51 protein-coding genes and 1 tRNA gene (2 of these 52 only partly in view) are annotated in these 56,832 nt (G+C 73.0%); 31 read left to right on the top strand and 21 right to left on the bottom strand.

All coding sequences use genetic code 11. The features are described 5' to 3' along the window. The 3 genes from ACYVK7_RS14830 to ACYVK7_RS14820 form a co-directional block, all read left to right on the top strand. Positions 1-537, top strand: the 3' portion of a protein-coding gene (locus tag ACYVK7_RS14830) for a ferric reductase-like transmembrane domain-containing protein (protein ID WP_460888487.1). Its footprint begins 495 nt before the window's first position; only the last 537 of its 1,032 coding nucleotides appear in the window; its start codon lies beyond the left edge, outside the window; its stop codon occupies positions 535-537. A 143-nt stretch (positions 538-680) separates the two neighbouring features. Further along, a complete protein-coding gene (locus ACYVK7_RS14825) occupies positions 681-1,982 on the top strand; it encodes a cytochrome P450 family protein (protein WP_460888486.1) in 1,302 nt (433 codons plus the stop codon). A gap of 50 nt (positions 1,983-2,032) precedes the next feature. After that, positions 2,033-3,262, top strand: a complete 1,230-nt coding sequence (locus ACYVK7_RS14820) for a sulfotransferase family protein (RefSeq protein WP_460888485.1) — start codon at positions 2,033-2,035, stop codon at positions 3,260-3,262. 52 nt (positions 3,263-3,314) lie between these two features. Here the strand turns inward: ACYVK7_RS14820 and ACYVK7_RS14815 are convergent, their stop codons facing one another. The 5 genes from ACYVK7_RS14815 to ACYVK7_RS14795 all read right to left on the bottom strand — a co-directional run bounded on the left by ACYVK7_RS14815 (position 3,315) and on the right by ACYVK7_RS14795 (position 10,076). Further along, positions 3,315-5,051, bottom strand: a complete 1,737-nt coding sequence (locus ACYVK7_RS14815) for a dipeptide ABC transporter ATP-binding protein (protein WP_460888484.1) — start codon at positions 5,049-5,051, stop codon at positions 3,315-3,317. Then, positions 5,048-5,890, bottom strand: coding sequence for an ABC transporter permease (locus tag ACYVK7_RS14810; RefSeq protein ID WP_460888483.1), 843 nt, complete (start codon positions 5,888-5,890; stop codon positions 5,048-5,050). Before ACYVK7_RS14810 ends, ACYVK7_RS14815 begins: the two co-directional genes overlap by 4 nt. Beyond that, on the bottom strand, positions 5,887-6,870 hold the full coding sequence (locus ACYVK7_RS14805) for an ABC transporter permease (RefSeq protein ID WP_460888482.1): 984 nt from the start codon (positions 6,868-6,870) through the stop codon (positions 5,887-5,889). The genes ACYVK7_RS14810 and ACYVK7_RS14805 overlap by 4 nt, the downstream gene beginning before the upstream one ends. After that, positions 6,867-8,528, bottom strand: coding sequence for an ABC transporter substrate-binding protein (locus ACYVK7_RS14800; RefSeq protein WP_460888481.1), 1,662 nt, complete (start codon positions 8,526-8,528; stop codon positions 6,867-6,869). Before ACYVK7_RS14800 ends, ACYVK7_RS14805 begins: the two co-directional genes overlap by 4 nt. Positions 8,529-8,669: 141 nt before the next feature. Next, the gene (locus ACYVK7_RS14795) at positions 8,670-10,076 is read right to left on the bottom strand and encodes a M15 family metallopeptidase (protein ID WP_460888480.1); all 1,407 of its coding nucleotides are present in this window, start codon (positions 10,074-10,076) and stop codon (positions 8,670-8,672) included. A 546-nt stretch (positions 10,077-10,622) separates the two neighbouring features. Here ACYVK7_RS14795 and ACYVK7_RS14790 point away from each other — a divergent pair. The 15 genes from ACYVK7_RS14790 to ACYVK7_RS14720 all read left to right on the top strand — a co-directional run bounded on the left by ACYVK7_RS14790 (position 10,623) and on the right by ACYVK7_RS14720 (position 26,100). Beyond that, positions 10,623-11,243 (top strand): biotin transporter BioY, encoded by a 621-nt coding sequence (locus ACYVK7_RS14790; protein ID WP_460888479.1) that lies wholly within the window; start codon positions 10,623-10,625, stop codon positions 11,241-11,243. A 216-nt stretch (positions 11,244-11,459) separates the two neighbouring features. After that, positions 11,460-12,680 (top strand): toxic anion resistance protein, encoded by a 1,221-nt coding sequence (locus tag ACYVK7_RS14785; protein ID WP_460888478.1) that lies wholly within the window; start codon positions 11,460-11,462, stop codon positions 12,678-12,680. 20 nt (positions 12,681-12,700) lie between these two features. Next, positions 12,701-13,276, top strand: a complete 576-nt coding sequence (locus ACYVK7_RS14780) for a hypothetical protein (RefSeq protein ID WP_460888477.1) — start codon at positions 12,701-12,703, stop codon at positions 13,274-13,276. Then, a complete protein-coding gene (locus ACYVK7_RS14775) occupies positions 13,273-14,763 on the top strand; it encodes an AAA family ATPase (protein WP_460888476.1) in 1,491 nt (496 codons plus the stop codon). Before ACYVK7_RS14780 ends, ACYVK7_RS14775 begins: the two co-directional genes overlap by 4 nt. Next, complete coding sequence (locus ACYVK7_RS14770) at positions 14,760-16,064, top strand: hypothetical protein (RefSeq protein ID WP_460888475.1); 1,305 nt, start codon at positions 14,760-14,762, stop codon at positions 16,062-16,064. Before ACYVK7_RS14775 ends, ACYVK7_RS14770 begins: the two co-directional genes overlap by 4 nt. Further along, positions 16,061-17,086 (top strand): glutamate ABC transporter substrate-binding protein, encoded by a 1,026-nt coding sequence (locus ACYVK7_RS14765; RefSeq protein WP_460888474.1) that lies wholly within the window; start codon positions 16,061-16,063, stop codon positions 17,084-17,086. Before ACYVK7_RS14770 ends, ACYVK7_RS14765 begins: the two co-directional genes overlap by 4 nt. After that, the gene (locus tag ACYVK7_RS14760) at positions 17,083-18,186 is read left to right on the top strand and encodes a hypothetical protein (protein ID WP_460888473.1); all 1,104 of its coding nucleotides are present in this window, start codon (positions 17,083-17,085) and stop codon (positions 18,184-18,186) included. The genes ACYVK7_RS14765 and ACYVK7_RS14760 overlap by 4 nt, the downstream gene beginning before the upstream one ends. Beyond that, complete coding sequence (locus ACYVK7_RS14755; protein WP_460888472.1) at positions 18,183-20,465, top strand: serine/threonine-protein kinase; 2,283 nt, start codon at positions 18,183-18,185, stop codon at positions 20,463-20,465. The genes ACYVK7_RS14760 and ACYVK7_RS14755 overlap by 4 nt, the downstream gene beginning before the upstream one ends. 121 nt (positions 20,466-20,586) lie before the next feature. After that, a complete protein-coding gene (locus tag ACYVK7_RS14750; RefSeq protein ID WP_460888471.1) occupies positions 20,587-21,699 on the top strand; it encodes a protein phosphatase 2C domain-containing protein in 1,113 nt (370 codons plus the stop codon). Positions 21,700-21,725: 26 nt separating this feature from the next. Further along, positions 21,726-23,024, top strand: a complete 1,299-nt coding sequence (locus ACYVK7_RS14745; RefSeq protein ID WP_460888470.1) for a VWA domain-containing protein — start codon at positions 21,726-21,728, stop codon at positions 23,022-23,024. Beyond that, complete coding sequence (locus ACYVK7_RS14740) at positions 23,021-23,908, top strand: FHA domain-containing protein (RefSeq protein ID WP_460888469.1); 888 nt, start codon at positions 23,021-23,023, stop codon at positions 23,906-23,908. Before ACYVK7_RS14745 ends, ACYVK7_RS14740 begins: the two co-directional genes overlap by 4 nt. Positions 23,909-24,369: 461 nt before the next feature. Then, the gene (locus tag ACYVK7_RS14735; protein ID WP_460888468.1) at positions 24,370-24,546 is read left to right on the top strand and encodes a hypothetical protein; all 177 of its coding nucleotides are present in this window, start codon (positions 24,370-24,372) and stop codon (positions 24,544-24,546) included. 352 nt (positions 24,547-24,898) lie between these two features. Beyond that, the gene (locus ACYVK7_RS14730) at positions 24,899-25,048 is read left to right on the top strand and encodes a hypothetical protein (protein ID WP_253870071.1); all 150 of its coding nucleotides are present in this window, start codon (positions 24,899-24,901) and stop codon (positions 25,046-25,048) included. A gap of 272 nt (positions 25,049-25,320) precedes the next feature. Next, the gene (gene orn, locus ACYVK7_RS14725) at positions 25,321-25,956 is read left to right on the top strand and encodes an oligoribonuclease (RefSeq protein WP_460888467.1); all 636 of its coding nucleotides are present in this window, start codon (positions 25,321-25,323) and stop codon (positions 25,954-25,956) included. A gap of 71 nt (positions 25,957-26,027) precedes the next feature. Continuing rightward, positions 26,028-26,100, top strand: a tRNA-His gene (locus ACYVK7_RS14720). 102 nt (positions 26,101-26,202) lie between these two features. Here ACYVK7_RS14720 and ACYVK7_RS14715 read toward each other — a convergent pair. The 5 genes from ACYVK7_RS14715 to ACYVK7_RS14695 all read right to left on the bottom strand — a co-directional run bounded on the left by ACYVK7_RS14715 (position 26,203) and on the right by ACYVK7_RS14695 (position 32,268). Then, positions 26,203-26,832, bottom strand: a complete 630-nt coding sequence (locus ACYVK7_RS14715; RefSeq protein WP_460888466.1) for a response regulator — start codon at positions 26,830-26,832, stop codon at positions 26,203-26,205. Further along, complete coding sequence (locus ACYVK7_RS14710) at positions 26,833-28,092, bottom strand: sensor histidine kinase (protein WP_460888465.1); 1,260 nt, start codon at positions 28,090-28,092, stop codon at positions 26,833-26,835. Continuing rightward, complete coding sequence (locus ACYVK7_RS14705; protein ID WP_460888464.1) at positions 28,055-30,157, bottom strand: MMPL family transporter; 2,103 nt, start codon at positions 30,155-30,157, stop codon at positions 28,055-28,057. Before ACYVK7_RS14705 ends, ACYVK7_RS14710 begins: the two co-directional genes overlap by 38 nt. Positions 30,158-30,260: 103 nt before the next feature. Beyond that, positions 30,261-31,157 (bottom strand): ATP-grasp domain-containing protein, encoded by an 897-nt coding sequence (locus tag ACYVK7_RS14700; RefSeq protein WP_460888463.1) that lies wholly within the window; start codon positions 31,155-31,157, stop codon positions 30,261-30,263. Between the two features lie 67 nt (positions 31,158-31,224). Beyond that, on the bottom strand, positions 31,225-32,268 hold the full coding sequence (locus ACYVK7_RS14695) for an ABC transporter ATP-binding protein (RefSeq protein ID WP_460888462.1): 1,044 nt from the start codon (positions 32,266-32,268) through the stop codon (positions 31,225-31,227). Between the two features lie 42 nt (positions 32,269-32,310). Here ACYVK7_RS14695 and ACYVK7_RS14690 point away from each other — a divergent pair, with 42 nt between their 5' ends. Both ACYVK7_RS14690 and ACYVK7_RS14685 read left to right on the top strand, forming a co-directional pair. Next, on the top strand, positions 32,311-32,970 hold the full coding sequence (locus ACYVK7_RS14690; RefSeq protein WP_460888461.1) for an ABC transporter permease: 660 nt from the start codon (positions 32,311-32,313) through the stop codon (positions 32,968-32,970). Next, entirely contained in the window at positions 32,967-33,644 is a 678-nt protein-coding gene (locus tag ACYVK7_RS14685) for an ABC transporter permease (protein WP_460888460.1), read from the top strand. The genes ACYVK7_RS14690 and ACYVK7_RS14685 overlap by 4 nt, the downstream gene beginning before the upstream one ends. A 246-nt stretch (positions 33,645-33,890) precedes the next feature. On the opposite strand, the gene ACYVK7_RS14680 is transcribed toward ACYVK7_RS14685, so the two are convergent. Continuing rightward, positions 33,891-34,589, bottom strand: coding sequence for a TetR/AcrR family transcriptional regulator (locus ACYVK7_RS14680; protein WP_460888459.1), 699 nt, complete (start codon positions 34,587-34,589; stop codon positions 33,891-33,893). Positions 34,590-34,652: 63 nt separating this feature from the next. Between ACYVK7_RS14680 and ACYVK7_RS14675 the strand changes: the two genes are divergently transcribed. Next, positions 34,653-35,477: an SDR family NAD(P)-dependent oxidoreductase gene (locus ACYVK7_RS14675; protein ID WP_460888458.1), complete on the top strand. Its 825-nt coding sequence runs from the start codon at positions 34,653-34,655 to the stop codon at positions 35,475-35,477. 117 nt (positions 35,478-35,594) lie between these two features. Further along, positions 35,595-36,626 carry an ABC transporter substrate-binding protein gene (locus tag ACYVK7_RS14670; protein WP_460888457.1) on the top strand — a complete coding sequence of 344 codons (1,032 nt, stop codon included), beginning with the start codon at positions 35,595-35,597 and terminating at the stop codon, positions 36,624-36,626. A gap of 119 nt (positions 36,627-36,745) precedes the next feature. Here the strand turns inward: ACYVK7_RS14670 and ACYVK7_RS14665 are convergent, their stop codons facing one another. Both ACYVK7_RS14665 and ACYVK7_RS14660 read right to left on the bottom strand, forming a co-directional pair. Beyond that, complete coding sequence (locus ACYVK7_RS14665; RefSeq protein WP_460888456.1) at positions 36,746-38,302, bottom strand: dihydrolipoyl dehydrogenase family protein; 1,557 nt, start codon at positions 38,300-38,302, stop codon at positions 36,746-36,748. Between the two features lie 49 nt (positions 38,303-38,351). After that, on the bottom strand, positions 38,352-40,736 hold the full coding sequence (locus ACYVK7_RS14660) for a Tex family protein (protein WP_460888455.1): 2,385 nt from the start codon (positions 40,734-40,736) through the stop codon (positions 38,352-38,354). Between the two features lie 447 nt (positions 40,737-41,183). Here ACYVK7_RS14660 and ACYVK7_RS14655 point away from each other — a divergent pair, with 447 nt between their 5' ends. The 4 genes from ACYVK7_RS14655 (at position 41,184) to ACYVK7_RS14640 (ending at position 44,707) form a co-directional block, all read left to right on the top strand. Next, on the top strand, positions 41,184-41,612 hold the full coding sequence (locus ACYVK7_RS14655) for a hypothetical protein (RefSeq protein WP_460888454.1): 429 nt from the start codon (positions 41,184-41,186) through the stop codon (positions 41,610-41,612). 166 nt (positions 41,613-41,778) lie between these two features. Continuing rightward, on the top strand, positions 41,779-43,077 hold the full coding sequence (locus ACYVK7_RS14650; RefSeq protein WP_460888453.1) for a serpin family protein: 1,299 nt from the start codon (positions 41,779-41,781) through the stop codon (positions 43,075-43,077). 101 nt (positions 43,078-43,178) lie between these two features. After that, positions 43,179-44,570: an OFA family MFS transporter gene (locus ACYVK7_RS14645; protein ID WP_460888495.1), complete on the top strand. Its 1,392-nt coding sequence runs from the start codon at positions 43,179-43,181 to the stop codon at positions 44,568-44,570. A 2-nt stretch (positions 44,571-44,572) separates the two neighbouring features. Next, positions 44,573-44,707, top strand: coding sequence for an MFS transporter small subunit (locus ACYVK7_RS14640; protein ID WP_460888452.1), 135 nt, complete (start codon positions 44,573-44,575; stop codon positions 44,705-44,707). Here ACYVK7_RS14640 and ACYVK7_RS14635 read toward each other — a convergent pair. Further along, positions 44,697-45,194: a MarR family winged helix-turn-helix transcriptional regulator gene (locus ACYVK7_RS14635; protein WP_460888451.1), complete on the bottom strand. Its 498-nt coding sequence runs from the start codon at positions 45,192-45,194 to the stop codon at positions 44,697-44,699. The two genes, ACYVK7_RS14640 and ACYVK7_RS14635, sit on opposite strands and share 11 nt — an antisense overlap. Before the next feature lie 30 nt (positions 45,195-45,224). On the opposite strand from ACYVK7_RS14635, the gene ACYVK7_RS14630 reads away from it, so the two are divergent. Continuing rightward, positions 45,225-46,106, top strand: coding sequence for an alpha/beta hydrolase (locus ACYVK7_RS14630; RefSeq protein WP_460888450.1), 882 nt, complete (start codon positions 45,225-45,227; stop codon positions 46,104-46,106). Here ACYVK7_RS14630 and fdhD read toward each other — a convergent pair. Then, positions 46,079-46,927, bottom strand: a complete 849-nt coding sequence (gene fdhD / locus ACYVK7_RS14625) for a formate dehydrogenase accessory sulfurtransferase FdhD (protein WP_460888449.1) — start codon at positions 46,925-46,927, stop codon at positions 46,079-46,081. The two genes, ACYVK7_RS14630 and fdhD, sit on opposite strands and share 28 nt — an antisense overlap. Before the next feature lie 77 nt (positions 46,928-47,004). On the opposite strand from fdhD, the gene ACYVK7_RS14620 reads away from it, so the two are divergent. Continuing rightward, on the top strand, positions 47,005-49,329 hold the full coding sequence (locus ACYVK7_RS14620) for an FdhF/YdeP family oxidoreductase (RefSeq protein ID WP_460888448.1): 2,325 nt from the start codon (positions 47,005-47,007) through the stop codon (positions 49,327-49,329). 58 nt (positions 49,330-49,387) lie between these two features. Here the strand turns inward: ACYVK7_RS14620 and ACYVK7_RS14615 are convergent, their stop codons facing one another. Then, a complete protein-coding gene (locus ACYVK7_RS14615) occupies positions 49,388-50,197 on the bottom strand; it encodes a MerR family transcriptional regulator (protein ID WP_460888447.1) in 810 nt (269 codons plus the stop codon). Between the two features lie 90 nt (positions 50,198-50,287). Here ACYVK7_RS14615 and ACYVK7_RS14610 point away from each other — a divergent pair, with 90 nt between their 5' ends. Continuing rightward, positions 50,288-51,103 carry an SDR family oxidoreductase gene (locus ACYVK7_RS14610; RefSeq protein WP_460888446.1) on the top strand — a complete coding sequence of 272 codons (816 nt, stop codon included), beginning with the start codon at positions 50,288-50,290 and terminating at the stop codon, positions 51,101-51,103. A gap of 267 nt (positions 51,104-51,370) precedes the next feature. On the opposite strand, the gene ACYVK7_RS14605 is transcribed toward ACYVK7_RS14610, so the two are convergent. From ACYVK7_RS14605 to trmB, 3 genes are all read right to left on the bottom strand, one after another. Further along, positions 51,371-53,005, bottom strand: coding sequence for a solute symporter family protein (locus tag ACYVK7_RS14605; RefSeq protein ID WP_460888494.1), 1,635 nt, complete (start codon positions 53,003-53,005; stop codon positions 51,371-51,373). A gap of 11 nt (positions 53,006-53,016) precedes the next feature. After that, the gene (locus ACYVK7_RS14600; RefSeq protein WP_460888445.1) at positions 53,017-53,355 is read right to left on the bottom strand and encodes a DUF485 domain-containing protein; all 339 of its coding nucleotides are present in this window, start codon (positions 53,353-53,355) and stop codon (positions 53,017-53,019) included. A 173-nt stretch (positions 53,356-53,528) separates the two neighbouring features. Further along, positions 53,529-54,308, bottom strand: a complete 780-nt coding sequence (gene trmB / locus ACYVK7_RS14595; protein ID WP_460888444.1) for a tRNA (guanosine(46)-N7)-methyltransferase TrmB — start codon at positions 54,306-54,308, stop codon at positions 53,529-53,531. A 164-nt stretch (positions 54,309-54,472) separates the two neighbouring features. Between trmB and ACYVK7_RS14590 the strand changes: the two genes are divergently transcribed. Next, positions 54,473-54,760 (top strand): hypothetical protein, encoded by a 288-nt coding sequence (locus ACYVK7_RS14590; protein ID WP_460888443.1) that lies wholly within the window; start codon positions 54,473-54,475, stop codon positions 54,758-54,760. An 18-nt stretch (positions 54,761-54,778) separates the two neighbouring features. On the opposite strand, the gene ACYVK7_RS14585 is transcribed toward ACYVK7_RS14590, so the two are convergent. Continuing rightward, positions 54,779-55,366 (bottom strand): TetR/AcrR family transcriptional regulator, encoded by a 588-nt coding sequence (locus ACYVK7_RS14585; protein ID WP_460888442.1) that lies wholly within the window; start codon positions 55,364-55,366, stop codon positions 54,779-54,781. A gap of 85 nt (positions 55,367-55,451) precedes the next feature. On the opposite strand from ACYVK7_RS14585, the gene ACYVK7_RS14580 reads away from it, so the two are divergent. Then, complete coding sequence (locus tag ACYVK7_RS14580; RefSeq protein ID WP_460888441.1) at positions 55,452-56,453, top strand: alpha/beta fold hydrolase; 1,002 nt, start codon at positions 55,452-55,454, stop codon at positions 56,451-56,453. 180 nt (positions 56,454-56,633) lie between these two features. Here the strand turns inward: ACYVK7_RS14580 and ACYVK7_RS14575 are convergent, their stop codons facing one another. Further along, on the bottom strand, positions 56,634-56,832 hold the final stretch of the coding sequence (locus ACYVK7_RS14575; RefSeq protein ID WP_460888440.1) for a HupE/UreJ family protein. Its footprint extends 980 nt past the window's final position; only the last 199 of its 1,179 coding nucleotides appear in the window; its start codon lies off the right edge, out of view; its stop codon occupies positions 56,634-56,636.

Here is a 56,832-nt window from a genome sequence, read left to right as displayed (position 1 = left end):
GGGGTCATCGCGATCCTCATCGGGCTGCTGGCTTTCTACCTGGCCATCCCGCTGGGGCTGGCCTACTACGCGCGACGGCGGATCGGCGCCAAGACGTGGCGGGTCCTGCACGCCTCGATCATCGTCGTCTACGTCCTCAGCGTCTGGCACACGCTGCTGTACGGCACCAACGTCTGGTTCGACGGCTGGTTCCGCACCACCGTGTGGTTGCTGCAGCTGCCCGTCGCGGCGCTGCTGCTGGTCCGGATCCTCGCGCCGGCACACCGGCAGGGCCGTCGCCCCCTGGACATCGTGGGCCGCTGGGTGGCCCGTGTCGCGGTGTCGCTCACGGTCGTCGTGGTGCTGGCCGTGGCGGGCTCGGGGCGCGACGGCGGGCGGACCCCTGGCGTCGAGGGTGCCGGGCTCAACGTCACCCCCGTCATGGTGTGGGCGGGCCTGGCCGTGTTCGTCGTCGTGGTGTGCGCCGCCGTGATCCGGGCCCACCTCGTCGCCGCACGGCAGCGCACCACGGTGCGTGCCTCGGCCGACGCCGGCTGAGACCGGTGCCGCTGCTCGGTGCCCTGGTGACTTCTCACCAACACCAGGTCATTTCATCCTGGACATACCTCGACAGATAGTCACATATCCGGCATGGTTTGGGCGGAAACAACAACCCTGTACCCGACCCAGACGGGCACACGATGACCACGACCACGATCGACGGCGTCGCCGGCACCGGCGACGCCGTCGGCGATTCCGCCGGCCGCCCCCTGAGGCTCGGCGACCCTGTCACCGTCACGCCCGTCACCGAGCTGACCGCCTCGCGCGACACGGGCCCCCTCCACGCGCGGCTCCGCGAGGAGTGGGGCGACGTCGCGCCCGTCGAGCTGGAGCCCGGAACCCGCGCCTGGCTGGTGACGGAGTACCGGACCATCGTCGCGATGGCCCGGGACCAGTTCCCCCTCACGAACGCGACCGGAACCTGGAGCGGCCACGAGGCGCGGCCCACCGGGTCGCCCTTGCTGCGGCCCTTCGCCACCGGCGACCGGCTGACCGTGGAGCAGGCGGACGGGAGCGTGCACGGCCGGCTGCGCACCCCGCTCGACGAGGTGCTGGGCGTGGTCGACGACGCCGAGGTCGCCAAGGCCACCCGTGCCCGCTGCGACGAGCTCATCGACGGTTTCGCCGCGACCGGCGTGGCCGACCTGGTGCGCGAGTACGTGGCGCCGCTGCCACACCTCACGCTCGGCACGCTCCTCGGGTTCGACGCCGCGACCGCACGGCAGGTGTTCGAGGCCGCCGCACGCGGGACCACGGGTCGGGAGGCCGCCTCGGCCGTGCACGAGGTGAGCTTTCTGCTCACCGGGCAGACGGCCGCCCGGATGCCGGACGGCGCGCCGACCCCCGCCGGCCGGCTCGCCCGGCATACCGCCTACGAGAGCACCGCCGAGGCCGCGCTCAGCCTCCTGTCGCTCGCGGCGACCGCGACCCTCGGCCTGCGCGCCTGGCTCGGGCAGACGCTCTACCTCTCGCTGACCGACGAGCGGTTCGCCGGACGGCTCGCGGGCGGACGGCTCGGCACCGACGAAGCGCTCGACGAGGTGCTCTGGACCGCGTCGCCGGTCGGCACGCTGGCGCCGCGGATCGCCGCCGAGGACTTCCTGCTCGACGGCAAGCTCGTGCAGCGCGGGGACGCGCTGCTGCTCGGGGTCGGCGCGGTGGGCACGGACCCGAGCATCCGCGGGGAGGGCACGTGGGACGGTTCCGGCAGCAGCGCCCACCTCGCGTTCGGGGTGGGCACCCATGCGTGTCCCGCCCCGCACCTGGCGCGGCTGATCGTCCGCACGTCGGCCGAGACCCTGCACCGCCGGCTCGCGCCCACGCTCGCCGCCCGGGCCGAGGACCTGCGGTGGGCGCCTGACTTCCGCTTCCGCCTGCTGGACGCCCTCCCGGTGGTCTTCCGCCCCGAGCGACAGCCCTCGCCGACGCCGCACGTTCCATAGCCGCCGTACGCCGCACGACCCGCCAGGCCGATTGCACGAGAAGGGACATCGTGAGCCGTACCACCCGAGCCTCCAGGGTTCTCAACACCGTCTTCGCCCCCGTCGTCCGGGGGCGCGACGATCCAGCGAGCGCCTGGGCCAAGGCAGTCGCCCAGGTCGAGAACGAGGCGGGCACGCAGGACCGGAAGTTCGCCGAGGGCCTCGGCGTCGTGTTCCAGAGCATCGCCGCGGAACCCCGGCTGACGCCCCTGGGCTGGGTCCTCGTGCTCAACTCGGTCAAGGACCGGTACGCCAACCGGCTGCGCATCAACCGCCTGCTGGCCGAGCGCCCGGAGATCGCCGCCGAGCCCGTCACCGACCCGGTGTTCGTGCTCGGGCTGCCGCGTACGGCGACCACGCTCGCCCATCGGGTGCTGGCCGCGTCGCCGGCCCACCGGGGACCGCTCATGTGGGAGATGTCCTACACCGGTCTCGAGGACCCAGCGGTCGCCGCACGCGAGATCAAGAAGTTCGACCAGGGCAGCCAGCTCGTCACGGGTCTGCTCGCGCCCGAGCTGAAGCACATGCACCCCAGCCGCGCCGAGCAGCCGGAGGAGTCGATGATGCTCCTCCCCCACGGCACCTACTGGGCGCTGCTGCACGGCTCCGTCCCGTCGTACCGCGGCTGGTACGCACGGCGGAGCGCGGCCGACCTGGCCGGCGACTACGCGTACCTCAAGCAGGGGCTGCAGGTGCTGCAGCACGGGCGCGAGCCCCGGCGCTGGATCGTCAAGTATCCAGGGCACCTGAACGACATGGCGGCGATCAAGGAGGTGTTCCCGGACGCCACCTTCGTCTGGACGCACCGCGACCCGGCCACCGTGCTCGGCTCGTCCTGCAGCCTCGTGGAGACGATGTGGGCCATGTACCAGAAGGACCCCGACCCGCTGGAGGTCGGGCAGCTCGTGCTGGACACCATGGTCACCTGGGTGGACAGCGCCCTGGAGTCGCGGCTCGACCTGCCGCCGTCGGCCATCGTGGACGTCCCCTACCACCGGCTCAGCGCGGACCCGCACGTGGAGGTGCCGCGGCTGTACGCGGCCATCGGGGCGACGTGGTCGGCGAGCGACGAGGCGCGGCTCGACCAGGTGCTCGCCCGGCCGGCCGGGACGCGGCCGCACCAGTACGACCTGGGTCGCTACGGGTTGCGGCCGGAGCAGGTCGAGGAGGCCTTCGCGTCGTACCTGCGCCTGCTGGGCACGTTCGACGTGCTGGACGCGGAGCCGCGCGCGGAGCTCTGACGGCCTGCCCGAGGCACCCCCGGGTCCGTGCAGCCGCACGGGCCCGGGTGCCTCAGCTTCCCCCCGCCCGGCGGGCGGCGGCCGTCGAGGCGTCCCGCAGCAGCCGCGCGTACGGGTGCCGCGGATCGTCGAAGACGGTCGCCGCCGGGCCGGAGGCGACGACGCGCCCCTCCTGCAGCACCGCGATGTCGTCGCTCATGTGCAGCGCCACCCCGAGGTCGTGCGTGATGAGGAGGTAGGCGAGGCCGCGCTCGCGCTGGAGCCGGTCCAGCAGGTCGAGCACCTGCGCCTGGACCGACACGTCGAGCGCGGAGACGGGCTCGTCGAGGATCAGCACGCGGGGGTCGGCCGCGAGTGCGCGGGCGACGGAGACGCGCTGACGCTGGCCCCCGGACAGGTGCAGCGGGCGGCGGGCGGCGAGGGCCGGCTCGAGGCCAACGGTGTCCAGCAGCTCCGCGATCTCGGCGCGCACGCGTCCCGGCCGGGTGGTCCGGCCGTGGGTGAGGGCGTCGGCCAGCACGGCGCCGACGGTCCAGCGCGGGTCGAACGAGCTGAGCGCGTCCTGGAACACCGCGCCGACGAGGGAGCGGCGCGGGCGCCGTCGGGCCTCGGGGAGCGGGTTCCACGGCTGGCCGAGCAGGGTGACCTCGCCGGCGTCGGGCCGGTCGAGCCCGAGCAGGAGCCGGGCGGTGGTGGACTTGCCGGACCCGGACTCGCCGATCAGGCCGAGCGTCCGCCCGGCGCGGAGCGTGAAGGAGACGTCGGCGGCGGCCACGATCTCCCGCCCCGCGACGTGAAAGGTACGTGCGACCCCAGCAGCCTGAAGCAGCACCTCCCCCGAACCACCCGCGCCGTCGAACGAAGGCCTGGTCGCTTCATCGGCCTCCGTGCCGCGACCATCCCTACGTTCGGCACCCGCGGCACGGGCGACGGCCGCCGGGGCCTCGGCCGACAGGGTGGTGCCGCGCGGCCGGCCCGCCGGGACGGCGGCCACGAGCTTGCGCGTGTAGGGGTGCCGTGGCCGCTCGAACACCTCGGCGGGAGTCCCCTCCTCGACCACGACGCCGTCGGTCATGACGAGCACCCGGTCGGCGATGCCCCGCACGACCGACAGGTCGTGGCTGATGAGCAGCACACCGGTGCCGTCGTCACGCAGCTCGCCCAGGAGGCGGAGCACGCCGGCCTGGACCGGCTGGTCGAGGGCCGTGGTCGGCTCGTCGGCGATGACGAGCGCCGGCTCGGCGGCTATGCCCGAGGCGATGAGGGCGCGCTGGCGTTGCCCGCCGGAGAGCTGGCCGGGGCGCTGGCGGGCGCGCAGCGCGGCGTCCGGCAGGCCCACGCGTTCGAGGAGCTCGACGGTGCGCGCGCGGCGCGCCGCGGCGTCGAGGTCGGTGTGCAGGGCGAGCGTGTCGCCGATCTCCCGGCCGACGGGCCGCAGCGGGTCGAGGGAGACGAGGGCGTCCTGCGCGATCAGGCCGACGGTGCCGCCCCGCAGGCGGCGCAGCGCGCGGCCGGACAGCGTGCGCACGTCCTGCCCACCGACGGTCAGCGTCGTCGCGGAGACGCGCGCGCCCTGGCCGGCAAGGCCCAGGACGCTGCGCGCGGTGACGCTCTTGCCCGAACCGGACTCGCCGACGATCGCCACGCACTCGCCGGCCGCCACGCGGAAGCTCACGCCGTCGACGACGCGCCGTGCGCCGCCGCGCCCCGCCCCGCGGGCGGGGAACGCGACCACCAGGTCCCGCACGTCGAGCACGGGTGCTGCCCGTCCCGGCTCCGTCCCGGTCATCCGGCGCTCCTGTTCCGCTTCTGGATGCCGCGCCCGACGACGGTGGCCGCGGCGGCGCTCGCGACGATCGCGAGGCCTGGGAAGAACGTCATCCACCAGAAGTTGGCGATGTAGGTGCGTCCCGCCGCGAGCATCGCCCCCCACTCCGCGGCTGGCGGCACAGCGCCCAGCCCGAAGTAGCTCAGGGACGACACCCAGATGATCGCCTGCCCGAGCCCGAGCGTCGCGAGAACGAACAGCGCGGCGGTCACGTTGGGCAGGACGTGGCGCGTGACGATCCACAGCCGGCCGCGGCCCAGGACGCGCGCCGCCTCGACGAACTCCGCGGACGCCGTCCGGCGCACCTGGGACCGGATGATGCGCGCGTACCCGGGGGCCGTCGCCAGGCCGACGGCGATCGTCGAGCTCAGCACGCCCGGACCGGTGACGACGATGAACAGCAGGGCGAGCAGCAGGCCGGGGAACGCGAAGAGCACCTCGACCACCCGGGTGGTGCCGAAGTCGAGCCAGCGCGGACCGAGGCCCGCGACGAAGCCGAGGACTATCGCGAGGCCGATGCCGATGGCCGTCGCCAGGACGCCGATCAGGAGCGACTCGGACGCGCCGTGGACAACACGGGTGTAGATGTCGCGGCCGGACTCGTCGGTCCCGAACAGGTGCGCGGGCGACGGTGCCTGGAAGGCGTCGGCGGGCGAGGTGGCGAGCGGGTCGCCGGGGGCGAGCAGACCCGGCCAGAGCGCCGCGAGCAGGAGGAGCACCAGGACCACGCCGGCGAGCACCTCGCCGGCGGTGGGCCGGAACGACGTGGCGCCGACGACGGCGGTGCGCGGGCCGCTCATTCCGTCACCGCCCGTGCACGCGGGTCGATGGCCCGGTCGGCGACGTCGGTCAGGAGCGTCATGACCGTGTAGGCGATCGCGACCACGAGCACGATGCCGGTCACCAGCGTGACGTCGCGCAGCTGGACGGCGGACAGCAGGCTGCGGCCGAGGCCCTGGCGCGCGAAGACGGACTCGACCACCACGGCCCCGCTGATCAGCGAGCCGAACGCCCAGCCGGACAGCCCGACGGCGGGGATCGCGGCGTGGCGCAGGGTGTGCCGCCAGAAGATCCGCACCTCGCTCTCGCCGCGGGCCCGGGCCGTGGTGACGAAGGGCGACTCCATGGCGGTCAGCAGGGACTCGCGCATGACCTGGCCGAGAAAGCCGGCCAGCGGGATGGCCAGGGTGAGCGCCGGCAGCACCATGCCGAGCGGCCCCGGCACGCTGACCGGCGGCAGGATGCCGAGCATCAGGCTGAAGAACAGGATGAGGACCGTCGCGAGCCAGAAGTGCGGCACGGCGGCCGCCACGAGCTCGAGCCCGGACCCGATCGCCCACGCGACCCGTCCGCCCCGCACGCTCCAGGCCGCCAGCGCGCACGCGAGCGCCCAGGCGAGCGCGAGCGAGCACAGTGCGAGGGCGAGCGTCGGGCCGAGCTGCTCGCCGATCGCCGTCGCCACGGGCTTGTGCAGGGAGTACGACTGCCCGAGGTCGCCGGTCAGCAGCCGCCCGAGGTAGGTGAGGTACTGCACGACGAGCGGCTGGTCGAGGCCGTACTCGCGGCGCACCTGCGCCAGCGCCTCGGGGCCCGCCTGCGACCCGGGGCCGCCGAGGATCGCCTGGGCCGGGTCGCCGGGAACCAGCCGGAGCGCGAAGAACGTGATGGTCGCGGCGGCCCAGAGCACGAACACGACCCCGCCCGCCCGCAGGAGCAGCCAGCGCCGGTTGCCCGGCGCCGGCCTCCTGCGTGCCCCGGTGGTGGGGACGGGAAGGGTCAAGACGCCAGCCAGGCCTCGGCGAACGTCGGCGTCGACACCGTCGGCATCGCCCGCAGACCCTGCACGGTGGACGAGTACAGGAAGTGGTTCTGCTGGTCGTACAGCGGCAGGATGTGGTAACCCTCCAGGATGATCCGCTGGGCCTGCTCGTACAGGCTCTGGCGGTCGTCGGGGTTGCTCGTGGCGGCGGCCCGGGTGAGCAGGTCGTCCACCGCGGGGTCGTCCACCTGCGCGAGGTTCGCGAAGTAGCCGCTCGGCGCCGGCTCGATGCTGGCCGAGTGGTACAGGATCCGCAGCACGTCCGGGCCCACCTTCGTGTACGGGGCGCTCACGAGGTCGTAGTCGTTCTCGGCGAGCGCGCCGTACCAGCTGGACAGGTCGAGCGGGTGCAGCCTGACCTCGAAGCCCGCGGCCTTGGCGTCCGCCTGGATCTGCTCGAACAGGGACTGCTCGGCGGGGATCGACTGGTTGGTGCTCACCGGGAAGTCGAGGGTGAGCCGTTCGCCGTCCTTGACGCGGTACCCGTCGGCATCGCGTTCGGTCCAGCCTGCCTCGTCCAGCAGGTCCGCGGCGGCGTCGGTGTCGACGGAGAAGAGCTCCGGCAGGCTCAGGCCGAGCGGCTCGACGCTCGACAGCGGCGAGTAGGAGCGTTCGGCGGTGCCGAAGAACAGGCCCTCGATGCCGTCGTCCACGTTCACGGAGCGGACGAACGCCTCGCGGACCAGCTCGTCGTCGAACGGCGCCTTGCTGGAGTTGAGCTCGATCCGGTTGGCGGCGCCGGGGCGGGGTGCGTCCAGCTCCTCGATCGCGTCGTCGGAGGCGGCCGACCGGATGGTGTCGGGCTGGGCGTTGTCGATGACCTGCACCTCACCGGACTGGAGCGCGGCGTAGCGGCTCGCGGAGTCCGGGATGAACCGCCACACGATCGACTCGAGGTACGGCAGGCCGGTGCCCTCTGCGTCGGCGGGCGGCGAGGTGTAGTCGTCGTTGCGCACGAGCGTCACGGAGTCCTGGCGTTCCCACTCGTCGACGACGAACGGGCCGGTGCCGACCGGAGCCGCGCAGTTCTCGTCCTGGCTGCGCTCCAGCGCCTTGGGCGACTCCATGGCCACCCACACCTGCGAGAGCGACTCCAGCAGCGCGCTGTCGGGCGCGCTCAGCTCGAGGCGGACCGTGTGGTCGTCGACGGCGACGACCTCCTTGATCTTCGCCAGGGCGAGGTACCCGGTCGACGACGCCGTGGCGGGGTCCTGCACGTGCGCGATGTTGGCGGCCACCGCCTCGGCGTCGAACGGCGTGCCGTCGGTGAAGGTCACGTCCTCACGCAGGGAGAACTCCCAGCTCAGGCCGTCGTCGCCCTCCTGCCACTCGGTGGCGAGCCACGGGATGACCTCGCCGTCCTCGTTCAGCGAGACGAGTGACTCCAGGTACTGGGTGGCGATGAGCGCCTGCGGGTAGTTGCCGCCGACGTGCGGGTCGAGGCACGAGGGCTCGGCGTCACCGGACGCGTAGGTGAGGGTTCCGCCGGCTACCGGTTCGCCCGCCGGCTCACTGGGCTCCCCGCCCCCTCCCCCGGCTGTGCAGGCGGCGAGCAGGAGAGCGACGGCGGCCGTGACGACGACGGCAGCACGCGGACGGGAGAACCGGCGCGAGGGCATGGCTACGTGTACATCCTGTCTGGAAGGTTGTCCGAACGACTGCGTTCATGCTCCCAAACCCGCCGTCCCCGCGGCGATATTCCGCCTGTGGGCGCCACGTGAGGCGCACCACACCCCAGGGGCTCGGTCAGGCGCGGCGGCTCAGTAGCTGTTGGGCGCCTCGACGGACTGCCAGTGCCACGGCTCCGGGTTGCGCCCGGACGGCTCGGCGAACGGCGGGTGCACCCAGCCGTACGCCTCGGCGTTCGCCTTGAGCCACTCGTACTGGGCCGAGCCGAACGTCTGCACGCCACCGCCGATGTCGATCGCCGGGCCCGTGCCGTGGTTGGAGCACCCGGGTGGCGCGGCCGTCTTGGACGACGGGTCGTACAGGGCCTCCTGCTGCGCGTAGGTGCGGTAGGAGGAGTTGATCGTCAGGTTCACGCCGAACTGGGCCGCGTACGCGGCGTTCAGGTCGGCGAGGCCACCGACGACGTCCGCGCGCACGGAGTGGCTCGACGAGAACGGGATCGACGCCAGCTCCGACGACGACAGGTGGCCGTTCTCCGCGGTCCACACCTGGTCGGGTTCCGGGCACGTGCCGGCAGGCGTGGTGTCCGTGCCCGTGGTGCCGGCGTCCGCTCCGGTGTCCGGGTCGGTGGCGTCAGCGACCGCCGGGTCCTCGGCAGCGTCCGCATCGACCTCCACCGCGTCGTCCGAGGTCGCGGCCAGCACCACGGCGGTGGCGTCCTCGACCTGCGCCGTCGTGGCGGACAGTGCCGCTGCCACCTTCTCGATCTCCGTGAGGAGCTCGGACACCGCGCTCCCCTGCCCCTGCACCTGCTCCGACAGCGCGCCCGCCCGACCGTCGAGGTCGGCGGCCTGGTCGAGTGCCGTTCGCAGGGCCTCGCGGTCCGCCACTCCGGCGACCTCCGCCGACTCGGCGAAGGCCTGCTCGCCCACGGCCGCGGTCTCCCGCAGGTCGGCTCGCGCCTGCTCCAGCGCGCTCATGGCACGTTCGAGCCGGGCCTGCCGACCGGACTCGACCACCCGACGGGTGGCCTCCCGCAGGGCGTCGGTCGCCGCCTCGACGTCGGCACGCAACGTGCCCACCTGGTCCAGCAGCGCGACGGCCTGCTCCTGCGTGCCCGACGCCGACCAGGTCGCCGCACCCAGCGCCGTCGCCGTCCGCCGGGCGTCGTCGAGGGCCGCGTCGAGGGCGCGGCGTTCCGGCTTGGGAGCGGCCTGTCCGTCCGGGCCCTCAGCGGCGGTCCGCGCGGCCTTCATCTCGACGGAGAGCTGCTCGCGGAGCGTCACTGCCTCGTCGGCGGCCGCCTGCGCGTCCGGCACGGCCGACGACCCGTGCGCGGCCACCGGGGCCTGGTCGAACAGACCGAGCGCATACGCGCCACCGGTCGCCGAACCCAGACCCAGCACGACGGCGACGACGACCCACCGCACGCGCCTGCCCCGGCGTGCCCTGCGCTCAGCGGCCCGCCGGGCGCGCGGAGAGGACGGCGCCGGGTGCGGCGTCGGCAGCTCCGGCCACAGCGGCGTCTCGGTGAGCACCGAAGAAATCTACGCCGCCGCGTGGCGCGCGGAAGCCCTGGCGCGGGTGAATTCCGGCGGATCGAGGCGGACGCCCACGCTGTCCGGCGTCGAGCCGCAGTTTGTGGGTCGATCAGGCAGTGTGGCTGGTGCCGAACCGCACGATGCTCGTGGTCCCACGTGCCGAGCCGAAAGAAGCACGTCGCTCAGAGCCCGGATCGACGCGTGACCTGCGGTTCGACGCCGAGCCGCACCACGATCTTGCGGTTCGACGCCGAGCCGCACCAGCCACCCAGGAGCTGGACGGGCCGACCGCTCCCGGCAAGGTCCGCTTCCAGAACGCAATCACGCATGCTGACCGGCCGAGAACCAGGCCCAAGTGCATGCTCGGACCGGACCACGCCCGACAGACCCGGCCCCACGTCCTGCGGGGAACGCCAGCGGCTCCGGCAGGGTGTCAACAGTGGGCCCGGTACCTGATCCGTGACCAAAGGTTGTCGAACATCGCAGCGCCAGTTCCCGACACCGCTCGCGACACTGGTAGCCGCCCACCAACCTGGAGTGCACATGTCGATCGCTGCTACCGCCCCTCGTGACTACCTCCTGCGGCCCTGGTCCGGCACCGTGGCGCGTGAGGTCGCGCTGGTCGGCGGGGCCGTGCTGCTCACCGCGCTGCTCGCGCAGGTCGCCATCCCGGTGCCGGGTTCGCCCGTGCCGGTCACCGGCCAGACGCTCGCCGTCATCCTCGTCGGAGCCACCATGGGGATGCGCCGTGGCGTGACCGCCATGGGCGTGTACGTGCTGCTCGGCGGGCTCGGGGTGCCCGTGTACTCCGACGGCGCCGGCGGTATCTCGGTGGTGGCCGGCCCGACCGGCGGGTACCTCATCGGGTTCGTCCTCGCCGCGGCCGTGATGGGCGCGCTCGCCGAGCGCGGGTGGGACCGCACCCCGCTGCGCACCCTTGCTCTCGGCGTCATCGGCCAGGCGCTGATCTTCGCCGTCGGCGTGCCGTGGCTGGCGCTGGCGGCAGGGCTGGGCCCGGCCGAGGCCGTCGCCGCAGGGCTCACGCCGTTCATCGTGGGCGGCCTGGTCAAGGGGGCGGTCGCCGGCCTGCTGCTGCCGTCCGCGTGGCGGCTGGTCCGGCGCGAGCCGCACGGGACGCGAGAGCCGCGCGAGACCCTGGACTGAGCCACACCCCGACGTTGCCGGGTGAAATGAAACAGCGCGAGAGCGGGACAGCACGGCGCAGGTCGAAGTGGCTGCGGCCGTGCCCACCGCCCGTAGGGAACTCTCCTGGTCGCCCCCTCGTTCTCACCCCGCCGGGCAGCGCCTCCGCCCCCCAGCGGCGATGGCCCGCGGCATATACTCGCCGCGTTCGGACGCCCTATCTCGCGAGGAGCACCGATGACCGAGCCGATGCCGCTTCAACCGCCTGCCCCCGCCGCCGAGCCCCTGGTGCTCAGCGCACCCGACCCGGTCCAGCCCGTCGCGGCGACCCAGGCCCCCAAGATGGCGCCCAAGGTGGACCCCACCGCGGCTCCGGCGCTCGACAAGAAGGTCAGCACCTACCTCGACGGGCTGCTCAGCGCCGACACCAAGAGCCCGGAGTTCGCCAAGCGTGCCGACGACGTGCGCACCATGGGCGACCAGGACATCCGGCAGGCCGCTGACTCCAGCAACCGGCTGCTCGCCACGCCCGTCCGGGCGCTGAAGGAGGGCGGCCTGGCCGACGGCTCCAAGGTGGGCCAGACACTGCTGGAGCTGCGCCGCACCGTCGAGGACCTGGACCCGTCCGAGAAGAGCGTGGGGCGCAAGTTCCTCGGCGTCATCCCGTTCGGCGACAAGCTCCAGGACTACTTCCGCCGCTACGAGTCCGCGCAGGGGCAGCTCAACGCGATCATCCAGTCGCTCTACAACGGCCAGGACGAGCTCCGCAAGGACAACGCGGCTCTCAACCTGGAGAAGCAGAACCTCTGGGACACGATGGCGCGCCTCAACCAGTACATCTACGTGGCCGAGCGGCTCGACGCCCAGCTCGCCACGAAGATCGCCGAGCTGCAGATCGCCGAGCCCGAACGGGCCAAGGCATTGAGCGAGGACGTCCTGTTCTACGTGCGCCAGAAGCACCAGGACCTGCTCACGCAGCTCGCCGTGTCCATCCAGGGCTACCTCGCGATCGACATCATCATCAAGAACAACATCGAGCTCACCAAGGGTGTCGACCGGGCCACCACCACGACGGTCTCCGCGCTGCGCACCGCCGTCATCGTGGCGCAGGCGCTCGCGAACCAGAAGCTCGTGCTGGACCAGATCGGGGCGCTGAACACCACGACGTCGAACATGATCGCCTCGACCTCCAAGATGCTCGCCGACCAGTCGGCGACCATCCAGGAGCAGGCGGCGAGCTCGACCATCGGCATCGAGCAGCTGCAGGAGGCGTTCGCGAACATCTACGCCACGATGGACTCCATCAGCGACTTCAAGAGCCGGGCGCTCGACTCGATGTCGCAGACCATCGGCGTGCTGCAGACCGAGACCACCAAGGCCTCCGAGTACGTGGAGCGGGCACGGCGCACCAACACCGACGGCGTGGCGAGCGGTTCTCTCGACCTCAACACCCCGTGACGGCGGGCTCGGAGGCAGGCATGAGCTGGTGGCGGCGACTCTTCGGCGGCGGACGTCCGCAGGAGGTGGAGCAGACCGCCGTGATCCCGGCCCCGCCCACGACCGAGCAGATCGTGACGTCCGTCGACGCGGTGCTGGAGCGCGCGTCCGGCAAGGCACCCGCCGCGGTGACCGCCCGGGTGCAGCGCGTGGCGGAGACCGTGCACGAGATGGCACCGCGCCTGGACCGGCTCGGCGCCGGGTCCCAGCAGGCGCACACCGTGGTGGCCACCGCGACGAGCTACCTGCCCGAGGCCGTCGACGCGTACCTGCGCCTCCCCCGGGACTTCGCCGACCGGCGGGTGGTGGACCGCGGCAAGACGTCGCTCATGATCCTGTGCGACCAGCTCGACCTGCTGGGCGCCACGATCGACAAGATCTCCGACGCAGTGTCGCGCGCCGACGCCGTGGCCCTCGTGGCCCACGGCCGGTTCCTCGAGGAGAAGTTCGGCACCTCCGGCCTCACGCTCCCCACCGCGAGCCCGGGCACGCCGGCGCCCCCGGAGTCGCCGGGCCACGAGACCGGGTCGGGTCACCGCCCCCTGGAGGCCCCGTGAGCACGACGGCGCTCGCCGCAGCCCTCGACGCCCTCGCAGCGACAGCCGCCGTCGCCGGCGTGAGCGGCCCGGCCGCACGCACCGAGGGCGAACGGCTGGCGGCAGCGGTCGCCGAGTCGTCGCCCGGCGCCCCGGCGGACTGGATCACGGCGACCGCCCGTCCGGCGTCGGGCAGCCTGCAGCCGTTCTTCGACGCCGCCGTGAGCGCCCGCCGCTGGCGCAGCGCGCCGACCGACCTGCTCGAAGACCTCATCGCGACCGGCTCACCCCACAGCGCCGAGTACGCCGAGGCGCTGGCCGCCGTCGTCGACGCGGCGGCGAGCCTCGGCGACCCCAGCATCAGCGCCATCGCGGCGGCAGAGGGCACCAAGGCGGTCCACCGCAGCGCCGCAGCAGGCCGCGACCGAGCCTCATCGCCCCCGACAGCACACCCCCTGCCAACCACCCCACCCCACCTGACGCACCCAACCCAGCCACGCACCCCACCGCTGTTCCCCACCGCAGAAGGCGACGGACCAGACAAGGCCGCGGGGTCCGAGACACCGCGCCGGGATGTATCCCTTCCCGAAGTGGAGGGCCCCCTGGGGCCCGTGAACGCATCCCGGCGCGGTGTCTCGGACCCCGCGGCCGCCCCAGCCGAAACCCCCGAAGAGCCGGAAAGAACCTTGGACCAGCTCCTCGAAGAGCTCGACCAGCTCATCGGACTAGGACGAGTCAAGGACGAGATACATCGCCAGACCGAGCTCCTCCGCATCGAGCGCCTACGCGGCGAGGCGGGCCTGAGCGCCCCGACGCTGACCCGGCACCTGGTGTTCGTGGGCAACCCAGGCACGGGCAAGACGACGGTGGGCCGGCTCGTCGCCGGGATCTACCGCGCGCTGGGCCTGCTGGACAAGGGGCACCTCGTGGAGGTGGACCGGTCCGAGCTGGTGGCGGGCTACCTGGGGCAGACCGCCGAGAAGACGACGGCGGTCGTCGAGCGCGCCCTGGGCGGCGTGCTGTTCATCGACGAGGCGTACGCGCTGGCCGAGGACCAGTACGGCCGTGAGGCCGTCGACACCCTCGTCAAGGACATGGAGGACCACCGCGACGACCTGGTGGTCATCGTGGCGGGCTACCCCGGCCCGATGGCCCGGTTCGTGAGCACCAACCCGGGACTGGAGAGCCGGTTCGCCCGCACCATCACGTTCGAGGACTACACCGCCGACGAGCTGCGGCAGATCTTCGCGTCCATGGCCCGGGCCGCCGACTTCGAGCCGGAGCCGGCCGCGCTGGAGCGGTTCGACCGCCTGGCGGCGGACCAGCCCCGTGGGGAGGGCTTCGGCAACGGGCGGTGGGCACGCAACGTGCTGGATTCCGCAATTGCCCGGCACGCCTGGCGCCTGCGGGACGTTGAACGACCGACGCTGGACCAGCTGCGCACGCTGGTCCCGGAAGACCTGGAGGATGTCGTGGACATCGGCACTGACGGCGAGGCCACCACGTGACCGCACCGCTGACGACGAGCCCTGGCGTGCCCGGGACGGACCCGGCGCCGGCCGCCCCGACCTCCCGGCTCGCGGCGCGCCTCGCGACGACCCCTGGGCGGCTGGCACTGGCCACGGCCGTGGCCGTGCTGGCCTGCCTGCTGCTGGGGGTGACCGGCTTCCTCGCGGGCAACGGCCAGGCCGCCGCGCTGCGGGACGCCCAGCGGGACGCCGCCCAGCTGGTGGGCACGCAGGAGCTGCGCAACGACCTGGTGTCGGCGGACGCGACGGCGACCAACGCGTTCCTCGTGGGCGGGCTGGAGCCGACGGAGGCGCGCGCCCGCTACGAGGCGAGCCTCTCCGAGGCCGCCGAGGCGGTCCCGTCGCTGGCGGCGACCGCACGCGGTGACGGCGAGGCCGCCGACCTCGCCGCGGTGTCCGACTCCGTGCAGCGTTACGCGGGTCTCGTCGAGTCGGCCCGGGCGAACAACCGGCAGGGCTTTCCCGTCGGCGCCGCCTACCTGGACCAGGCGTCGTCGGCGCTGCGCGACGAGGTGCTGCCCACCATCGACGAGGTGGCGGTCTCGACGTCGGAGCGGGTCGACTCCGACATGGGCTCCGTCGCCCTCGCCCAGGCGCTGCTGCTCTTCGTGCTGCTGGCCCTGGTCGCGCTGGGCGCCGTCCAGCTCTGGCTGGCACGGCGCACGCACCGCGTACTGAACACGGGGCTGGCGGTGGCGAGCGTCGCCCTCCTGGTGGGCGGCGTGGTCGTGACGGCGGCCGTGCTGGGCGGCAACGGCGTGGCCCGGTCGGTCGCGAGCGGCCCGTACGCGGCGACGGTCGCCACCTCGGAGGCGCTGTCGCTGGCCACCGACGCCAAGTCGATGGAGTCGTTCACGCTGATCAAGCGGGGCTCGGGCAGTGAGTTCGAGGAGTCCTACCAGACGTCGGTCGCCGGGGCGCGTGACCTGCTGGGCGAGGCGGAGGACGCGGAGGGCTCCGGTTCCGCCGACTCCCTGTCGCTCCTGAACGCCTGGGACGAGAAGCACACCGAGATCCGCGCGCTGGACGACGGCAACGACTGGGAGGCGGCCGTCCAGGCCGCGACGTCCCGGGCCGACGACTCGGCGGGTGCGGCCTTCGCCGCGTTCTCCGACCAGGCCCACGCCGAGGTCCAGGCCACGAGCACGGACGCGGTCGACCGGCTCCGCTCGGCGGCGACCACCGCGCAGGTCGCGGCGTGGGTGGCCCTCGTGCTCGGTGCCGCGGGGGCCGTTGCCGCCGCCGCCGGGATGAACGTCCGTCTGAAGGAGTACCGATGAGCACGCGCGCAGCCCGCAGACCGATCGTCACCGCCCTCGTCGCGCTCGCCCTGGTCGGCACGACGGCGGCGTGCGCACCCGAGACGACCACCCACCTGCTCACGGGCGCGGCCGGGATGAGCTCGACCACGCAGGAGTCCACGCAGGAGTCCGCGGCGCAGGGGCCGGCCGACGCGACGGCGCCCGGCACGGCCACCGCCGCCCAGGACTGCGCCGACGGCCGACCGGCCGTCGCGTCGCTGGACCCGGGCGGCAGCCCGGAGGTGTCGTCGGGCTCCACGATGGCGGACATCCGCGAGCGCGGCTTTCTCCGTGTGGGCGTCTCGGCGGACACGCTGCTCATGGGTTCGCGCGACCCGTTCACGAGCGACATCGAGGGCTTCGACATCGACGTGGCCCACGAGGTGGCCGACGCGATCCTCGGCGACCCGGACAAGATCCAGTTCCGCGTGATCACGTCGGGCGACCGCGAGACGGTCCTGGTGGACCACGAGGTCGACATCGTGGCGCGTGCCTTCACCATCAACTGCGAGCGCTGGGAGAACATCGCGTTCTCGGCGGAGTACTACCACGCGGGCCAGAAGCTCCTGGTGCCCTCGACGTCGGACGTCGAGGGCGTCGACGACCTGTCCGGACAGCGCGTCTGCGCCCCCGAGGGCACCACCACCCTGGAGCGGCTCGGCGAGTGGGAGGGCGTGGAGGCGGTGCCTGCCGCGACCCACACCACGTGCCTGGTCCTGTTCCAGCAGGGGGCCGTCGACGCCATCACCGGCGACGACACGGTCCTTGCCGGCTTCGCGGCGCAGGACCCGTACGCGAAGGTGGTGGGCGACCCCGTGAGCGACGAGCCCTACGGCGTGGGCGTCCCCGCCGACCAGCCGGACCTGGTGCGGTTCGTCAACGGCGTGCTGGAGGACATGGTCGCGAGCGGGCAGTGGGAGAAGTCCTACGCGCGCTGGCTGGGTGACGCGCTCGGGCCGGCGCCCGCGGCCCCTGAGCCCGTGTACGGGCGGACGCCGTGAGCAGGTCCCACCGCGCGCCGGCTCCGCCCGGTGCCCTGGGCGTCGCGGCGGAGCCCGCCGCGCTCCTCGCCTACCTGTCCGAGCTCCAGGCCTGGCTCGACGCACGCCGCGCCGACCTGGACCGCCTGGACACCGCGGCCCGCCAGTCGGGTGAGAACGCCGTGACGGGCGACGTCGTGCTGGCGCTCACGCTGTGGCAGGCGGTGCGCACACGCACGGACGAGCTGGTCACGGTCTGGGACTCCGGCCGTGCGGACGACGTCGCACGTGAGCGCATGTCCCAGCTGATCTGGGGCCGCCTCGGCGGCGACCCCGCCACGTCGCTGCTCTCCCTGGTCGACGCGGCGCGGCTGTGCGACGCCCAGGCCGACCAGCTCGCCACCCGTCTCTCGTTCGACCCGCACGCCGCCGACCTGACCGCCCGTCTGCGGACCGTGGCTGCGGGCATCGTCCGGGCCGAGGACGCCGCCCACGCGTCCGCCGACACCGAGGACGACGCCGTCGTCGCCCGGCTGCGCGACCGGCACGCGCGCCTCACGTCCGACGTCGCCAGGGGCGCCGACGTCACCGGCCCGCTCGGCGCGCTCGAGGACGACGTGGCCCGCACGGAGCGGGACCTCATCGTCGCGACGGCCCGACGCCGTTCTCTCGCCAAGGACCGGGAGCGCGCCGTCGCGCTGCGCACCACCCTGGCGGACCGGGCACCCGTGCTCACCCGGGTGGCGGACCGCTGCCGCCGGGAGATCACGGACCCGCCGCACCTCGCGATCCCGGACGTGACCCGCCTCGGCGACGTGCCGGACGACCCGGACCGGCTCACGACGTACGTCCAGCGGCTGGGTGCCGTCGAGCGGGCGATGGAGCGGGTCGAGGACGCCTACACCGCACCCCTGCGCGAGCGCGCCGAGCTGCGCTACCGCGTCCGGAACCTGATGACGAAGGCCCAGGGCAACGGCCGCGCGGCGTCGTCCACCGTGAAGGCGGGCGAGGACGAGGCCCGCGAGGCGCTGGACGCCACGCCCTGCGACCTCGCCCTGGCACGGCACTTCACCGAGCAGCTCGAGACGCTCGTGCGCGATCTTCCGAAGGGACACCGATGACCACACAGGCGTGCGCCGAGCCGGGCTGCCGCGGCACCATCGAGGACGGCTACTGCAACGTGTGCGGGGCGCCGGCGGGCGGCAACCCCGCGGGGGGCGCGCTCGCGGCGGTCGCGGCCTCGTGGGGCGCCGACGACACGACCGTGCGCGCCTCGGGCGGCGTGCCCGGGGCCATGGAGCAGCCCTCCACGGGGCGCACCAGCTCGTCCCGCCTCGCCTCGACGGCCCTGGGGTCCGCCCGGGTCGGGTCGGGCAGCTACCAGACCCGGCGGGTCGGCACCGGCTCGACGCGCCTGCGCGGGCACCGGCTCGGCGCAGGCCTCACCACGGTGCCGCACACGCCGGTGGCCGACCCGCTGCAGGCCGTCATGGCCACGCCGGAGCTCGCGGAGAACAAGCGGTACTGCCCCACGTGCGGGCAGCCGGTAGGACGCGCCCGCGAGGGTGTGCCGGGACGGATCGCCGGGTTCTGCGGGCACTGCGGTGCCCGGTACGACTTCGCCCCCGCGCTCAAGGCCGGCGACCTCGTGGCCCGCCAGTACGAGGTGGTCGGCTGCCTCGCCCACGGTGGCCTGGGCTGGATCTACCTGGCCCGCGACCGTAACGTCAGCGGGCGCTGGGTGGTGCTCAAGGGTCTGCTCAACTCGGGCGACAAGGAGGCGTACGAGGCCGCCGTCGCCGAGCGGCAGTACCTCGCGGAGGTCGAGCACCCGCTGATCGTCGAGATCTTCAACTTCGTGCTCCACGAGGGCCTCGGCTACACGGTCATGGAGTTCGTGGGCGGCAAGTCGCTCAAGGACGTGCTCAAGGAGCGCCGTGGCCAGGGTGGCGGCCAGGCCCGGCCGCTGCCGGTGGACCAGGCCATCGCGTACATCCTCGAGGTGCTGCCCGCGTTCAGCTACCTGCACGACCGCGGTCTGCTCTACTGCGACTTCAAGCCGGACAACATCATCGCCCAGGGCGACGGCGTCAAGCTGATCGACATGGGCGGCGTGCGCCGCGTCGACGACCTCCAGTCCGCGATCTACGGCACCGTCGGCTACCAGGCGCCCGAGGTGGCCGAGATCGGCCCCTCCGTGGCGTCCGACATCTTCACGCTCGGCCGTACGCTCGCCTCCCTGGTGCTGGACTTCCGTGGCAACACCACGGTGTACCAGGCGTCCTTCCCGCCCGTCGCCGAGACCCCGGTCTTCCAGCGGTACGACTCCTTCTACCGGTGGCTGGCCAAGGCGTGCGCGCCCGAGCCCGCCGACCGGTTCGCGTCGGTCGACGAGGCCCGCGTCCAGCTCCTCGGGGTGCTCCGCGAGGTCGTCGCCACCGACAAGGGTCCCGGGTACACCGCGACGACGTCGGCGGAGTCGGTCCTGTTCGGAGTGCCGCCGCTCGACGGTGCGGAGAACGCCCTCGGCTGGCACGAGCTGCCCCTGCTGAAGGTGGACTCCACCGACCCGATGGCGTCCTGGCTGGCCGGCGTGAACCTCGCCGACCCGGTGGCCCGCACGGTGGCGCTCGCCGGCGCCGCCGAGCCCACCGTGGAGGTGCGGCTCGCCCTGGCGCGCGCCGCCATCGAGGCCGGCGACCTCGACCGGCTGCGCGCCACCGTCGCGCAGATCCTCGAGCACGACCCCTGGGAGTGGCGCGCCGCCTGGATGGAGGGCCTCGGGCACCTCTCGACGGGCGACCCCGCCGCGGCCCGCGCGTCGTTCAACGCGGTCTACGGGCAGGTGCCCGGGGAGCCCGCGCCCAAGCTCGCCCTCGCCACCGTCTGCGAGGTCTCCGGCGAACCCGGGGTCGCTGAGCAGCTGTACAGCACCATCGCGCGTGCCGACGCCAACTACACCGGGGCGGCCGCGTTCGGCCTCGCGCGTGTGCGGTCGGGGAGCGGCGACCTCGACGGCGCCCTGGGCGCGCTCGACCTGGTGGGCCCGACCAGGGGCTCGTTCCCCGACGCCCGCCTGCGGCGCGCCCACCTCCTCGTCGGCGCGCGGCGCACCCTCGTCGACCTGTCCGACGCCGTCGCCGGGCTCGACGCCGCGCACGTCGCCGACCGGCCACGGGCCGCCGTCACGGTCGACGCCCTGGCCGGCGCGCTCGGCCTGGTCACCCGCGGTGGCCCCGACCCGAGCGTCCGGGTGGCCGGGGCTGAGGCCACCGAGCCGGAGCTGCGGGACCGTCTCGAGCTGGCCCTGCGCGACCTCGCCCGCCTCACCGACGACCGCTCGGAGCGCGTAGCGCTCGTGGACCGGGCAAACTCCGTACGGCGGTGGACGATGCGCTGAGCGACACGCCCGGCGAGTCCGGCGCAACGAGAACCACCGAACGGTGAACCGATCCTGGTGATCCGCTGAAAGACAGTCGCGGGGCGCGAGCCCTGACGGACGCAAGGAGACCGACCCAGACATGAGTGCCGACGACAGTAACCTCGCCCGCTGCCCCGACTGCGGAGAGAACGCGGCGCCCCGCGCCCGGTTCTGCGAGAACTGCGGCACGCCGCTGGGCGGCACCGACGGGAGTCCGCCCTCCGAGGTGACCCTCGAGCTCGCGCCGACCGTGCTGGACCCCGACCCCGCGACGGGCGACTCCTCCGCACGGCGGTCCTGCGCCGCCTGTGGCGGCACGATCGCGCCGGACGGGTACTGCGCCGACTGCGGCACACCCGGCCAGTCCGAGCGTGACCACTTCGAGGAACGCCCGGCCGGCTGGGTCGCCGGCGTCTGCGACCGCGGAGTGCGGCACGCGCGCAACGAGGACGCCATGGCCCTCGCAGCAGGCGGTACCTTCGCCGCCCTCGTGGTGTGCGACGGCGTGTCCAGCGCACCCGACTCCGACGTCGCCTCGCTCGCCGCGAGCCGCGCGGCCCGCGACGTGCTCGTGGCCTACGGGCCCGAGGGGTCGAGCTCCGTGCAGGGCGCGACCAGCCGCCGCATCGCGGGGTGGACGGACGCGATGGTCGCCGCGTCCCGCGCGGCGGGCCAGGCCGTCCGGGGGGCCGCTGAGCAGCTCGCCGCGACGAAGGGGAAGGACGTGACGGACGACCCGCCGTCGTGCACCTTCGTGGCGGCAGTCGTGGACGACGGTCTGGTCGTCGCCGGCTGGCTGGGCGACTCCCGTGTGTACTGGCTGCCGGACTCCGGCCAGCCGGAGCAGCTCAGCGTCGACGACTCGTGGGCGCAGGAGATGATCGCGGCGGGCGTGCCGCGGGCCCAGGCGGAGACGTCGCCCCAGGCGCACGCCATCACGCGGTGGCTCGGCCCGGACGCCCCGGACACCGACGCCCGCTGCGCCGCCACCGTCCCGTCCGGACCGGGCTGGCTGCTGGTGTGCTCGGACGGCCTGTGGAACTACTGCTCCGACGCGCACGAGATGAGTGACCTCGTGCGCCGGTTCGCCGGCTCCGGCGACCCGCACACCACGGCCGCCGCGCTGGTGCGCTGGGCCAACGCACAGGGCGGGCGCGACAACATCACCGCGGCACTCGCCCGCGTCTCCCCCACTGTCACCGAGCAGCGATAGCCTGCCGTTACCCGAGAGGAGCCACCGTGGCCGAGTTCTCCGCCGAGGTCTTCCAGAACGAGTTCCTGTCCGACGGCGGCACCGACGTGCACGCGGTCGTGTCCGTGACCTGCACGGGTGCCGGGACCACCCAGCGCGCCGCCGCCGGTGCGGACGCCGGCGCGGGCGGCGTCGCCGAGATCGTCGCCGTCGACACCTCCGGTTCCATGCAGGGCCGCAACATGGAGGCTGCCAAGCACGCGGCGGCCGTGGCCGTGGACCAGATCCCGGACGGCACGCTGTTCGCGATCATCGGCGGCTCCCACGTGGCGTCCCGGATCTTCCCGTACCCCAACGCGCGCGTGCCGATGGTCGCCATGGAGCCCGGCGCACGCAGCGAGGCGAAGCGCGCCATCTCGACCATGGCTGCGGGCGGCGGCACCGCCATCTCGTCCTGGCTCCGCCTCGCCGACGACCTCTTCGCGACCGCGCCGGTCGCGCAGAAGCACCTCATCCTGCTGACCGACGGCAAGAACGAGTCCGAGCCGTCCGCCCACCTGAACCAGATGATCGCGGACGTCACCGGCCACTTCCAGTGCGACGCCCGCGGCGTCGGCGACCGCTGGGTGGTCGAGGAGCTGCGCAAGATCTCGACGGCGCTGCTCGGCACCGTCGACCTCATCGCGCGGCCGGAGGACATCGCCGACGACTTCGCGGCCCTGGTGCGCAAGTCCATGGCACGTGGCGTCGCGGCGGTGGACCTCCGGGTGTGGGCACCCCAGGGGTCACAGGTGCTGTTCGTGCGGCAGGTCGCGCCAGAGGTCGACGACCTCACCGGCCGTCGCACCGAGGTGAACGCGCTGACCAGCGCCTACCCGACTGGCGCGTGGGCCGACGAGACCCGTGAGTACCACGTGGCGGTCCGCGTGGCGCCCAAGCCGGTGGGCTCGGAGCAGCTCGCGGCCCGGGTGCAGGTCGCGGTCGACGCAGAGGTGCTGGCATCCGGCCTCGTCAAGGCCAAGTGGTCGGACGACTCCTCGCTCACCGCCCGGATCAGCCCCGAGGTGGCGCACTACACGGGCCAGGCGGAGCTCGCCTCGGCCATCCAGGAGGGCCTGGCCGCCAAGGCCGCAGGCGACGAGGCGACGGCGACCGTGAAGCTCGGCCGTGCCGTCCAGCTCGCCGCCGAGACCGGTAACGACGACGCCACCTCGCGCCTGCGCAAGATCGTGGAGGTGGAGAACGTCGAGGAGGGCACCGTGCGGCTCAAGCGGAACACCGCCAAGCTGGACGAGATGGCACTCGACACCGCATCCACCAAGACGACCCGGGTACGGCGCGCATGACGGTCACCTGCCCGGAAGGCCACACCAGCCACGCCACCGACTACTGCGACGTGTGCGGCACGCCGATCCCGGCCGGGACGGCGGAGCCAGCGGGCAGCCTGCCGGGTGCGGCGGAACCTGGTTCTGCCGCATCTGGTTCGCCGGGGCAGGAGCCGGGCGGGGCAGGAGCGCCCGCGACCGGCGAGAGCGGCCCCGTGACCTGCCCCAACTGTGGCGAGCTGTCCCCCGCCGGTTCCCTGTTCTGCGAGAACTGCGGGTACGACTTCACCACCGGCACACCGGCCGCGCCCACGCCCCCGCCGTCCGTACTGGACCTGGGTGCGCCGCCGCCGGCATCGAGCGGATCGTCGGGTGGGCCGGCACCGGTCGCCACGCCCGCGCCCGCTGAGTCACCAGCACCTGCCGGGCCGTCGGCACCGACGGGGGCGTCTGCGCCGGCGCCGGGCGACGGGGGCCTCAGCGCACCTCCGGTGCCGGGCGACGACACCTGGGTGGCGGAGATCTGGGTCGACCCCGACTGGTACGCGCACGAGCGTCCCGAGGACCCGATGCCGTCGGCCGGCCTGCCCGGCCTGGTGACACTGCGACAGCGCAGCCTCCTGGTGGGGCGGCCGTCGCAGTCGCGCGCCATCCGGCCCGACGTCGACTGCGGCAGCGACCCCGGGGTCTCCCGGCGCCACTGCCAGCTGACCACCGACGGGATGCGCTGGTGGGTGGAGGACCTGGGTTCGTCGAACGGCACCTTCGTCGCCCCCGCCGGTGAACCGCTGCCCGACGACGCGCTGGCCCAGGGCGTCCGCAAGGAGATCGAGGAGGGCGACCGGATCTTCATCGGCGCGTGGACGCGCCTGGTCATCCGCAAGGCCCTCCCGGGCGAGGTATAGCCGTACCGCCAGGACGGTTGTTCCGGTAGCTGCGGCGGGCCCGAACTGAGCCGGCCCGGACCAGACTGGCTCGGACTGAGCCGGTTCGGACTGAACTGACTCGGACTGAACTGACTCGGATTGAACTGACTCGGCGTGGGCACTGGCGCGCGGCAGCGACGCCGAACCGCACGTTACGAGTCACCGACGACGCCGAACCGCAAGGAACACGTGCTCCGGACCCTGTATGGACTCATAACCTTCGGCTGGCGCCCAGGGGAACGCACCGGTTGCGGTTCGGCGCAGCCGAGGCTCGAACGTCGGGCGAGTCGCGAATAAAACCGTGCGCCCTCCGAGTGTTACCTGGGAGGCTCAAGGCACACCGCGGTGACGTCCGTCCGGTCCCATACCGGGCGGTGGACAGGGTCCGGCCAGACCCATGTCGGGAGACCGACACCTCCAGCGTCACGAAAGGCACTCACGTGCACACCCAGTACGACCTGGCGATCTCCCTCCATCGGGACCGCCTCCGCGACGCCGAGGAGTACCGGCGTTCACGCACGCTCCGTCAGGAGCAGAAGCGACGCAGGGCCGAGGCCCGCGCCGCACACCGCACGGACCGCGCACAGGCAGCCGCCCTGCGCGCACGTTCGGCATGACCCCCACGGACGCCGAAGCAGAGCACGTGCCCAGCACCCGCTCTGCTTCGGCGTCGCCCGTTCGGCAGCAGGCGACACCCGGCCGGCAGCAGTCATCACCCACTCGGCCGCACCGGCCCGTTCAGTGGCCCACGTCACGGCGCTGAACGAGAAACACAGGAAACCGTCTCGTGAGAGGCCCCGAGGCCCGGAATGGTGCCGCAGATCACCGCTGTCCACCTTGCGGGGGATTTCCGGAATCTGGGATGATGTAACACGACGGAAACAGTGTGGGACACCAGGCCGCGACCCGGCCGGTGAGCTTCCCCGGCACCGTCGATCTCTCCCCACCCCTCGGAAGGAACCCCCAGACATGCATGCCCAGACCGCGTACTACATCGGCCGCGCCCAGGTTGCCGAGATCGCGCGTCGCGCGGAGATCGTCGGTGCGCAGGAGCGCGCGCTGCGTGAGCGCCCCGAGCGCCACACCAACAAGCGCGTCAAGCGACTGCGCCTGATCTGACCCACTGCTGATCGGCCCGGCACCAGCCCGGCGTCGAGCATCCTGGCCCTTCCTCGGACGACCCCGGTCGCCAGCGGAAGGGCCTTTCTGCTGCCCCGTAACCGACTCTCGTTCAGCAGGCTCCGGGCGACCGCCAAGCCGACCGCTACGGCCGCTCCGAGCCTGCTGAACACGGCTCCGCAACGGATCTCCACCAGCAGGCGGGCGGAGCCGACGGCCGCACCACAGCCCCGCGTCAGCCCCTCGGCGCCGGACGGAATAGGCTGAGCGGCGTGAGCCTTCCCAACCCCAACGAGCGCATCGTCTGGATCGACTGCGAGATGACCGGCCTGGACCTGCGCGCCGACGCGCTGGTCGAGGTCGCAGCGATCGTCACCGACTCCGACCTCAACGTCCTGGGCACCGGTGTCGACGTCCTCGTGAAACCTCCGGCCGAGGCCCTGGCGCAGATGAACGACTTCGTGCGCGCCATGCACACCACGTCCGGCCTGCTCGACGAGCTCGACCAGGGCCTGACCCTCGAGGAGGCGCAGGAACAGATCCTGGCCTACGTCAAGGAGTGGGTGCCCGAGCCGCGCAAGGCTCCGCTGGCAGGCAACTCGGTCGGCACGGACAAGACGTTCCTCGACCTGCACATGCCCGAGCTGGTGGGGCACCTGCACTACCGGATCGTCGACGTGTCGTCGATCAAGGAGCTGGCGCGCCGCTGGTACCCGCGCGTCTACTTCGCGTCGCCGAAGAAGGGCGGCGGGCACCGCGCGCTGGCCGACATCCTCGAGTCGATCGACGAGCTGCGCTACTACCGCGAGGTCCTGTTCCCCGCGCAGCCCGGCCCCGACACGGCGACCTCGCGCGCCGCGGCGGCCCGCGTCGCCGAGACGTCCGTCACGAAGCAGCTCGCCCCGTAGCTTTCAGTTCGGTCCGGGGCGCCGGAGCATGTATGCTTTTCGACGGTCGCCGGTCCAGATCGGCGAGCATGGTGGGCGTAGCTCAGCTGGTAGAGCATCGCGTTGTGGTCGCGAGGGCCGCGGGTTCAAGTCCCGTCGCTCACCCCGACAGAGCGGCAGGTCAGGTAGCAGAAATGCTCCCAGACCTGCCGCTCTTCTTTCTACGGCTGGACCACTGCGGCAGGACCACCGCGGCAGGCCCCGCGGCTAGGTCCCCCGGATCAGCCCCGCCTCCCGCGCCACGTGGATCGCCCGGGCCCTGCTGTCCACGTCGAGCTTGGTGAAGATGTGCACCAGGTGGCTCTTGATGGTGGCCTCGGTGACGAAGAGGGCTCGCGCGATCTCCTTGTTCGACGCCCCCTTGGCGAGGTGCCCGAGCACGTCGAGCTCCCGCGTCGTGAGGCGCGGTCGCGGCGTGCGCATCCCGCTCATCACCCGGGTCGCCAGGTCGGGCGCGAGGAAGACCTGCCCCGCCGCGGCGGTGTGGAGCGCCTCGACGATGGTGTCGGGCGGCACGTCCTTGAGGAGGTAGCCGGCCGCGCCCGCCTCGATGGCGCCGAGGATGTCGGCGTCCCGGTCGAACGTCGTGAGGATGAGCACGGCGGGCGGGGGCCGCAGGGCACGCAGCGCTCGCGTCGCGGCGACGCCGTCCATCCCCGCCCCGAGCCGGAGGTCGCACAGGACGACGTCGGGGTGCAGGTGCCCGGCCAGCACCACCGCCTCCTCCGCCGTCGCGGCCTCACCGACGACCGTCACGTCCTCCCGCGCGTCGAAGACGGCGCGCAAGCCGGTGCGCACCACCGGGTGGTCGTCGACCAGCAGCACGCTGACAGGCATTCAGCTCTCCTTCGTCGCGGGGCCGAGCGGCAGGTAGGCCGACAGGGCGGTGCCGTCACCGGGTGTGCTCTCGACGTCGAGGCCGCCGCCGAGCTCCCGTAGCCGGGAACGCATGAAGTGCAGGCCGTAGCTCGACCCCTCGGTCGCGGCCGTGGCGTTCCAGGCGTCGACGTCGAACCCGCGCCCGTCGTCGAGGATGTCGAGCCGCACCGCGTCGTCGGCGTCGACGAGGCTGACCACCACCCGTTCGGCGCCCGCGTGCAGGCGGACGTTCGCGAGCGCCGACTGCGCGGTGCGCAGCAGCGCCACCTCCGCGGCCGTCGGGAGCGGGGGCACCGTGTCGTCGACCCGCAGGTCGGCGGCGAGGCCGGTCTCGGCACGCAGCCTGGCCAGCATGCGGCCGAGCGCCGCTGCGAGCGCACCCTCCTCCAGCTCGGAGGGCGCGAGCGCCGCGACGATCCGGCGCACGTCCGCGAGGTTGTCCCCGGCGAGCCCTTCGACCTGGTGGAGGGCTCGCCCGGCGTCGACGTCGGTGGTGCGGTCCGCGGCGGCGTGCGCGAGCAGGCGGATCGAGGACAGGCCTTGCGCCACCGTGTCGTGGATGTCGCGGGCGAGCCGGGTGCGCTCCGCGACGGCGCCGGAGTGCCGCTGGGTGAGCGCGAGCTCTTCCTGGACCGCCGCCATCTCGTCCTGGGTCTGCCGCAGCGAGGCGACGAGCCGTTCTCGCTCGCGCGCGTCGCGCAGGAGCTCCAGGTAGCCGCGGGAGATCCCGAGGGCGAACACCCCGCCGATCAGCGGGCCGAAGAATCCCGCGTAGCTGAAGGTGCCGTGGTGCACGAGCGGCGCGAGGGCGACGACGGCGAACACCAGCACGGAGAAGCCGACGGAGGGCCACGGCGGCAGCAGGTGGCCGGCGAGCAGCCAGATGAGGAACGCCACCCACACGAACTCCGCGGAGACCGCGACGGCGGCCACCCACACCACCGCGAGCCCGGCGAGCCACCATCGCGCGGACCGGGCGGTGCGGACCGTCGGCGCGACGGTGATGCCCGCCGCGTACCAGACGACCAGCGCGACCGCCGCGGCGAGGGCGGGAGCGACCGCGGTGCCGGTGGCGACCGCCCGCGCCGCGCCGACGACGGTCAGGACGACCGCGATCACGTGCTGCCCTACCTGCATGGAACGCAGGGCGGGCGCCCTCGACCGCAGGGCCCTGCCGGTGTCACCCCACGAGTGCGGGGTGCTCTGCACGGTGCTCATGCGCTGATTCTCCGTCCTTGCGCCGGAGAGCACGAGGCCACCAGATCCGGTCGCCGAACAGGCTGAACAGTGCGGGCACGATGACGGTGCGGACCACGAGGGTGTCCACGACCACCCCGATGCCGACGATGAGGCCCAGCTGGCCGAGGGTCACGAGCGGGAGCAGGCCGAGCGCCGCGAACACCCCGGCGAGGACGATCCCGGCGCTGGTGATGACGCTGCCCGTCCCCGCGACGGCACGCACCATGGCTTCCCGCGTGCCGTGCGCCACCACCTCGGTCCTGGCGCGGTGGACCAGGAAGATCGTGTAGTCGATGCCGAGCGCCACCAGGAACAGGAAGGACAGGAGCGGTACCTGCAGGTCGAGGGCGTGCTGGTCGAACAGGATCCGGCTGAGCCAGGCGCCCGCCCCGATCGCCGCCGCCGCGCTGGCGAGGTTGACCAGCAGCAGCACGACGGGGGCCAGGACGGACCGCAGGACCACGAGCAGCACCGCGAAGCTCACGGCGAGCACGAGCGGCGCCACGAGCAGGAGGTCCTGCTCGTTGCCCGTCCTGGCGTCGAGGTCGGTCGCGACGGCTCCGCCGACGAGCGCGTCCGCACCGGGGACGGCGTCCACCTGGTCGCGGAGCTGCGCGACCAGGTCGAGGCTCTCCGGGGTACCGGGGGCGTACTGCCCGGTCACCATGATCTTGCTGAGATCACCGTCGTCGGTCCGGCCGACCACCGTGGCCCGCACGACGCCGTCGAGGTCTCCGGCCGCGTCGGCGACGGCCTGGGCGCCCGGGGTGTTCGCGACCACGAGGACCGGCTGGGACTCGCCGGGCGGGAAGTGCTCGGAGAGCACCTCCAGGCCGGCGGCCGACTCGGACGGGACCCGGAACTTCTCCGTCTGGTCCAGGCCGACGGACGTGCCGAGCAGCCCGGTACCCATCACGGCGAGCAGCACGGCGCCGGCGCCGAGCGCGGCGCGCGGTCTGCGCACGACGCGCGAGGCGACCGCACGCCAGGCGGTCCCGTGGCCCGCCGCCGCGCCGGGCCGGGGGACGAACGGCCAGAACACCCTGCGCCCGCACACCGCCAGCACGGGCGGGAGCACGAACAGGACGGCGAACAGCGCGATCACGAGGCCGAGGGCCGAGGTGATGCCCAGGCCCCTGGTCCCGGGGATGGCGGCGAGCACGAGGGTCAGCAGGGACAGCACCACCGTCACGTTGGACGCCACGATGGCCGGCGCGGTCCGGCGCCAGGCGACGGCGAGGGCAGCGCGGTGGTCCTCGTGCGTCAGGAGCTCCTCGCGGTACCGGGAGATCAGCAGCAGCGCGTAGTTGGTCCCGGCGCCGAAGACCAGCACGCTGATGATGCCCGCGTCGAACTGCAGGTCCAGCGCCGAGCCCGCCGAGGCCGTGACGAGGCCGGCGAGCCGGTCGGCGAGCGCGACGACCACGAGCGGGATCAGCCACAGCACGGGCGAGCGGTACGTGAGGACGAGCAGGACGGCCACGATGAGGACCGTGACGGCGAGGAGCGTGAGGTCGGCCCCGTCGAACGCGGAGGTCACGTCCGCGCCGAACGCCGGGCCGCCGGTCACGAGCACGTCGATCCCGCTCACCGGGTGCGCCGCGAGCTCCGACCGCAGGTCCTTGACGACGTCCGCCGTCGCGGCGTTGTCGCTACCCACGGTGACCGGAGCGATCAGCACCGCCGCCGCGCCGTCCTCGCTCGGGAGCGGGCCGGACGCCGACAACCCGGTGTGCCGGTCGAGCACCGGCACCAGCCCGCCGAGGGACCTGAGGTCGCGGTCCGTGAGGTCGCCGCCGTCGGCGCGTGTGGCGACGGCGAGCACCGGCTGCTCGTCCGCGTCCGGGAACCGGTCGAGCAGCTCGCTCACCCGCGCCGACTCGGAGTCCGACGGCGCGGCGTCGTTCCCCGTGGGGGCCGACGACTGACCGAGCGCACCGAACAGCGCGACGAGGACCAGCACCGCCATCCCGATCGAGAGCCACGCACCCCTGCGAGAGGTCAACCGGTCCGAGAAGCGTGCGCACACGCGTGTTTCTGCCATGCCCACAACTTCATCAACCGGGCAGGGCCTCCGGCATCGCCGAAGAGTTCGGTTCTCGTCTCAACCGTTTGATGGAGACGGCCGTGGGTGGAGCGGCCGTGCCTCAGCCCAGCAGGCGCACCACGGCGTCGGCGAGCCTGCCCTCGACGCCCGACCCGTACTTCATCCACAGCGACGGCTCGGTGAGCTCCAGCTCGAGGACCATGGGCACGCCGTCGTCGCCGGAGACCAGGTCCACCCGCGCGTACGTGAGGTCGGCGCCCGTGGCCTCCCGGGCCACGGCGAGCGCGCGCCGCGCCACGTCGACCTGCGCGGGCGTGGCCTCGAAGGCGGACATCTCCTCGGCCGCGTACAGCTCGGCCGAGTCCTCGGCGGGACCCGTGAGCAGCGCGTTCTTGCGCACCGCGTGCGTCAGCTCACCGTCGATGAAGATCAGGCAGGTCTCGCCCGCCGTGTCCACAGAGGTGACGTACGGCTGGATCATGACCCAGCGGCCCTCGTCGAGCAGCCGGACGGCGTGCGCGATGGCCCGCCCGCGCGACTCGGCGGACACCGGCTGGTACCGGCCCGTGTCCCGCGCACCGGCGCTGACGACCGGCTTGACCACGAAGTCGCCGAACGCCGGCATCCGGGTGTGCACGGCGCGCTTGGACAGGTGCCGCGCCGGGTCGAGCCAGATCGTGGGGATCACGGGGACGCCGGCGGCGTCGAGCTCCCGCAGGTACCGCTTGTCGGTGTTCCACTCGATGACGTCGGCGGAGTTGGCCACCTGGGGCAGGGCGCGCGCCCACGCGAGGAACTCGTCGTGGCGGGGCGAGTAGTCCCAGGTGGAGCGGACCAGCACGAGGTCGTAGGCGGACCAGTCCACCGCCGGGTCGTCCCACACGGCCGGTTCGGCGGTCACCCCGCGCTCGGCCAGGGCGGCGAGGAGCGGCACGTCGTCCTTGTGCAGGTCGGGCAGCTGGGAGCAGGTCGCGAGGGCTACACGTGCGTTGGTCACGCACCGAGACTATCGCCGACGGCGTGCGCGAGTTTCCGGCCCGGCCACGCGCGAGAAGCGGCGTCCGTCACACTGCCGGTTCGCTGGGCGCGTCCTCGACGCCGAGCACACCCGGCTCGGCCGCCGCGGCGTCGGCGGCCCGGCGCAGCGCGCCGAGGATGCCGTCGGCGGTGAGCGATCCGACGACGTCGCCCGACTCCCCCACGACCGGCACCCGGCCCATCGCCGAACCCGGCAGCGCCGCCACCGCCTCGAACGCGTCGGTCAGGCGCGCGCCCAGCCGGACGGGCGCCGGCGCAGGCTGGACGATCCGCTCCGCGCCCTCCAGGTCGGCGGTCTGCACGCTCGCGAGCGCGAGCATGCGAGAGGCGGCGCCCTCGCCGGTGAAGTCCCGCACCCGCTCCGACGCCGGGTGGGCCAGGACCGCGAGCGGGCTCGCCACCTGCTCGAGCACCCCGCCGCGGGACAGGACGGCGATCCGGTCGCCGAGGCGCGCCGCCTCGTCGATGTCGTGCGTCACGAGGATCACCGTGGTCCCGGTCTCGCGCTGGATACGCTGGAACTCGGCCTGCAGGTGCCGCCGGAACTCGGGGTCCACGGCACCGAACGGCTCGTCCATCAGCAGCACCGGCGGGTCGGTGGCGAGCGCCCTGGCCACGCCGATGCGCTGGCGCTCGCCGCCCGACAGCTCGTGCGGGTACCGCTTGGCGTAGGTCGCGGCGGGCAGGCCCACCAGGTCCAGCAGCTCGGTCACACGCGCCCGCGTGCGCCTGCGGTCCCAGCCGAGCAGGCCCGGCACGGTCGCGATGTTCGCCTCGACGGTGCGGTGCGGGAACAGTCCGACGTTCTGGATCACGTAGCCGATGCGGCGGCGCAGGGCCACGGGATCGGTGGCCGTGACGTCCTCGCCGTCGAGCAGGATGCGGCCCGACGTCGGCTCCACCAGACGGTTGACCATGCGCAGCGTGGTGGACTTGCCGCAGCCCGACGGGCCGACCAGCGCGAGCACCTCGTGCTCCTGGACCGCGAGACTCAGCCCGTCGACGGCGACGGTGCCGTCCCCGTACGCCTTGCGGACGGAATCCAGCTCGATCACGGTGCGCGCAGCCATGCCTCAGAACCTACCGGGTGACGCCACGGTAGGTTCTGAGGCATGCCCGGCAACCCCTGGTTCTCCTGGTCCTACGTGGTCGACAACGCGCCGCTGCTGTGGCAGCGCACCCTCGAGCACGCGGGGCTGACCATCGAGGCCGTCGCGATCTCCGCGGCCATCGCCATCCCGCTGGGGATGCTGGCCTCCCGGTTCCGGTGGCTGTCCGGGCCGGTGCTCGGCACGGCGGCCGTCGTGTACACCGTGCCGTCCCTCGCGCTGTTCGCGGTCCTGGCGCCGTGGCTCGGCATCGGCCGCACGCCGGTCCTCGTGGGGCTGGTGGTCTACGCCCTGCTCATCATCCTGCGCAACACCGTCGCGGGCCTCGCCACCGTGGACCCCGCCGTCCTCGACGCCGCCCGCGGCCTGGGGTACGGGCCCGCGCGGCTGCTCGTCCAGGTAGCCATGCCGAGCGCGCTGCCGAGCATCATCGCGGGGCTGCGGCTGGCCACGGTGTCCAGCGTCGCCCTGGTCACCGTCGGCGTCGTGGTGGGGTACGGCGGGCTGGGGCAGATCATGTTCCAGGGCTTCCGCAACAACTCCTACCGGGCGGAGATCATGGCGGCGACGCTCGCGACCATCCTGCTCGCGCTCGTGCTGGACCTCGCCCTCTGGGCGATCGGCAGAGGCCTGACCCCCTGGCTGCGCAGGAGGGCCGCATGAGCGTCATCGACGAAGCCCTCGTCTGGCTCAACGACCCGCTGACCTGGACCGAGCCCGGCGGTGTGCTGGAGCTCACGGGCGAGCACCTGCTGATGACCGCGGCGGCCACGGCGGCCGCCGCGGTGGTGGCGATCCCGCTCGGCGCCTGGCTGGGCCACAGCGGCCAGGGTGCCGGCCTCGTCGTCTGGCTCACCAACGCCTCCCGCGCGCTGCCCACGCTCGGCATCATCCTGCTCCTCGCGGCCGGCGGGCTGTTCGGCAACACCGCCACCGTCATCGCGGCCGCGTTCTTCGCCGTACCCGTGCTGCTGGTCAACACCTACGAGGGAGTGCGCGGTGCCGACCCGGACGCCCGCGACGCCGCACGTGGCATGGGCATGAGCGGCGGACGCATCCTGCTCCAGGTCGAGCTGCCGCTCGCCACCACGCTCGTCTCTGCCGGCCTGCGCACCACGATCGTGCAGGTGGTCGCCACCATCCCGCTCGCGGCGCTCGCCGGAGGCGGTGGGCTGGGCCAGATCATCGCGCTCGGCATGGGCACCCAGCGGTACGGCGAGGTGCTGGCGGGCGGCGTGCTGGTCGCGGCGCTCTGCCTCGCGATCGACGCGGTGCTCGCGATCGGGCAGCGCCTGGCCACGCCCGCCCCGCTGCGCGCCGGAGCCCGCCAGGTGTGAGGCTCGGGTGCCGAACCGCAACTTGCACGTCCGCCTGACGCTTCGCCGCCGCCGAACCGCAACCTACACGTCCGGCCCGTCGCCAACCGAAGGTTATGAGCCCATACGAGGCCCGATACACGTGTTCCCTGCGGCTCGGCAGCGTCCATGACCCCTAACGTGCGGCTCGGCACCGTCAGCAACCCCTGACGTGCGGTTCGGCACCGCAAAGGGTGCCACGCAACGCACCCAGGTTGCGGTTCGGCGTCAGGCGCGGACGGCGGCGACCGCCGCGTCGAACAGCTCCACGGGATCAGCCGTGCCACCCGACTCGCGCCAGGCCTCGACCGCGATGTCGAGGCAGGCGAGCGCCGCTGCGATCACGGCGCGGGCGCGCGGGTCGACGGTGCGGCGACCGTCGGCGGGGACGGCCGCGTCCATGTCTTCGGCGCCGCCCGCATCGGCGCCGCCCCCATCGGCGGTGCCCCCACCGGCGCCGCCGCCCACGCCGGCGCCCGGCGCGATGCCGAGCCGCCGCTCAACGTCGGGGCCCAACAGCTCCTGCCAGCGCAGGTGCTTCTCGAGGTGCTTCGCGCGGAGCGACGGCGCGTCGGCGTACATGTGAGCGATCTGCAGCTCGGTGGCGGCGTCGGTGTCGGGTCCCCGCAGCGTCAGGAGCGCCGCACGCAGCGCCTCCCAGGCCGGTTCGGTCGCCGGGCGGGCCTCGAGCGCGTCGCGCACGCGCCGTCCGAGCGCCTCCAGGTCGCCCAGGACCACGTCTTCCTTGCTCCCGAAGTAGTGGAAGAACGACCGCCGCGAGATCCCCGCGGCCTTGGCGATCTGGTCGACGGTGGTCGCGTCGAAGCCCTGCTCGGCGAACAGGCGCAGCGCGGTGTCCGTGATCTCGGCGTGGACCGCCCTGCGCGTCCGCTGACGCAGGGTCGGGGTGTCAGGCGTCGCGTCCATGAGGCGACCATACCCGCGGTGCTACTGCTTGCACTCGGTGCAAGACACTGCCTACAGTGCAGCATGGCTCACATCGACTTCACCGCACAGACCACCGTCGTCACCGGCGCCAGCTCAGGAATCGGGGCGGCCTTCGCCCGGGCCCTCGCCGCCCGCGGCTCCGACGTCGTCCTCGTCGCCCGCCGCCTCGACCGCCTGCAAGACCTGGCGAGCGAGCTTGAACGCGACCACGGCGTGCGCGCCACCCCCATCGCGCTGGACCTCAGCGAGCCCGGTGTGGGCCAAGCGCTCGCCCGCGAGGTCGCGGCGCACGGCCTCACCGTGACCGGCCTCGTCAACAACGCGGGCTTCGGCACCGACGGCCCGTTCCACGAGGAGGACCCGGACCGTCTGCGGGACGAGATCGCCGTCGACGTGGCGAGCCTCGTCGACATCTCCCGCGCGTTCATCGAGCCGCTGCGGCAGTCCGGGCGGGGCATCCTGGTCAACGTCGCGAGCATGGCCGCCTACCTCCCCGGCCCCGACATGGCCGTCTACTCGGCGGCCAAGGCCTTCGTCCTGAGCTTCACCGAGGCACTGTGGTACGAGTCACGGTCGAGCGGCCTCCGGGTGCTGTCCCTCGCGCCCGGGCTGACCCGCACCGAGTTCTTCGACGACCTGGCGGGCGGCGCCTACCAGGGCAGCTACCAGACCCCCGAGCAGGTCGTCGAGACGGGCCTGCGCTCGCTGGACCGCGGCAACCGCCGGCCCAGCGTCGTCTCGGGCCGGGGCAACGCGTTCGCCGCGGGGCTCGGGCGCTTCTTCACGCGGCGCGCGGCGGTCGTGCTCTCCGGCCGGTTCGGCGCCCGCTCACGCAACACCGCGGAGGTCCCGGTAGCGCACCGGTGAATGTCACGAGATCCTCACGGGCGGGTTTATCCCTTGCCATCGCCCTCTCGCCAGGGTCGAATGGGATCGATCAAAACCGTAGAACAGTTGTACGTCACCCACGTTCGGAGACATTCGATGAAGTTCCCCCGTACGCATGTGTCCCTCCCCCGGGCGGTCGGCGCGGCGGCAGCCGTCGTCAGCCTCGCTCTCCTGACCGCCTGCGGCGAACCGGGCTCGGCCGGAGGGGGCGGCGGCAGCACCGAGACAGGCGGCGGCAGCGTGGCAGCCTGCGAGGCGGTCCCCGGCGACGAGCTCGTGGTGCTCGAGGACGACAAGCAGCTGCAGACCGTCGACAACATCATCCCGGCCGTCAACGCGGCGGCCGTCGAGGGTGACGACACCCTGATCCCGCTCCTCGACACGGTCTCGGCCGCACTCGACACCGACACCCTCATCGGCCTGAACAAGGCGGTGGACGTCGAGCGCCGCACCTCCAAGGAGGTCGCGGAGGAGTTCGTGACCGAGGCGGGCCTGGACGCTCCCGAGCAGAACGGCAGCGGCACGATCGTCGTCGGCGCCGCGGACTTCGCGGAGAGCGCCACGCTCGGCACCATCTACGCGACGGTGCTCAACGCCGCCGGGTACAACGCCGAGGTCACCACCATCGGCAACCGCGAGGCATACCTCCCCGCCCTGGAGAGCGGCGAGCAGGTCCAGGTGATCCCCGAGTACGTGGGCACGCTGACGGAGTTCATCAACAAGGACGTCAACGGGGCCGACGCGGAGCCGGTCGCCAGCAGCGACCTCGACGCCACCACCGAGGCGCTCACCGGCCTGGGCGAGGAGGTCGGCCTCGTGTTCGGCGAGCCCTCCCCCGCGCAGGACCAGAACGCGTTCGCCGTGACCAAGGCCTTCGCGGACGAGCACGGCGTCGCCATGCTGAGCGAGCTCGCCGAGGCCTGCGGTGGCCTCGTGCTCGGCGGCCCGCCGGAGTGCACGGAGCGCCCGTTCTGCCAGCCGGGCCTCGAGGAGACCTACGGCCTGGAGTTCGCGGAGTTCCGCTCGCTCGACGCCGGCGGCCCGCTGACCAAGTCGGCGCTCCAGCAGGGTGAGGTCACGCTCGGCCTCGTCTTCAGCTCGGACGGCTCCCTCACCCCGTCGGAGTAACCCCGAGGTAGTCCCCTGGCGAAGTAGTCACTTGGCGAAGTAGTCACTCAGCGCGAAACCGGGTGACTACCTCGCTACGTGACTACCTCGCCAGGTGACTACCTCGGCGGAGGGCGGGGTCAGAGGCCGTAGGACTCCAGGAAGCGGAGCCAGACCTCACTGACCGTCGGGTACGCAGGGACCGCGTGCCACAGCCGGTCCAGCGGTACCTCGCCGACGACGGCGATCGTCGCGGCGTGCAGCATCTCCCCGGCGTCCGGCCCCACGAACGTCGCGCCGACGAGGACCCGCCGCTGCGTGTCCACCAGGACCTGCGCCCGGCCCGTGTAACCGGGCGTCTCCACGCTCGCACCGGACACCCAGGACAGGTCGTAGGACACGGCCTCCACGGGAATCCCCGCCGCGCGGGCCTCGCGCTCCGTCGGTCCCACCCAGCCGACCTGCGGTCGCGTGAACACGACCTGGACGCGCGCCGCCTGGTCGGCGGTCGCGGCGTACCGCGACCACGGCTTGCCCTCCTGCCCGACGGCGGGCTCCGGGTCGCCGCTCGTCGGCGACCGGTCCCCCACCTCCGTGCCGTACCGAGCAGCCACCACGTCTCCGACGACGCGCGCCTGGTACTTGCCCTGGTGGGTGGTCGGCGCGCGGCCCGTGACGTCGCCGCACGCGTACAACCAGCCACCCGAGACGCCGGTGACCTGCATCGACTCGTCGACGACCAGGGCGCCGCGGCGGCCGAGCGCCGACTGGTCCAGGCCGACGCTCTCCACGCCCAGGTCGGCGGTGCGCGGCACGCGGCCGGTCGCCACGAGGATCTCCGCGGCGGTCACCTTCCCGCCGTCGGACAGGGTGACGGTCACCGGGCCGGGTGCGGAGTCCTCGACACCGGCGCCGGGCCGCTCGACCGACGCGACCTCCACTCCCGTGCGGACGTCCACGCCCAGCCCGCTCAGCGAGTCGGCGACCATCTCGCCGGCGAACGGCTCGGCTCCGGACAGCAGCCCGCCACGGGCCAGCAGAGTCACCTGGGCGCCGAGGTCCGCGTACGCGTTGGCCATCTCGACGCCGACCACCCCGCCGCCGACGACGACGAGCGACTCGGGCACCACCTCCGCCGCCGTCGCCTCACGGCTCGACCACGGCGACGCCTCCGCGAGGCCCGGGGTGTCCGGCAGGACCGGGACGCTGCCGGTCGCGACGATCACCGCATGCCGGGCCCGCAGCCGCCGGGTCACCGGGGTCTGCCCCGTCTCGGCCTCCCCGAACCCGCTCTCCGAGCTGACCGCGCTCTCGGGCACCGACACCTCGACCAGGCGCTCGCCGACCAGCCGGCCGTGGCCGCGCACCATGGTCAGCCCGGCGCCCTCGACCCAGGACACCTGCCCGGAGTCGTCCCAGTTGCTCGTGATCTCGTCGCGCCGGGCGAACACCGCGGCGACGTCGGGCGCACCGGGGTCCCGCAGGCCGGGCGTCTCGCGTGCGAGGGCCCGGACGGCCCCGGCCCGCAGCAGCACCTTGGACGGCATGCAGGCCCAGTACGAGCACTCACCGCCCACCAGCTCCGACTCGACCAGGGCGACGGACAGGCCGGTGCGGGAGGCCCGGTCCGCGGCGTTCTCACCCACCGCCCCTCCGCCGATCACTACGACGTCGAACGTCTCTTCAGAAAGGCTCATGCCGTCATCGTGACCCCCTGACGGTCCGACCGCCAGGGGGCCCGCCCGGTCAGGCCAGGCCGGCCTTGCGCAGGGCGTCCGCCATCGCGGTGTCCGCCGGCGCGGGACGACCGCGCCCGCCCTGGCCCTGGCCGCGCCCGTTGCGGCCACGGCCCTCACCACCGCCCTGTCGGCCGCCGCGCTGTCCACCCTGCCCGTCGGACCGGGTGCCCTGGCCGCCGGAGCGGGAGCCGCCCGCGCCGCGCCCGCCGGAGCCCCCGCCGATCTCGTCGTCGAGGCGCAGGGTGAGCGCGATCCGCTTGCGCTGCAGGTCCACGTCCATGACCTTGACCTTGACGATGTCCCCCGACTTCACCACTTCCCGCGGGTCGCTGACGAAGTTCTTGGACATGGCCGAGACGTGCACGAGCCCGTCCTGGTGCACCCCGACGTCCACGAACGCGCCGAAGGCCGCGACGTTCGTGACCTGCCCTTCGAGCACCATCCCTGGCACCAGGTCCCCGAGCGTCTCGACTCCCTCCGCGAAGGAGGCGGTGGTGAACGCCGGACGCGGGTCGCGGCCGGGCTTCTCGAGCTCGGTGAAGATGTCGGTGACCGTGGGCAGCCCGAACGTCTCGTCGACGAAGTCGGTGGGCCGCAGCGCCCGCAGGGCACCGCCGTTGCCGATCAGCGCCCGCACGTCGGCCCCCGCAGCGGTCACGATGCGCCGCGCCAGCGGATACGCCTCGGGGTGCACCGACGACGAGTCGAGCGGCTCGGCGCCGCCGGAGACCTTCAGGAAGCCCGCGCACTGCTCGAACGCCTTGGGCCCGAGCCGCGGCACCTTCTTGAGCCCCGCGCGCGACGCGTACGGACCGTTGGCGTCACGGAAGGACACGATGTTCTCCGCGAGCGTCGAGGTGATGCCCGAGACCCGGGACAGCAGCGGCACGGAGGCGGTGTTGAGGTCGACCCCGACGCCGTTCACGCAGTCCTCCACCACGGCGTCCAGCGAGCGCGACAGCTTGGTCTCGGTGATGTCGTGCTGATACTGGCCCACGCCGATCGACTTCGGGTCGATCTTCACGAGCTCGGCGAGCGGGTCCTGCAGCCTGCGCGCGATGGAGACGGCGCCACGGATGGACACGTCGAGGTCGGGCAGCTCCGCGCTCGCGTAGGCGGACGCCGAGTACACCGACGCCCCGGCCTCGGACACGACGGCCTTGGTCAGGCTGAGCTCCGGTGCCTTCTTCATGAGGTCGGCGGCCAGCCGCTCGGTCTCGCGGGACGCCGTCCCGTTGCCGATCGCGACGAGGTCCACGTCGTGCTTCTTCGCCAGCTTCGCCAGCGTGGCGAGCGACTCGTCCCAGCGGTTCGCGGGCGCGTGCGGGTAGATCGTCGCGTGCTCGACGACCTTGCCGGTCGCGTCGACGACGGCGACCTTGACGCCGGTGCGCAGCCCCGGGTCGAGGCCCATCGTGGCCCGCGTGCCGGCGGGCGCCGCGAGCAGCAGGTCGCGCAGGTTGGCCGCGAAGACGCGCACGGCCTCGTCCTCCGCCTCCGAGCGCAGCCGCAGCCGCACGTCGATGCCGAGGTGCACCAGGATCTTGGTGCGCCACGCCCAGCGCACCGTGTCGGTGAGCCAGCGGTCGGCGGGGCGCCCCTGGTCGGCGATGCCGAACTGGTGGGCGATCGTCGCCTCGTACGAGGTAGGTACGCCGGCCTCGATGCCCTCCTCCGGCTCGATCGTCAGGTCCAGCACGTCCTCCTTCTCGCCCCGGAAGAGGGCGAGCACCCGGTGCGAGGGCAGGCTGGACAGCGCCTCGGCGAACTCGAAGTAGTCGGAGAACTTGGCGCCCTTGTCCTGTGCGCCGTCGCGGACGGCGGAGAGCATGCGCCCGCGCTTCCAGAGCCGCTCGCGCAGCGTGCCGATCAGGTCGGCGTCCTCGCCCATGCGTTCCACGAGGATCGCGCGGGCGCCGTCGAGCGCCGCCGCCGTGTCGGCCACGCCCTTGTCGGCGTCGACGTACGGCCCGGCGGCCTCGGCCGGGTCGAGCGACGGGTCGCCGAGCAGCGCGACGGCCAACGGCTCCAGGCCCGCTTCGCGGGCGACCTGCGCCTTGGTACGCCGCTTCGGCTTGTACGGGAGGTAGATGTCCTCGAGGCGCGACTTGGTCTCCGCCGACAGGATCTGGGCACGCAGCTCGTCCGTGAGCTTGCCCTGCTCCTCGACCGACGACAGGATCGCCGCGCGCCGTTCCTCCAGCTCGCGCAGGTACCGCAGCCGCTCCTCGAGGGTGCGCAGCTGCGCGTCGTCGAGCGTGCCCGTGACCTCCTTGCGGTAGCGGGCGATGAACGGCACCGTCGCGCCGCCGTCGAGCAGGTCGACCGCCGCCGTCACCTGCCCCTCCCGAACACCCAGCTCCTCGGCGATCCGCCGGTTGATACTTGCCACTTGTCCCTTACCTCACTTCTAGAAGGTCGGGACAGATTGTGCCCGGAGCCACTGACACTTGTCGCATCGGGAGGTGGACCGGACACCATTCGACGAGCTGGCACAGGGCGGCTCTGATCTGCGGGTTTCGTCGGACGGACCGGCCGAGCCCGAAGTCACCCGCTGGTCACCCGCTCCCCCGGTGGACTTTCGCACGCGACGCGCTCACGATCCAAGGAGGCGCTGACATCAGCGCTCCACTGCTCGCCGCAGGCGTGGTCCGCGGCGGTCCGGACTGCTCGGACGACGTCGTCCCAGCCGCCTGACGCATCAGCCTCGTGCTACGGCCGGGGCCACCCGGCCGTAGCACCCCGCCGGGCTCACCTCTCCGGCCGACGCTGTTAGCCACCCCAGAATTGGCCACCCCAGATTGGCCACCCCAGATTGGCCACCCCAGAAAGGACGAAGATGTCCAGAGTCGCACGCACCACCGGGCGCCTTCTCGCCACGCTCGCCGGCACGGCAGCACTGTCCATCGCCCTGGCCGGCACGGCCTCGGCACACCACTGCTACAAGGAGGACTGGAACGACGCCGCCTACGCCCAGCACAGCCAGGGCGGCACCCCGTGGCAGCCGCTCAGCAACATCGGCGAGATGCTGGTCGCCGAGGAGATCGGCCTGCCCCAGTGCACCTACGTGGTCGACGGCGTCATCGCCGATTTCATGACCGCCAAGGGGCTCACCGAGGAGCCGTTGATCCATACCCGGGCGACCGCCGGGGGCGGCGCCGCGCACCAGGGTAAGGACGTCCCGCCGTTCAACTACCTGACGGACGCCGACTTCGTTCTGCTGGACTCGCTGCTCGGGCCGGCCATCGAGGACTGCCTCTCCGCCTGACGCCTCGTCCCGCCACCACGACCTGGGTGCTGCTCTCGGCCTGAGACCAGCACCCAGGTCGTGCGTGCGCCGGGTGCCGCACACCGGACGGAGCCGCTTGCTGCAAGCCCGCCGCAGGTCACGACATATCCAGTGGAGAGCTGGCCCCCGTGTCCAGGAGGAAATCGTGCAGCGTCGCAGCCCCACCCCTCGCACCACCCGTCGTACGACGGCGTTCACCGTGGCGGCCGCCACCGCCCTGGCCCTTGCCGCCTGCGGACCAGGTCCCGACGACGGGCTGGAGCGCTCGGACGCCGAGCACGTCGTCGTCGCCGTCGCCGACGCCCCCGCGAGCGCCGATGCCGTGGCCGCGACCGAGAATCTGGGCCTGCTCGCCCTGCGGGAGGCCGCCGGGCCGGAGGAGAACGCCCTGGTCTCCCCCGCCTCCCTCGCCTTCGCGCTGGCGCTGCTCGCGGAGGGGGCGCGGGGCGAGACGGCCGCGTCGCTGGACGCGGCGCTCGGCGCCTCCGGCCCGGACCGTACGAGCGCCTACAACGCGCTCCAGGGCGCCCTCGCCGCGCACGACGGCGACCCGGGTGTGGTGCGGGACGACGAGCTCCCCGACGAGCCTCTGCTGCACCTGGCGAACCAGGTGGTGGTCGACGACGAGCTCACCGTCGAGCGGGACTACCTCGACGCGCTGGCGGCCTCGTTCGACGCCGGCGTCCAGCGCACCGACCTGGGCAGCGACGGGGGCAAGGAGGTGCTGGACGCCTGGGTGGACCACCACACGGGCGGGCTGATCGAGGAGTCAGCGATACAGCCCGACCCCGCGTTGCGCCTGGTGCTGCAGAACGCGATCCTGCTCGCGGCGCGGTGGCAGACCCCGTTCGAGGAGCACGCCACCTCCGACCAGGACTTCACCGGGCCGTCGGGCACGGCGCCGACGGAGATGCTGCACGCCACGGAGAGCTGGGCGTACGCCGAGCGGGGCGGGTGGGCCGCAGTCCGGCTGCCCTACGTCGACGCGTTCCACGCCGACGTGCTCCTGCCCCCTTCGGGGACGGACCCCGCGTCGGTCACGCCGGAGGTGCTGACCGCGCTCACGGCCGCGCTCGACGCCGAGTCGCCGCGCCTCGTGGACCTCGCCCTGCCCACGCTGGAGCTCGAGCCGCCGCTGCTGGACCTGGCGCCGGTCCTGGAGCAGGCGGGCCTCGGGGGCCTGTACGAGGGTCCGGACCTGTCCGGCATCAGCACCACGACGGACCTCGCGGTGAGCCAGGCGTTCCAGCAGGCGTACCTGAGCCTGGACGAGGCGGGGACGGTCGCGGCCGCGGTCACGGAGGTCGGGCTGGCGGAGGCCTCTGCCGGGCTGGACGGCACCGCGGTGCGGATGACCGTCGACCGCCCGTACCTGGTGCGGATCGCCCGGACCGAGACGGGCCTGCCGCTGTTCCTGGCGGCGGTGCGGAGCCCGCAGCACTGATCATTGACCCGAGCACCCACCGCAAGTAGCGTGCCCCCTCAAAAGGGTGAAACCGCATAAGGCGGCCGGATCCCCCGAGCACGAGGAGGTGCTCCGTGGCCCTGTCGTTCCTCGACCGCGAACACACGGTGGCAAAGCCCGGCTACAGCAGGTGGCTCATCCCGCCGGCGGCGCTCGCCATCCACCTGTGCATCGGCCAGGCGTACGCCACCAGCGTCTACAAGAACGCGCTGGTCGCCCATTTCGACTCGAGCCTGACCGCCATCGGCGTCATCTTCTCGATCGCGATCGTCATGCTCGGCCTGTCGGCCGCGGTGCTGGGTACCTGGGTGGAACGGGCGGGGCCGCGGGCGGCGATGTTCGCGTCCGCCTGCTTCTGGGCGTCCGGGTTTCTCGTCGGGGCACTCGGCATCGCGACGTCGCAGCTGTGGCTGGTCTACCTCGGGTACGGGTTCATCGGCGGTATCGGGCTCGGCATCGGCTACATCTCGCCGGTCTCCACGCTCATCAAGTGGTTCCCGGACCGGCCGGGCCTGGCCACGGGCATGGCGATCATGGGCTTCGGCGGTGGCGCGCTCGTCGCCTCGCCGCTGTCCCGGCAGCTCCTCGCGGCCTACGACAGCGGCTACGATCCGGCGGACTCGGCGTCCGTCGCCTCGGGCGGGGCCGTCACGTCGCTCTTCGTCACGCTGGGCATCGCGTACTTCCTGGTGATGATGCTGGGCGTGTTCACCGTCAAGGTGCCGCCGCCGGGCTGGGCTCCTGCCGGTTTCGACGCCGCCGCGGTGGCGAGGAAGCCCATGGTGTCGGGCGCGAACGTGTCCGCGGCGAACGCGATCAGGACCCCGCAGTTCTGGTTCCTGTGGACCGCGCTGTTCTGCAACGTGACGGCGGGCATCGGCATCCTGGAGCAGGCCGCCCCGATGATCCAGGACTTCTTCCGCGAGGGCGCCACGTCGTCGGTCGCGCCGGCGACGGCGGCCGGGTTCGTCGCCTTCCTGTCGCTGTTCAACATGGCCGGACGGTTCGTCTGGTCGTCGACGTCGGACTACATCGGGCGCAAGCCGACGTACGTCCTGTACCTGGGCGTCGGGATGGTCCTCTACGTGCTGCTGGCCACGGTGGGCAACCTCTCCACGCTGGTCTTCGTGCTGGTCGCGGCAGTCATCATCTCGTTCTACGGCGGTGGCTTCGCCACCGCGCCCGCCTACCTCCGCGACCTGTTCGGCACGTTCCAGGTGGGTGCCATCCACGGCCGCCTGCTCACGGCCTGGTCGGCGGCTGGCATCGCCGGGCCGCTCATCATCAACGGGTTCCTGGACGCACAGGGGACGCCGGGCGAGCTGGTCGCCGCCGACTACCGGCCCGCGCTGTTCACGATGGTGGGCGTGCTCGCGCTCGGCCTGGTGGCCAACGCGCTGATCCGGCCCGTCGCCGCGCGGTTCCACGAGCCGGCCGACCCGGCCGGAGCGCTCACCGAAAGAAGGGTGTGACCATGCCGGAAGAACCCGTCCAGCCGACGTCGAACCAGGTCCCGCGCCTGGTCGTCACCTGGCTGGTGGTGACCGTGCCGCTGGCCTACGGCCTGTTCCAGACGGTCAAGGGGGTCATCCCGCTGTTCACGGGGTGATGTCCCGGCCGCCGCCCTCCAGCGCGCCCCGCACCTGTGTGAGGACCCGGGCGAGGTGCGCCAGGTCGCCGTCGGGCACGCCGGAGCCACGCAGCAGCGCGGACGCCTCGCGGTCGAGGGTGGGCAGCACCTTGTCCAGGACCTGGCGCCCTGCCGGGGTGAGGGCGAGGAACGAGGAGCGGCCGTCCTCCGGGTTGGCGGCACGGCGCACCAGCCCGTCGCGCACCTGGCGCTCGACGGCCTTGCTCGCGGCGCCCACGGTGATGCCGAGGCGCCGGACCACGTCGGAGACCCGGCAGTCCGACTCCTCGGCGACGGTGCGGAGCACGTCGAGCCGCCCGAGCCCGTGTCCGTGCGCGGCGCGCAGCCGCGCGTCCAGCAGGGTGTAGAGCCGCACCTCGACGCGGACGAGGTCGTCGACCAGCCTGGCGTGCTCGAACCCGTCGCCCACCGGAATAGATTCCACGGAATCTTGTTTGACTTCCATGGAATCCATCTTCGAGCATGGAGGAGAACCATGGACCAGAACTCGCTCGCCGAGCTCCGCACCTTCTACGCGTCGTTCGGCCGGATGCCGGTACCGGACGGCACCCGCGTGACCGAGACCACGCTCGGCGGCGTCCCCGCGCTCGACGTCGCCGTGCCGCAGGCCGACGACGGCTCCGGGGTACTGCTCTACCTGCACGGCGGTGGCTACGTGATCGGCGCCGCCCGCACCGGCGTCCCGCTCGCCGCCGCGCTTGCCGCCCGAGCGCGGCTGCGCGCGCTGTCGCTCGACTACCGGCTCGCCCCCGAACACCCGTTCCCCGCCGCGGTGGACGATGCCCTGGCCGCCTACCGCGCACTGCTCGACGACACCGACCCGGCACGCGTCGTCCTCGCGGGCGACTCCGCCGGCGGCGGCCTCGCCCTCGCGACGGTGCTGGCCGCCCGCGACGCCGGACTCCCCCTGCCCGCCGCCGTGGCCACGTTCTCCGGCTGGTTCGACCTGACGCTGTCCGGCCCCAGCCTCACCGGCAAGGAGAGCGTGGACCCGATCTTCGACGCCTCCGACATCCGGGAGTACGCCGAGACGTACCTGCCCGCCGGCACCGACGCCCGTGCCCCCCTCGCGAGCCCCGTGCTCGCCGACCTGCGCGGACTGCCGCCGCTCCTGCTCCAGGTCGGCACGCACGAGGTGCTGCTCGACGACTCCACGACCCTCGCCGCCCGCGCCGCGGCCGCGGACGTCGAGGTCACCCTGGAGACCTACCCCGGGAGCCCGCACGTGTTCCAGCACCAGCACGGCACCGATCCGGCGGCGGCCCGCGCCGTCGACTCCGCGGCGGCGTTCCTCGCGCGCGGCGCCCGGCACACCGACGGCTCGACCGCTCAGACCACCCGGTCCGCCCACGTGTAGACGTTCATCGACTCACCGCGCACGAAGCCGAGCAGCGTCAGACCGCACTCGTCCGCCAGATCCACCGCGAGCGTCGACGGCGCGGAGATCGCCGACAGCACCGGGATCCCCGCCCGCACCGCCTTCTGCACCAGCTCGAACGACGCCCGCCCGCTGACCTGGAGCACCGTCCCGGCGGCGGGCAGGGCGCCGTCGCGCAGCGCCGCCCCGACCACCTTGTCCACGGCGTTGTGCCTGCCGACGTCCTCCCGCACGTACAGCGGCTCACCCTCCGCGGTGAACAGGCCCGCGGCGTGCAGGCCACCCGTCCGGTCGAAGGCGCGCTGGCGCTCGCGGAGCAGGTCGGGCAGCGCGGTGATCACCTCGGCGGCCACCGTCACCGGGTCGCGGGCGACGGGCCACCGCAGACCGGCACGTACCTCCACGACGGTGTCCGAGCCGCACACCCCGCACGCGCTGGTCGTCGCGAAGGCCCGCTGCCGCGGTGGGTCGACGCCGCGTGCGAGCGCCACCTCGACCGTGTTGTCCTCGTCGGGACACAGCCGCATGCCGACGATCTCCTCCGGTGCCGCCACCGCGCCCTCCGAGACCAACCAGCCGGCCACGAGGTCGAAGTCGTCGCCGGGGGTCCGCATCGTCAGGGTCAGGGCACTGCTGCGCGCCGCCGGGCCGCCTGCCGGCGTCGTCCCGCCGCCCGGCACCGGGCCGGGCTCGACCAGCCGGACCATGAGCGGTTCCTCGACGGCGAGCGTGTCCGGGCGTGCCGTGCGGGCACCCTCGCGGACGCGGACCACCCGCCGTCGGTCGGTGACGACTCCCATGCCGCCAGTCTCGCACCCGCGGCCGCCGATATGTCCAGGCCCTCCACACGGGGTGAAGTCCGGCGTAGGGTCGAACCGTGACCGACGTGAGCGACGAAGCCCGCACCGACGCCCCCGAGCCTGCCCTGCGCATCGGCCCGCCGAAGGAGAGCGCCGCCGGCGTGCCGGGCGTGGTCCACGGGCTGGCCCACGTGCTCGAGGAGGCCGGCGTCGCGCGCGGCCTGCGCACGCTCCCGCTGCTCAACCAGCACCGCGGCTTCGACTGTCCCGGGTGCGCCTGGCCCGAGCCGGGCAAGCCGCACGTCGCCGAGTTCTGCGAGAACGGCGCCAAGGCCGTCGCCGAGGAGTCCACCCGCAAGCGCGCGGACGCGGCGTTCTTCGCGGAGCACCCCATCTCCGAGCTGGCCACCTGGACCGACCACCGGCTGGGCAAGTCGGGGCGCCTCACGGAGCCGATGCTGCGCGAGGAGGGCTCCGACCACTACCGGCCCGTGCCCTGGGACGAGGCCCTCGACCTGGTCGCCACGGAGCTGCGCGGGCTCGACTCCCCCGACCAGGCCGCCTTCTACACCTCCGGTCGCACCAGCAACGAGGCGGCGTTCCTCTACCAGCTCTTCGCCCGCAAGCTCGGCACCAACAACATGCCGGACTGCTCCAACATGTGCCACGAGTCGTCGGGCTCCGCACTGACGGAGACGCTGGGCGTCGGCAAGGGCAGTGTGTCGCTGGAGGACATCACCGACCACGCGGACCTGATCGTCGTCGTCGGCCAGAACCCCGGGACCAACCACCCGCGCATGCTCACCGCGCTGGAGCAGGCCAAGGACCGCGGGGCGCGGATCGTGGCCATCAACCCGCTGCCCGAGGCCGGGCTGCAGACGTTCAAGAACCCGCAGCGGGTCCGCGGCGTGGTGGGGCCGGGCACCAAGCTGGCCGACCGGTTCCTCCAGGTCCGCCTGGCGGGCGACCTCGCCCTGTTCCAGGCGGTCAACCGCCTGCTCCTGGAGGCCGACGACGACGCGCGCACCGCCGGCCACCAGGGTGTCCTGGACCACGAGTTCATCGCCGAGCACACCTCGGGGTTCGCCGAGGCGTCCGCCGCCTGGCGGGCGGTGGACCGGTCCGACGTCGAGCGGGCCACCGGGCTGGAGTGGTCCGAGATCGAGGACTTCGTGGGCGACGTCCTGGCCTCGGAGAAGGTCATCGTCTGCTGGGCGATGGGCCTGACCCAGCACAAGCAGGCGGTGGCGACCATCCGCGAGGTGGTGAGCTTCCTGCTGCTGCGCGGGAACGTGGGCCGTCCGGGCGCGGGCGCCTGCCCGGTGCGCGGGCACAGCAACGTGCAGGGCGACCGCACCATGGGCATCTGGGAGCGCCCCACCGAGGCGTTCCTCGACGCGCTCGGCGCGGAGTTCGACTTCGAGCCGCCGCGCGCCCACGGGTACGACGTCGTGGACACCGTGCGCGCCCTGCGCGACGGGCACCTCAAGGTGTTCATGGCGGTGGGCGGCAACTTCGCGGCGGCCACGCCGGACAGCGCCGTCACCGAGGCGGCCCTGCGGGAGGTGCCGCTCACGGTGCACGTCTCGACCAAGCTCAACCGCTCCCACGTGCTGCCCGGCAAGCGGTCCCTGGTGCTCCCGTGCCTCGGGCGCACCGAGCGCGACCTCACGGGCGGGCGCGAGCAGGTGGTCACGGTCGAGGACTCGATGAGCGTGGTGCACACGTCACGGGGTCGGCTCGCCCCGGCGTCGGACCACCTGCGCAGCGAGACCGCGATCCTCTGCGACCTGGCCCGCCGTGCGCTCGGCCCGCAGGACCCGACGCCGTGGGAGGAGTTCGCCGGCGACTACGCACGCATCCGCGACTCCATCTCTCGCGTGATCCCGGGCTTCGAGGACTTCGAGCGGCGGGTCACCGAGCCCGGCGGTTTCGTGCTGCCCAACCCGCCGCGCGACGCCCGGCTGTTCCCGACGGCGACCGGCAAGGCCAACTTCACGGTGAACGAGCTCGAGATCGTCCAGGTGCCCGAGGGGCGTCTGCTGCTCCAGACCGTGCGCTCCCACGACCAGTTCAACACCACCGTCTACGGCCTCGACGACCGGTACCGGGGCGTGAAGGGCGGGCGGCGCGTCGTGTTCGTGCGCCCCGAGGACCTCACGGCCCTCGGGTTCGCCGACGGCGACACGGTGGACCTGGTCAGCGAGTGGCCCGGGCGCGACGGGAGCACCGAGGAGCGCCGGGCCGAGGGGTTCCGGGTCGTCGCGTTCCCGACGGCGAGCGGCTGCGCGGCGGCGTACTTCCCGGAGACGAACGTGCTGGTGCCCCTGGACCACACGGCCGAGGGCAGCAACACCCCGGCCTCCAAGTCGGTGATCATCCGCCTCGAACCCGCCCGCTGAGTGCTGGATGTTCGCCCTCTTTCCGGGGCCAGAAGGGCGAATATCCCGCACTCAACCGTCAGGGGGCGAGGCGGAAGACCGGCCAGGCCAGCTCCGTGCGCCACGCCGTCCGGTCCGGGGTGTCCGACGGCGCCACCAGGTAGGTCTCGTGCACCGGGCCGTCGACCGCCAGGGCATGGTCGACCACCCACGCGCCGAGCCGCCCGTACGTGACGTCGATGTCGTCGTGCGCGCCGTGGTGGACCACCGTCGCGAGCTCGGCGGCGGGCAGCTCGACCGGCCGCACCCGCCCCCGTTCCGGCGGGTCCGCCACGGGCCGGTACACCAGCACCGACCCGTGCCCGTCGCTGAACAGCTCGTTCGCGTAGTGCCCTCCCGGCGGCCCGTGCCGCTCGTGGCCGACGACCGCGGCGTCGAGCTCCGCCATGGCGTCCGCGTACCAGTCCAGCACCTCGCCCTGCCCGACCTCCCCGGTGATCCCCGCGACCACGCGCGCCGGCTCGGTGCGCACCGCCACCTCCGGCCGTGCGGTGCCCGGGCTGAGCAGCTGCCGCAGCGAGGCGACGGCGGTCCGGGTCCGGTCGAGCTCCGCCTCCAGCCGCCGGAGATGGCCGGCGACGAGCTCGGCCCGGGCCCCGGCGTCCGGGGCGGCCAGGATCTGCCGGACCTCCGCGAGCGGCACGTCCAGCTCGCGCAGGCGGTGGATCACCTGGGCCGGCGGGATCTGCGCGCTCGTGTAGTAGCGGTAGCCGCTGCCGGGGTCCACCCGGTCCGGCTCCAGCAGCCCGGAGTCGTGGTAGCGCCGCAGCGTCCGCACGCTCAGGTGGGTGAGCTGCGCGAACTCGCCGATGGTCAGGCCTCTGGTCACGGCACCACTGTGCACCCTCCCCCAGGGGGAGGCGCCACCGCCGAGCGCACCTGTTGACCCTCTCCCCGCGGGAGGCCCCAGCGTGGAGCCATGAACACCTCCGACCACGGTCAGCGGGCCGTGACCATCAGCGACCGCCTGGACGGCCGTCGCGCCCTCGTGACCGGTGCCAGCAAGGGCACCGGCGCCGCCGTCGTGGCACGGCTGCGCGAGGCGGGCGCGACCGTGCTGGGCACGGCGCGCACGGCTCCCGACACCGGCCCCGGACCCCGCGGCTTCGTCGCGGCGGACCTGACCTCCCCCGACGACGCCGCCCGGGTGGCCGAGCACGCCGCCGAGCATCTCGGCGGCGTCGACATCCTGGTGCACACGCTCGGCGGCTCACGGTCGCCGTCCGGCGGCTTCGCGGCGCTCACCGACGAGCACTGGGCCCACGAGCTGGGCCTCAACCTGCTCGCGGCGGTCCGGCTCGACCGCGCGCTGGTCCCCGGCATGGTCGCGGCAGGGTGGGGCGCCGTGGTGCACGTCTCGTCCATCCAGCGCAGGCAGCCGCTGCACGACGCCACGCTCGGGTACGCCGCCGCCAAGGCCGCGCTGACCACCTACAGCAAGGGGCTCGCGGGTGAGGTCGCGCCGTACGGCGTCCGGGTCAACGTGGTCTCCCCCGGCTTCATCCGGTCGGCCGGCGCCGACGGACTCGTCGACCGCCTGTCCACCGGCCAGGGCATCACGCGGGAGGAGGCCCTCGGCCAGGTCATGGACTCGCTCGGCGGCATCCCGCTCGGGCGCCCGAGCGAGCCGGCCGAGGTCGCCGAGCTGGTCGCCTTCCTCGTCGGCGACCGCTCGGCGGCCATCACCGGGGCCGAGCACACGATCGACGGCGGGACGGTCCCGACGGTCGGCTGAGGCCGACCCCGACAGCACCACCACCGGTGGCGCCGCCACCCAGGGCATCGGCCTGCCCGACGTCGTCGCCGCGCACCTTGCCGCGCACGAGGCCCGCGACGTCGAGCGGGAGCTCGCCTGCTACGCCGAGGGGGCCGCCGTGACCGACGAGGGGCGCACCTACCGGGGCCTGACAATCGCCCCCTGATCAGCAGCTGAGTGCTGGATCTTCGCCCTCGAACCGCCTTTCGGAGGACGAAGATCCAGCACTCAGCGAACCGGGCAGGGTCAGTGCGAGACCGCCTTCTCCGCGCCCGCGCCCGTGAGGGAGCGGACCTCCATCTCGGCGTACTTCTCCGGGTGCGACTGCTCCTTGCTCAGGTACGTGCCGACGACGCCGAGCACGAACGCGAGCGGGATGGTCACGATGCCCGGGTTGTCGAGCGGGAACCAGTGGAAGTCGATCGCGGTGTTCTTGATCATCGACAGGCTCTCCCCCGTGGCCGGGTCCACCTTGCCCGACACCACCGGCGAGAAGATGATCAGCAGGATCGTCGAGCTGAGCCCGCCGTAGATGCTCCACAGCGCGCCGGACGTGTTGAACCGCTTCCAGAACAGCGAGTAGATGATCGTCGGCAGGTTGGCCGACGCCGCGACGCAGAACGCCAGCGCCACGAGGAACGCGATGTTCTGCCCGTTGGCGAAGATGCCGCCGATGATCGCGATGACGCCGATCACCACGACGGTCCAGCGGGCCACCCGGACCTCGCCGTCGGGTGCCACCTGCCCCTTCTTGATGATGGAGGCGTAGATGTCGTGGGAGAAGCTGGCCGCCGCGGTGATCGTCAGGCCCGCCACGACGGCGAGGATGGTCGCGAACGCGACCGCCGCGATGATGCCGAGCAGGATCTCGCCGCCGAGCTGGAACGCGAGCAGCGGTGCGGCGGAGTTGGCCCCGCCTGGCGCCGCGAGGATCGCCTCCGGCCCGACGAGGGCCGCCGCGCCGTACCCGAGCACCAGCGTGAAGAGGTAGAAGACGCCGATCAGCCAGATCGCCACGACCACGGACTTGCGGGCCTCCTTGGCCGACGGCACCGTGTAGAAGCGCATCAGCACGTGCGGGAGGCCCGCGGTGCCGAGCACCAGGGCGAGCGCCAGCGACAGGAAGTCGAGCTGGGTGATCCCGGAGACGCCGTACTTCTTGCCCGGCTCGAGGAGTGCCTCACCGCCCTCGCCGGCCACGCTGACGGCCTCCTGCATGACGGCGGAGAGGCTGAAGCCGAAGTTGGCGAGCACCCAGACCGTCATGACGGCGGCGCCCGCGATGAGCAGTGTCGCCTTGATGATCTGGACCCACGTGGTGCCCTTCATGCCGCCCACCAGCACGTAGAGGATCATGAGGGCGCCGACCACCGCGATGACGACGCCCTGGCCCGCGGAGTCGGTGACACCGAGCAGGAGGGCGACGAGCCCGCCGGCACCGGCCATCTGTGCCAGCAGGTAGAAGAACACGACGGCGAGCGTCGAGATCGCCGCGGCGAGCCGGATCGGGCGCTGCTTGAGCCGGAACGACAGCACGTCGGCCATCGTGAACTTGCCCGTGTTCCGCAGCAGCTCCGCGACCAGCAGCAGGGCCACGAGCCAGGCCACGAGGAAGCCGATGGAGTAGAGGAAACCGTCGTACCCGTTGACCGCGATGGCTCCCGCGATCCCGAGGAAGCTGGCCGCCGACAGGTAGTCGCCTGCGATCGCGGTGCCGTTCTGCGTGCCCGTGAAGTTGCGGCCTCCGGCGTAGAAGTCGGCCGCGCTCTTGTTCTGGCGGGAGACCCGGAACACGACGACGAGGGTGACGACGACGAACGCCGCGAAGATGCCGATGTTGATCCAGATGTTGCCGACGTTCGTGGCCGCCGCCGCTGCCATGACGGTCCCGTTCACAGCTGGCCCTCCTCGATCTCTTCGCGCATGGCCTGCGCCCGGGCGTCGAACTTGTCGTTCGCCCACCGCGCGTAGAGCGTGGTGATGACGAACGTGGACACGAACTGCAGCAGCCCGAAGATGAGACCGACGGTGAACGTCCCGCCGACCCGGATACTCATGAACTCGTGCGCGTACGTGCTCAGGACCGCATAGAGCAGGTACCACACGAGGAACAGCGCGGTCATCGGGAAGACGAAGTTCCGGAAGGCCTTGCGCAGGCTCTGGAACTCGTCCGATCTCTCGACGCGTTGGTAATCGGTTTCAACAGGCCCTGAGACCGGTAGGTCACTCATGACGCCTCCATCGGCTCATGGGACACGCGCACTGCCGCGACCCGGTGCGCCCTTCGCACCGACGCCCAATGTTCCTTATTTCACATGCGCGGGGCAATCAAATCTCGCCGCGAGTCATCGACGTGACCAAGTCGTTATTTCACCCGCTCCCGAGCCGGCGACCAGCACGGACGTCAGCGCCGGACGTACGTCAGGTCCGTGATCGCCCGCCCCGCGCCGTGCGCCTTGCGCTCGAACCCGGTCAGGACCCGCCGCTCGAAGCGCGGCGCCCGGTTCCCCGTGCCGTGCGCGTTGCCGAGGTGCTCGTCCGCGTCCAGGACCTCGATCATCTGCTCGGCGTACTCGGCCCAGTCGGTGGCCAGGCGTAGCGTGCCGCCCGGCCGCAGCACGCGGGCGGCGAGCGCCGCGAACTCGGCGGTGACGAGGCGGCGCTTGTGGTGGCGCGCCTTGTGCCAGGGGTCGGGAAAGAAGACCCAGAGCTCGTCCACGGTCCCGGCCTGGACGGTGGTCGCCAGCAGCTCTGCCGCGTTGGCCTGCACCAGGCGCAGGTTGGGCAGCCCGCCCTGGCCGAGGGCCGCGCCTGCCCGCTCGGCGCGCGCGATCGTGTGCGCGAGCCCTGGCTGGTAGACCTCGACGGCGAGGTAGTCGCGCTCGGGGTCGGTGCGGGCGGCCTCGACGACGGCGTCACCGAGGCCGGAGCCGATCTCCACGACCAGGGGTGCCGTGCGCCCGAACACGGCTCGCGTGTCGAGCACGAACCCGGGGTCCACGGACGTGCGCGCGATCGCCCGCGGCACGTCGACGAGGTAGGTGGGGTGCAGCTCGGCCCACAGGCGCTTCTGCTTGTCCGTGAGCCTGCCGGACCGGCGCACGAAGGAGACCGGCTTGGTCCGGAAGCCCGAGAGCTCGGGACGGTCGTCGGTGTCGGGGCGGGGCGAAACGGGCTGGCTCACACCGAAGAGGGTACGAGGTTCGGGCCGGGCATTGCGTATCCGCAAGGATTCGCGGCTCGCCGCGCACCCCGCGCGGAGCGCGCGGCAGGCTGGGGCCGGACGCCGGACCCCCAGCGAACCGAGGAGCTGACCATGTGCGCCGTCGCACCGCCCATCGTCCTGCCATGACCGACCACCACGCCTGCTCGCACGTCGAGCTCGACGGCCGACGGATCGTCGTCGACCTGTCCGACGCCGACCTCGCACGGCTCACCGCGACCGCGCGCCGGCGCGGTGTCGACCGCACGCAGCTCGTCCTCGCCTGGATCCGGCGCGGCATGAGCAGCGACCTCTGGACGAGGCCGGACGAGCGGTCCGTCCGGGTGAACCGGATGGACCGCGACGTCGAGGTCGGGCAGCGGGCCGAGAGCCTCTTCACGAGCCTGCTGGACGGCTTGCGCGAGCACGACTGAACCCGCGAGCACGCCCGGTCAGACCCCGTCGACCTCCGCCTCGAGCATGGCGAGGGCCTCGGCCGGCTCGAGGTCGCCGACCAGGACCCGCAGGGTCAGCCCGTCCGACAGTGCGAGCAGCCGCCGTGCCTGCTCCAGCGCAGCGGGGTCGTCGGCGTCCTCTCCACGGTCGGCACTGTTCGCCCGGTCGGCGCGGATCAGCCGCGCGCACTCCTCCTCGGCCCCCCGGCGCGCCTCGGCCAGCACCTGGCGGACGGCGGCGTGGTTGATCGACTTCGCCACGTAGGCGTACCAGACGCTGACGCCCGTGCGGCCGCCGTCGTCCCGGGGGATCTGCTGGCTCACGACGTGCAGGAGGCGCACGCGCGGGTCGGCGTCGGCGGTCTCCAGGTAGCCGCCGTACGCGGTCTCGACGAGCGCGGTGCAGCCCGCCAGGACGAGCGCCTCCTTGGTGCCGAAGTAGTGCTGGATGCGACCCATCGAGACGCCCGCCTCCGCGGCCACGTGGCGCAGGCTGACGCCCTCGATCCCGTGCTGGGCGATCACCAGCCACAGCGCGTAGACGATCTGCGTGCGGCGCTCTTCGTGATCGACGACTCTCGGCATGCGCACAGCGTAGCAATACGATTGCATCGCAACCTGTTACGATGCGACTGTATTGCAACGTCTCACCCACCTGAAGGGACCTCTGATGCGCGAGAACCAGACCGGCCGCACACGGCGCCGGTGGCCGACCGTCCTGCTCGCCGCCGTCGCGGCGGTCTCCACCAGCGGGCTGGTGCTGCTGCTCACGGCGGGCGGCCCCGGCGTCGGCCACTTCCGCACGCCGCAGGCCCGCCTGGCGTACGAGGACGCGTACGCCGCGGCGCTCGCCCGCCTGCCCGAGCCCACCGAGACGCACGACGTCGAGACGAGGTTCGGCACGGTGCGCGCCTACGCCTGGGTCGCGAAGGACCGGCCCGAGGAGACCCCGGTCGTCCTGCTGCCCGGCCGGTCGGCCGCCGTCCCGATGTGGGGCGACAACCTGCCGCACTACGTCGGACACCGCACGGTGTACGCCTTCGACGTCCTCGGCGACACGGGCCTGTCCGAGCAGTCCGTCCCCCAGCGCGACATCGCCGACTCCGCCCGGTGGGTCGACGAGGCGATGGCGGGCCTGGACATCGAGCGTGCCCACCTGGTCGGCCACTCCCAGGGCGGCGGGCTCGCCGCCGCCGTCGCGGTGCACCACCCAGAGCGCCTGGCCAGCCTGACCCTGCTCGAGCCGATCCTCACCCTGGGCACGCTGCCGTTGTCGATGGTGCTCGCGAGCATCCCGCTCTCGCTGCCGTTCCTGCCCGAGTCGTGGCGGGAGGCAGGCCTGAACCAGATCGGCGGTGTCGAGGACGAGGCGGTCGACCCGGACGACCCGCTGATCCGGATGATCTCGCTCGGCGCCGAGAGCTACAGCTCCTCGGGGCTGCCCAACCCGGTCCCGCTGACCGACGCCCAGCTGGAGGGCCCACCGATGCCCGTGTACGTGGCGATCGCGAGCGACTCGTCGCTCGCCGGTGGCGAGGCCGCCGCGGAGAAGGCGAGGCTGATCCCGGAGGCCCAGGTCAAGATCTGGCCCGACACCACGCACTCCCTGCCCATGCAGGTCGCTCCGGCGCTGGACGCGGAGCTGGAGCGGTTCTGGGCGGCGCACGGGTAGCCGCCTGCCATCACCCGACCCTGACTTCATCGCAGCCGCGACGGCCACGGGACGATGGCCCCGCGCCGCCGAGCGTAGGGTTCGTCGCTTCATGGGTGCCCATGGTGCGAGGAACCCTACGCTCGGTGGGCCGGTCGGTTGGTCGGGCCCGCGGCCCGCGGGGCCCGCGGGCCGCCAGGGTTACAGGGCTCCCGTCAGGCGCTCCACGACCCACCACAGGGCGACCAGGCCGATCGCGGCGCAGCCGGCGCCGAGCATCCAGCGCGCCGTCCGCGGGGCGCGCACCCGCAGCAGCACCAGCAGCGGGAACACGAGCGCGATGATGCCGAGCTGCACGGCCTCGATGCCCACGTTGAACGACACCAGCGACCACAGCAGG

The sequence above is a fragment of the Promicromonospora xylanilytica genome, assembly GCF_054782895.1.
The sequence above is the reverse complement of the archived record's forward strand: the minus strand, read 5'-3'. Positions and strand labels throughout refer to the sequence as shown.

Coding starts and splice junctions, on each gene's coding strand:
- ACYVK7_RS14825 (WP_460888486.1), top strand. CDS start 681: ATGACCACGACCACGATCGACGGCGTCGCCGGCACCGGCGACGCCGTC.
- ACYVK7_RS14815 (WP_460888484.1), bottom strand. CDS start 5,051: ATGACCGGGACGGAGCCGGGACGGGCAGCACCCGTGCTCGACGTGCGG.
- ACYVK7_RS14810 (WP_460888483.1), bottom strand. CDS start 5,890: ATGAGCGGCCCGCGCACCGCCGTCGTCGGCGCCACGTCGTTCCGGCCC.
- ACYVK7_RS14800 (WP_460888481.1), bottom strand. CDS start 8,528: ATGCCCTCGCGCCGGTTCTCCCGTCCGCGTGCTGCCGTCGTCGTCACG.
- ACYVK7_RS14790 (WP_460888479.1), top strand. CDS start 10,623: ATGTCGATCGCTGCTACCGCCCCTCGTGACTACCTCCTGCGGCCCTGG.
- ACYVK7_RS14785 (WP_460888478.1), top strand. CDS start 11,460: ATGACCGAGCCGATGCCGCTTCAACCGCCTGCCCCCGCCGCCGAGCCC.
- ACYVK7_RS14780 (WP_460888477.1), top strand. CDS start 12,701: ATGAGCTGGTGGCGGCGACTCTTCGGCGGCGGACGTCCGCAGGAGGTG.
- ACYVK7_RS14765 (WP_460888474.1), top strand. CDS start 16,061: ATGAGCACGCGCGCAGCCCGCAGACCGATCGTCACCGCCCTCGTCGCG.
- ACYVK7_RS14755 (WP_460888472.1), top strand. CDS start 18,183: ATGACCACACAGGCGTGCGCCGAGCCGGGCTGCCGCGGCACCATCGAG.
- ACYVK7_RS14750 (WP_460888471.1), top strand. CDS start 20,587: ATGAGTGCCGACGACAGTAACCTCGCCCGCTGCCCCGACTGCGGAGAG.
- ACYVK7_RS14740 (WP_460888469.1), top strand. CDS start 23,021: ATGACGGTCACCTGCCCGGAAGGCCACACCAGCCACGCCACCGACTAC.
- ACYVK7_RS14730 (WP_253870071.1), top strand. CDS start 24,899: ATGCATGCCCAGACCGCGTACTACATCGGCCGCGCCCAGGTTGCCGAG.
- ACYVK7_RS14715 (WP_460888466.1), bottom strand. CDS start 26,832: ATGCCTGTCAGCGTGCTGCTGGTCGACGACCACCCGGTGGTGCGCACC.
- ACYVK7_RS14710 (WP_460888465.1), bottom strand. CDS start 28,092: ATGAGCACCGTGCAGAGCACCCCGCACTCGTGGGGTGACACCGGCAGG.
- ACYVK7_RS14705 (WP_460888464.1), bottom strand. CDS start 30,157: ATGGCAGAAACACGCGTGTGCGCACGCTTCTCGGACCGGTTGACCTCT.
- ACYVK7_RS14695 (WP_460888462.1), bottom strand. CDS start 32,268: ATGGCTGCGCGCACCGTGATCGAGCTGGATTCCGTCCGCAAGGCGTAC.
- ACYVK7_RS14690 (WP_460888461.1), top strand. CDS start 32,311: ATGCCCGGCAACCCCTGGTTCTCCTGGTCCTACGTGGTCGACAACGCG.
- ACYVK7_RS14685 (WP_460888460.1), top strand. CDS start 32,967: ATGAGCGTCATCGACGAAGCCCTCGTCTGGCTCAACGACCCGCTGACC.
- ACYVK7_RS14680 (WP_460888459.1), bottom strand. CDS start 34,589: ATGGACGCGACGCCTGACACCCCGACCCTGCGTCAGCGGACGCGCAGG.
- ACYVK7_RS14675 (WP_460888458.1), top strand. CDS start 34,653: ATGGCTCACATCGACTTCACCGCACAGACCACCGTCGTCACCGGCGCC.
- ACYVK7_RS14670 (WP_460888457.1), top strand. CDS start 35,595: ATGAAGTTCCCCCGTACGCATGTGTCCCTCCCCCGGGCGGTCGGCGCG.
- ACYVK7_RS14665 (WP_460888456.1), bottom strand. CDS start 38,302: ATGAGCCTTTCTGAAGAGACGTTCGACGTCGTAGTGATCGGCGGAGGG.
- ACYVK7_RS14655 (WP_460888454.1), top strand. CDS start 41,184: ATGTCCAGAGTCGCACGCACCACCGGGCGCCTTCTCGCCACGCTCGCC.
- ACYVK7_RS14640 (WP_460888452.1), top strand. CDS start 44,573: ATGCCGGAAGAACCCGTCCAGCCGACGTCGAACCAGGTCCCGCGCCTG.
- ACYVK7_RS14635 (WP_460888451.1), bottom strand. CDS start 45,194: ATGGAAGTCAAACAAGATTCCGTGGAATCTATTCCGGTGGGCGACGGG.
- ACYVK7_RS14630 (WP_460888450.1), top strand. CDS start 45,225: ATGGACCAGAACTCGCTCGCCGAGCTCCGCACCTTCTACGCGTCGTTC.
- fdhD (WP_460888449.1), bottom strand. CDS start 46,927: ATGGGAGTCGTCACCGACCGACGGCGGGTGGTCCGCGTCCGCGAGGGT.
- ACYVK7_RS14610 (WP_460888446.1), top strand. CDS start 50,288: ATGAACACCTCCGACCACGGTCAGCGGGCCGTGACCATCAGCGACCGC.
- ACYVK7_RS14605 (WP_460888494.1), bottom strand. CDS start 53,005: ATGGCAGCGGCGGCGGCCACGAACGTCGGCAACATCTGGATCAACATC.
- ACYVK7_RS14600 (WP_460888445.1), bottom strand. CDS start 53,355: ATGAGTGACCTACCGGTCTCAGGGCCTGTTGAAACCGATTACCAACGC.
- ACYVK7_RS14590 (WP_460888443.1), top strand. CDS start 54,473: ATGACCGACCACCACGCCTGCTCGCACGTCGAGCTCGACGGCCGACGG.
- ACYVK7_RS14585 (WP_460888442.1), bottom strand. CDS start 55,366: ATGCCGAGAGTCGTCGATCACGAAGAGCGCCGCACGCAGATCGTCTAC.
- ACYVK7_RS14580 (WP_460888441.1), top strand. CDS start 55,452: ATGCGCGAGAACCAGACCGGCCGCACACGGCGCCGGTGGCCGACCGTC.